Genomic DNA, 55,674 nt, shown 5'->3' with positions numbered 1-55,674 from the left:
GTCTTCGTGACCTGGCCCGGCGGACACCCTGCGGAGCTGTCGGACCGGGAGCGCGAGCATCTCGTCGCGGCCTGCGGCCGGCTTGCGGTCCGGCTGGAGCGGGCCGCCGAGATCGGCGTCCCGCCGCACGTCGAGAGCGATCTGCTCGCCTCCCCCTTGGTGGGCGGGATGGCCGGCACGCTCGGCACCGTGGAGGCGGCCCGGATGGTGAGCCGGCTGCCGTACGGGCTGGTCTCGCTGGATCTGCACGGGCGGATCGGCTTCGTCAACGCGGCGGCGGCCGAGCTGCTGAACGTCCCGGTCAGCCGGCTGCTCGGCACCCAGCTGTGGGCGTCGGTGCCGTGGCTCAACGACCCGGTGTACGAGGACCGGTACCGGGCCGCGCTGCTGAGCCAGCACACCTCCTCGTTCGTGGCGCTGCGCCCGCCCGGCGAGTGGCTGTCGTTCCGGCTGTACCCGAGCACGACAGGCCTCAGCGTCCGGATCACCAGGTCCCGGGCCGTGTCGGAGATGAACCAGGCCGCGCCCCCGTCCGACGGGAGGCCGTCCCGGCTGGTCACCATGTCGCAGGTGCTGGATCTGGCCAGCGCGCTCACCGAGGCGGTGGGTGTGCAGGACGTGGTGCAACTGGTCGCGGACGAGATCGCGCCGGCCGTGGGCAGCCAGGCCCTGGTGCTCCTGGGCTCACGGGCGAACCGGCTGCGCGTGCTCGGGCACCGCGGATACCGGGACCCGCACGTGGTGGAGCGGTTCGACGGGAGCCCGCTGTCCGAGCCGATGCCCGGCACACAGGTGCTGCGGACGGGCGTGCCCGCGTTCTTCGAGTCGCGGGAACAGCTGGAGCGCCCCTATCCGGCGCGGATCGCCACGCCCGACGGGTTCGCGGCCTGGGCCTATCTCCCGCTGATCGCGCAGGGCCGGCCGGTGGGGACGTGCGTGCTCTCCTACGCCGAGCCGCACGTCTTCCCCACGGAGGAGCGGGCGGTGATGACCAGCCTGGCCGGGCTGATCGCCCAGGCGCTGGAGCGAGCGCTGCTCTACGACGCCAAGCACCGGCTCGCGCACGGACTGCAGGAGGCGCTGCTGCCGCACTCCCTGCCGGCACTGCCCGGCATCGAGGCCGCCGCCCGCTATGTGCCGGCCACGCAGGGCATGGACATCGGCGGCGACTTCTACGACCTGGTGCGCGCCCAGGGCAAGGCGGCGGCGGTGATCGGGGACGTCCAGGGGCACAACGTCACGGCGGCCGGGCTGATGGGGCAGGTCCGCACCGCGGTGCGCGCGTACACGGCGGTGGGCCAGGCGCCGGAGGAGGTCATGCGCAGCACCAACCGGCTGCTGCTCGACCTGGGTGCCGAACTGTTCGCCAGCTGCCTGTACCTGCGGCTCGATCCGGCGCACGGCCGGGCCGTGATGTCCCGGGCGGGTCATCCTCCGCCCCTGCTGAGACGGCCGGACGGGCGGGTGCGCGTCCTGGACCTGGCGGGCGGCCCGCTGCTGGGCGTCGACGCCTCCGCGGTGTACCCGACGACGGAGGTCGCCCTCGCTCCCGGCTCCCTGCTCGTCCTCTACACCGACGGTTTGGTCGAGTCCCCCGGCACGGACTTCGAGGAGGCCCTGGCGGACCTGGGCCGGGACCTGACCGACGCCGGGGACCAGCCGCTGAACGAGCTGGCCGACAGCCTCGTCCACCACCGGCACCGCACGGACGGGGAGGAACGGCTCGACGACATCGCCCTGTTGCTGCTCAGGGCCATCGGATGAGAAGGGCCGTCAGGAGACGCACCTGTGGGCCGGCCCGGTCCCGCCAGGAAGGGGGCGGAACCGGGCCGGCGACGTCGGACCGAAGACCGACGGGTTCAGGTCAGCGGGACTCGGTCAGACCGGAGTTGTCCTCGACGCCCTGGCCCGCGTCCTGACCGGCTCCGGCGTCCTGACCGGCACCGGCGTCCTGACCGGCACCGGCGCCCGCTTCCTCGCCACCGGCCTGCTCTCCGGCACCGGCTCCCTCACCGGCACCGGCCTCTTCACCGGCACCCGCACCGGCCTCGCCACCGGCACCGGCCTCTTCACCGGCACCCGCTTCCTCGCCGGCGCCGGCACCGGCACCGCCTTCCTCGCCCGCACCGGCCTCGCCACCGGCACCGGCGCCCGCGCCACCCGCGCCGAGCGTCGCGCCGACCGCCTCCAGAGCGGTGGTCACCGGCTGGAAGAACGTCTCACCGCCGGCCGTGCAGTCGCCGCTGCCGCCCGAGGTCAGGCCGATCGCGAGACCGTCCTGGGTGAACAGGGAGCCACCGCTGTCGCCGGGCTCGGCGCAGACATCGGTCTGGATGAGGCCGGTGACGGTGCCCTCCGGGTAGTTCACCGTGGCGTCGAGTCCGAGCACCTGGCCGTCGTTGAGACCGGTGGTGCTGCCCATCCGGAAGACCTGCTGGCCGACGGTCGCCTCGGCGGCCTCGGTGATCTGGACGGTCTGGTCACCGGTGTTGACCTCGCTGGGCGCCTCGGTCGCCGGGTCGTCGTACTTCACGAGTGCGAAGTCGCCGTTGCCCGGGAACGTGGCCTGGTCGACCGTGGCGATCGGCTGACCGCCCTGGGAGTCCGACCACTCGTTGCCGCCGAGCGTGCAGTGACCGGCCGTCAGGAAGGCGGGCGAACCGTCGCCCGCGGTGACGTTGAAGCCGAGGGAGCAGCGCGAGCCGCCCGCGAAGATGGCGTCACCGCCCGAGACGAACGGCTTGAAGGTGCCCGACGACTTCTTGACCGTGGCCATGCCGGAGCCGAGGCTCTTCACGGTGCTCTCCAGTCTGTCCCACTTGGCACCGGTCACGGTGCTGTCGGCGGTCACCAGGAGCTTGTTGGTGCGCGGGTCGATCGACCACGAGGTGCCCGCGATGGTCGCCTCGGACTTCAGCGTGGACGCCCCGTCCTGGAGCTCCGACCAGCTGTTCTCGACCTCGCGCACCTTCGCGCCGGCCGCCTTCGCCTGCACGATCACGTTGTTGTTGTCGCCCGGGACGACGTTGACGACGAGCTGCTGGCTGTCACCGTCGTAGTAGGAGCCGCCGAACGCCTCACCGAGGAGCCCGGAGAGCTGCGAGGCGAGATCCGAGGCGTCGCCCGCCTTCAGGGTCTTCGGCGCCGCGGCCGCGTCGTCGGACGAACCGTCCTGCGACGCATTGGCGTTGGGGAGCAGGATCGCGGCCGCGCCCAGCGCCACCACGCTGCCCGCCGCTATCGCGGCCTTGCGCTTCGGAATTCGCTTGTGACTCAAACTTCTCTCCTCCTGGGGGACGGAGTATGTGCCGCCGTCCGGCAGCAGTTGGGGGGCGCCTGGATGGCTGTTGGTACGCACGGGCTTCGTGGGGCGTTCAATTCCGTTTGCAAGTGATCCCTTCGCATCGCGGAATCAGCCAACTCCCGCCGCCCGCGCACCGACCGCGCGGTCTGCGACTGCCCTGGTCACACAGGCGGGCCCGGAACACCGGCCCCTGCCGACCGGCAGCCACCCATGGCCGGATGACGGCCTTTCAGCCGCACGCCCCTCCCCAGCCCTCCCGAACCGACACGGTCCGTATTCGCCCGGAAACGATCTGTTGCGATCGCCGAGTTGAATCCCACCTTCAGCGAATCTGCACATCGAATGCTCAACCCGGTCACCGAGCCGAGGGTTATCCACACGCCCGTCGCGCGGCTCACGCCTTTGGGGCGGGAGTGCCGGATTCGCCGCCCCCAGAGACAAGGGGTCGGATGAGCCGATGCCGTGGCGCATGTGAAGGACTCGCCACGGCCACGTGCGCAGATCTGCACGCTTCGGTGCCACTGGGGCGCAAGTTGCCTGGTGAGACGGGTGGTTGATTGGAAGCGCGCACCCGCAGCGTGCTTTGATCCTTCGCATCGCGGGGCCACACAGGGCACTCGGAAACGGGAGTCCGGCACTCGCGGTCGCGGCCGTCATCTGTCCCCAGAGGGGGCCGCTCCCCCCTTGTGAGATATCCATATGAAGGGAAGTTCCATCATGAACTCCACCCCCCAGGTTGAGACCGTCGAGATCGCTGACGCCCAGCTCGACGCCATCTCCGGCGGCCTGTCCGTGAACGCCGTGAACACCGTCACCGACACCGTTGACGGCATTGCCCCGGTCTCCGGCCTGGTCGACACCGCCGTCGGCACCGTCGAGGGCGTCACCGGCCTGAACACGGCCCCGGTCACCGGCCTCGTTTCCGGCCTCTGATCGAGCCCTTGTGCCGTTGATTCCCGGAACCGCAGCCGGCGGTTCCGGGTTCTTCGGGTTCCGTAAGAACCTCCGCTACGGCCGCCAGCCCCCCTGACACGGCTGTACGTACCTCTTCTACGGGTGAGGGAAGTTCCTTGCAGTTCCGCCAACAGGCCCTCGCCAAGCTTCAGTCACCGGAGGAACTCGACCTGCCGGTGCGTTTCGCCCGCCCGCAGGGCTGGCTCGTCCTCTCGGTGACGGTGGTCGCGATGGCAGCCGCCTCGGTGTGGGCGGTGACCGGCTCGGTGGCCTCCACCGTCAGCGCGCCCGCCATCATCACGCACGGGCAGGGCAGCTATCTCCTCCAGAGCCCCGTCGCGGGCCAGGTGACCGCGGTCCTCGCCAAGCAGGGCGAGCAGGTGCCCGCGAACTCCCCCGTGCTGAAGGTCCGTACGAGCCAGGGTGAGACCGTCGTCCGCACACTGGACGCGGGCCGGGTCTCCGCGCTCGCCGCGACCGTCGGGCAGATCATCCAGACCGGCGCGAACGTCGCCGCCGTCGAGAAGGTCGCCCACGCCAAGGACACGCTGTACGCGACGGTCTACGTCCCCGCCGAGAACGCCGCCTCGATCCCCGACGACGCCACCGTGGACCTGACCGTGCAGTCGGTGCCCACCGAGGAGTACGGGGTGCTGCGCGGCCATGTGAAGTCGGTGGACCGCTCGGCCCAGTCCCCGCAGCAGATCGCCGCGTTCCTCGGGGACAGCCAGCTGGGCGAGCAGTTCACGAAGAAGGGCAGGCCGGTGGCCGTGACGGTCCGGCTGGACAGGTCGTCCGCCACGAAGAGCGGCTACAAGTGGTCGTCCGCGGACGGCCCGCCGTACAAGCTGACCTCCATGACGCTGGCCTCGGGCTCGATCAAGCTGGCCGACCAGCGTCCCGTCGACTGGCTGCTGCCATGAGCGCGACCACCCAGGAGCGCCGGAGCCGGCGCCGCTCGGCTCCGCCGAAGCGCAAGGTGCCCAAGGCGGGCGCGAAAACGGTCCGCACACCGACCGTGCTCCAGATGGAGGCCGTCGAGTGCGGCGCCGCCTCCCTCGCGATGGTGCTCGGCCACTACGGCAAGCACGTCCCGCTGGAGGAGCTGCGCATCGCCTGCGGCGTCTCCCGCGACGGCTCGCGCGCCAGCAACCTCCTCAAGGCGGCCCGCTCCTACGGCCTGACGGCCAAGGGCATGCAGATGGACCTGGCCGCGCTCGCCGAGGTGAAGTCGCCGGCCGTTCTGTTCTGGGAGTTCAATCACTACGTCGTCTACGACGGCATGGGCCGCCGCTTCGGCCGTCGCGGCGTCTACATCAACGACCCCGGAAAGGGCCGCCGCTTCGTCCCCATGGAGGACTTCGACGGCAGCTTCACCGGTGTCGTGCTGGTGATGGAGCCCGGCGAGGACTTCACGCGGGGCGGCCGCAAGCCGGGCGTCCTGGGCGCGATGCCCGCTCGGCTGCGCGGCACCGCGGGCACCATGCCCGCCGCGGTCCTGGCGAGCCTGCTGCTGGTGGCGGTCGGCGCGGCGGTGCCCGCGCTCAGCCGCACCTACATCGACGAGTTCCTGATCGGGAACCAGACCTCGCTGCTCGGCGTGCTGTTCGCGTCGATGGCGGCCTGCGTGCTGCTCACGGTCGTGCTGACCTGGCTCCAGCAGACCAACCTGCTGCGCGGCCGCATCATCTCCTCCACGCTGTCCAGCGCCCGTTTCCTGCGGCATCTGCTGCGGCTTCCGGTGACGTTCTTCTCGCAGCGCAGCCCGGCCGACCTCGTGCAGCGGCTCCAGTCCAACGACGCCGTCTCGGAAACCCTGTCCCGTGACCTCGCAGCGGCGGGCGTGGACGCGATCGTGGTTGTCCTGTACGCGGTACTGCTGTACACCTACGACCCGCAGCTGACGTTCGTCGGCATCGGCGTGGCGCTGCTGAACATCGTCGCCATGCGGGTCGTGATCCGTCTGCGCGCCACCCGCACGGCGAAGCTGCGCGCCGACACGGCCCGGCTCACCAACACCGCCTACACCGGCCTGCAGCTGATCGAGACGATGAAGGCGACCGGCGGCGAGGACGGCTACTTCCGCAAGTGGGCGGGGCAGCACGCGACCACGCTGGAGGAACAGCAGCGGCTCGGCGTGCCGAGCGCCTACCTGGGTGTGGTCGCACCGACGCTCGCCACCCTCAACAGCGCGCTGATCCTCTGGATCGGCGGCATGCGGGCGGTCGAGGGGCACATCTCGGTCGGTCTGCTGGTCGCCTTCCAGGCGCTGGTCACCCGGTTCACCGCTCCGCTGACCCGGCTCAACGGCGTCGCGGGACGCATCCAGGACTTCGCGGCGGACGTGGCACGGCTGAAGGACGTGGAGAACTTCAAGGCCGACCCGCTCTACGGCCGGCCCGGCTCCGGTGAGTCGACCCGGCGGCTCCAGGGCCATGTGGAGCTGGAGAACATCACCTTCGGCTACAGCCCGCTCGACAAGCCGCTGCTCACCGGCTTCGACCTGACCGTCGGACCCGGGCAGCAGGTCGCCCTGGTCGGCGGCTCGGGCAGCGGCAAGTCCACCGTGTCCCGGATGATCTCCGGCCTGTACGCGCCCTGGGAGGGCGTGATCCGTATCGACGGACAGCGCATCGAGGACATCCCGCGCGGGGCGCTGGCCGCCTCCGTCTCCTTCGTCGACCAGGACGTGTTCCTCTTCGAGGGGACGATCCGCGACAACGTGGCGCTGTGGGACCCGTCGATCCCGGACCACGCGGTGGAGGACGCCCTGCGGGACGCCGCCCTGTACGACGTGATCATGCGGCGTCCCGGCGGCATCCACAGCAAGGTCGAGCAGGACGGGCGCAACTTCTCCGGCGGGCAGCGCCAGCGTCTGGAGATCGCGCGGGCGCTGGTGCGCCGGCCGAGCATCCTGGTGCTCGACGAGGTGACGAGCGCCCTGGACGCGGAGACCGAACTGGTCGTGATGGACAACCTGCGCCGGCGCGGCTGTGCCTGTGTGGTGATCGCGCACCGGCTCAGCACCGTCCGCGACAGCGACGAGATCGTCGTCCTCCAGCACGGCACGGTCGTGGAGCGGGGACGGCACGAGGAACTGGTGGCCCGCGGTGGCGCGTACGCCGCGCTGGTCAGGGAGCGGTGAGATGACGACCGTTCACGAGGGACACGAGGGCGACCTCGTCCTGGGCGCGTTCGGGCAGATGGGCTCGCGCATCGACTGCGCCGGGTTCAACCGCCTGGACCTGGAGGGCCCGCAGGTGCTGTGGCTGGTCGCGTCGGGCGCCGTCGACCTGTTCGCGGTCGACGCCGGCCAGCAGGGCCACTGGCACCACCTCGGCCGCCTGGAGGCGGGCTCGCTGGTGCTCGGCCCGGTGGCGGGGCCGCAGCACACGCTGGTGGCCCGCCCGCTGCGGGACTGCGTGGTGCACCGCATCGGGCTGCGCGAGCTGTACCAGCCCGCCAACACCGCCACGTGGTCGTACGACGACTACGGCAACCCGCAGTACGTGCCGCCGACGACGAGTCCGCTGGAGTACGCGCTCGCGCTGGGCGTCGGCCGCAGCCTGTCCATCCTCTTCCAGGCGCCGATGGCGACCGAGCGGGCCGCCGCGCCCACGGACGACGACGTGTTCTGGATGCAGGTGCCGCCCGGGAGCGTGCAGTACGGCTCGCTGTACGGCGCGGAGGCCGCGGCCGACCTGCTGATGGACCCGGCGCTGTGGCAGAGCATGGTCGACCAGCAGTACCGGCTGCTGACCACGCTGGACCGCTGGATCGAGCAACTGGAACGCACCCACGAGACGCGCACGGCCGAGGGCATCAAGGCCGGTGAGGCGGTACGCGCCCAGGCCGACCAGACGTTGCTCGCCTCCATCGGCAAGCGGTCCTCGAAACGGACCACGGCGGCCGACGCCGACGCCACGTACGCGGCGTGCAAGCTCGTCGCCCAGGCCGGCGGGATCAGCCTCACCGAACCCGCCCAGAAGGGCACCGGCGGCGACCGCCTCGACCCGGTCGAACAGGTCGCGCTGGCCTCCCGCGTCCGTACCCGGGCCGTACGCCTCGACGGGCGCTGGTGGCGGGACAACGTCGGGCCGCTGGTCGGCCACCGGGCCCTGTCGGGCGCGCCGGTGGCGTTGCTGTGGCGGCGCGGCGGGTACGTGGCGGTCCATCCGTCGACGGGTCGTGAGACGCCGGTCGAGAAGGCCAACGCCGACGAGTTCGAGCCGCGCGCGGTGATGTTCTACCGGCCGCTGCCCGAGCGGAGTCTCAGCCCGCTCAGGCTGATGCGGTTCTGCATGCAGGGCATGCGCGGCGACCTCGCGGGCCTGCTGCTCAGCGGTCTGGTCACGGTGGCGATCGGCGCGCTGGTGCCCATCGCGACCGGCAAGGTGCTCGGCGAGTTCGTGCCGAAGGCGCAGACGGACCTGATCGTGCAGGTGTGCCTGGCGGTGATGCTCACCAGCGTGGTGTCGGCGGCCTTCATGCTGTTGCAGAACATGACCATCCTGCGGCTGGAGGGCCGGATCGAGGCCACCCTCCAGCCGGCCGTGTGGGACCGGCTGCTGAGACTGCCGACGAAGTTCTTCACCGAACGCTCCACCGGCGAACTGGCCAGTGCGGCCATGGGCATCAGCTCGATCCGCAGGCTGCTCTCGGGAGTCGGCCCGACGGTCGCCCAGTCGGTGACGGTCGGGGCGATGAACCTGGGGCTGCTGTTCTGGTTCAGCGTGCCGATGGCGATGGCCGCGATCGGCATGCTCGTCGTCATCGCCGCGGTGTTCCTGGGACTCGGTCTGTGGCAGGTGCGCTGGCAGCGGCGGCTGGTGGTGCTCTCCAACAAGTTGAACAACCAGGCGTTCCAGACGCTGCGCGGCCTGCCCAAGCTGCGGGTGGCCGCCGCGGAGAACTACGCGTACGCCGCCTGGGCCTCGGAGTTCGCGCGCAGCCGGGAACTCCAGTCGAAGGTCGGCCGCATCAAGAACCTCACGACGGTGCTGGGCGCTGTGTACCTGCCGCTGTGCACCCTGCTGATGTTCATGCTGCTGGCGGGCCCGGCCCGGGGCTCGATGTCGGCGGCCGCGTTCCTCACCTTCAACACCTCGGTGACGATGGTGCTGACCTCCGTCACGCAGCTGACCGGCTCGTTCGTCTCGGCCGTGGCCGCGCTGCCGCTGTTCGAGGAGATCAGGCCGGTGCTGGACGCGACGCCCGAGGTGCGCACGGCGAGCACCCGGCCGGGTCCGCTGTCCGGAGGGATCGAGGCACGGCGGCTGTCGTTCCGCTACTCGGACGACGGCCCTCTGGTCCTGGACGACGTGTCGTTCGAGGTGCGGCCGGGCGAGTTCGTCGCGGTCGTCGGCCCGAGCGGCTGCGGTAAGTCGACGCTGCTGCGCCTGCTGATCGGCTTCGACCGTCCGCTGTCGGGCAGCGTCCTCTACGACGGTCAGGACCTGGCCGCCCTCGACCAGTCGGCGGTGCGCCGCCAGTGCGGTGTGGTGCTGCAGCACGCCCAGCCGTTCACCGGCTCGATCCTGGACGTCATCTGCGGCACCGAGCCGTACACGCCGGAGGAGGCGATGGCGGCGGCCGAGATGGCCGGGCTCGCCGAGGACATCAAGCGGATGCCGATGGGCCTGCACACCATCGTCTCGGGCAGTGGTGCCGTCTCCGGCGGTCAGCGCCAGCGGCTGATGATCGCGCAGGCGCTCATCCGCCGGCCGCGCATCCTCTTCTTCGACGAGGCGACCAGTGCCCTCGACAACGAGACGCAGCGCACGGTCATCGAGAGCACCAAGGCCCTCAACGCCAGCCGGGTCGTCATCGCGCACCGGCTGTCGACGGTGCTGGACGCCGACCGGGTCGTGGTCATGGAGGACGGCAAGGTCGTCCAGCAGGGCCCGCCCGCGCAGCTCCTCGCCGACACGGGCGGCCGGCTGCACGAGCTGGTGCGGCGCCAGATGACCTGACACCGGCCGTCACCTGGCGGATCTTCGGCGTACTCGGCGGGCCGTTCCGTTGGTCCGCCCCGGAAACGGGTACCCACGGGCCATGCGAATCAGCGTGATGGACGTGGGATCGAAGACGGTCAGACTGGTGGTCGCGGACGCGGACGGTGGGGTACCGCTCCCGGTGCACACCGCCAAGTGGCGGCTCAGGCTGTCCGAGCAGGTCACACCGGGGGGACCCATCCCGGAGCAGGCCGTCGAGCAACTGGTGCACGCGGTCGCGGAGGCGAGCAGGGCCGCGTCCCGGTGGGGCGCGGCCGGGCCGCTGGCGTTCGCGACCGCCGTGGTGCGCAACGCACCCAACCGGCATGAGGTGCTGCACACCGTCCGGGCCCGTACGGGCGTGGCCCTGTGCACGCTGCCGGGCGAGGTCGAGGCGGAACTGACGTTTCTCGGCGCCCGGCGCTGGATGGGCTGGCGTTCGGGGCCGCTCGCCCTGCTCGACATCGGCGGCGGCTCGCTCGAAGTCGCCTTCGGGCGCGGGCGGTTGCCCGACTTCGTGGCGTCCCTGCCACTGGGTGCGGGGCGGCTCACCCATGAGTTCTTCGAGAACGAGGACCCGCCCTCGCCGGAGCGGGTGCGTGCGATGCGCCGCAAGGTCCGCCATCAAATGCGGGATGTCGCGGCACGGATCCGCTGGGAGGGTCCGCGCACCGCGGTCGCCACCTCCCGCACCTTCCAGCAGCTGGGCCGGCTGTGCGGCGCGGCGCCCGGACGCCGCGGCCCGTTCGTGGACCGGCAGTTGCACCGAGGGGAGCTGCGGGAGGCGATCGCCAGGCTGGCCGCCCTGCCCGCCGCCGAACGCGCGCACCTGCCCGGCATCTCCGCGCCGCGGGCCGCGCAGAGCCTGGCCGGTGCGGTGGTCGGGCACACCGCGATGAAGCTGACCGGCCTCAGGTCCGTCACGGTCTGCCCGTGGGCGATCCGCGAGGGGGTGCTGCTGCGCCACATAGAGGACGGCCCGTCCTGGTGGGCTGAGGTCACCCGCCAGAACGAGGAGGCGGCCCCTCCCGACCCGGTGCCGCTGCGCATCGCCACCGCCTCCAGCTGAGCTCCCGTACAGATGAACGGACGCACCGAACGCAGGAAGGAGACATCTGTGTCCCAGAACAAGGACCCCGAGCACCACGGCGCCTCCGAGCAGCCCGAGACGGCATTCGAGGAGGTGCTGCGCGAGATCGAGCACGCCGAGAACCGCACCCAGGACTCCCCTGAACAGCGCCGCCACCGGGGCGAGGCCGCAGACGCCACCACCCCGAACACCCGTGCGCAGGAGGAGTCCGAGGGAGAGCAGTAGGAGACGGGCCCGGGCCCCTGGTTGTCGTGTCCACACCGGCAACCAGGGGCCCTCCTGCATGTCGTGAGGCGGGTGACCCCGGGCTGAGGCCGGGTACCCGGCGCGCATGGCGCACGACCGTGAAGAACCAGAACCCCGGGAACCGGGGCTCCCCACCCCGCGCGGGCCGCTGAGCGGGGGTGTCGAGGCGTATCTGCGGGACGCGGGCCGGCTGCCCCGCCTGGAGGAGGTCGCCCGGGCCGCCGTGTACGGGGAGGACCTCCAGCTGGCGTTGTACCTGTGCTACGAGCTGCACTACCGCGGTTTCGCGGGTGTGTCCCCCGACCGTGAGTGGGACCCCGACCTGCTGCGCACCCGGGCGGCCCTGGAGCATCGCTTCCTGTCCGCCCTGCGCGGCGACGCACGGGTCCACGACAGTGTGGACGAGGCACTGGCCGGTCTTCTGGTCGAGCCCGTCGACGGCACCGGCGTCACCCACTTCCTGCGCGACGAGGGCGAACTGTGGCATGTGCGTGAGTACGCGGCCCAGCGCTCCCTCTACCACCTGAAGGAGGCCGATCCGCACGCCTGGGTGCTGCCGCGGCTGTGGGGCCGGGCGAAGGCGGCGATGGCGGCGGTGGAGTTCGACGAGTGGGGCGGTGGCCGCGCGGACCGTGTGCACGCCCGCCTGTTCGCGGACCTCATGAGGGACCTCGGCCTGGACACCACGTACGGCCGCTACCTCGACGCCGCGTCCGCCGAGGCCCTGGTCACGGTGAACCTCATGTCCCTGTTCGGCCTGCACCGGGCCCTCAGAGGCGCGCTGGTCGGCCACTTCGCGGCGGTCGAGATCACCTCATCGCCGGGGTCGCGCCGGCTCGCCGAGGCGATGCGCCGCACCGGCGCCGGGCCCGCCGCCGAGCACTTCTACGATGAGCACGTCGAGGCCGACGCGGTCCACGAGCAGGTGGTGCGCCACGACGTCATCGGCGGTCTGCTGGAGCTGGAGCCGCACCTCGCCCCGGACGTCGCCTTCGGTGTCGACGCCACCGAGTTCGTCGAGGAGCGCTTCGGCGCCCGGCTGCTCGCCGACTGGCGTGCGTCCCGCTCGTCACTGCGCGCCCCGCTTACCCAGGAAACCGCCTATATCTCCTGATGGCCGGGGTACTCGAGTGAAGTGAACCCACTGGTACCCCCGGGCGTGTACGCCCCGCAGGAGGACACCGAGCTGCTGGCCGGTGCGCTGTTCGACGAGCCGTTGCCGACGGGCGCGGCGGTGCTCGATGTGGGCACCGGGACCGGTGCCCTGGCCCTGGAGGCCGCACGCCGGGGCTTTGACGTGACCGCCGTGGACGTGTCCCGGAGGGCGGTGTGGGCCGCACGGCTGAACGCCGCGCGGGCCGGCCTCCTGGTCCGCATCCGGCACGGGAACCTCTTCGATCCCGTGCTGGGCGAGTCCTTCGACCTGATCCTCGCCAATCCGCCCTACGTACCGGCCCCGGGCGGGACCCGACAGCCACGCGGTGCGGCCCGGGCCTGGGACGCGGGCGATGACGGACGGCTCGTCGTGGACCGGATCTGCCGGGAGGCGCCCGGCCTGCTGCGTCCGGGCGGGGTGCTGCTGCTGGTGCAGTCCGCGCTCAGCGACCCGGACCTGACCGTGCAGCGACTGCGCGCGGCCGGGCTGAAGGCCGCGGTGACCCGTCGCCGGCGGATCGCGTTCGGGCCGGTACTGCGGGGCCGGGAGCGCTGGCTTCGGGAGCGGGGGCTGCTGGCCACCGCCGAGAACCGGGAAGAGCTGGTGGTGATCCGTGCCGAACTCCCCGTCTGACCGGTCCGCGGCCCCACGCCGCGTCACCGTCCAGCGCAAGGGTCCGCTGCTGGTGGAGGGCCCGGTGGAGGTGGAGCTGGAGGACGGCTCCGTCGTCACCTCCGACCGCTTCCGGGTGGCCCTGTGCACCTGCCGTCGCAGCCGGCGCTATCCGTGGTGCGACACGAGCCACCGCGACCGGGCGTGAGCGCACCGGTCTGAAGGAACGCCCAGGGGCCGGCGGGCGGCCCCACTCCGCCCGCCGGCCCCCTTGTACGAGATCGCAGGTCCCCGCGACAGCGGCCCGGCTCCCCAGCCACGAACCGCCGTACCTCCCGGGAACGGCGCGATCCCGGTCCTAGAACGCGAAGACGCCGGAACCGTGGGCGTTCTTCACGCACTCGTTGGAGAAGGTGCGCTCGTAGGACACTCGCTGTCCCTGCCAGACACCGTCGACGGTGACGACCACGGGGTCGTACTGCTTGGTGCAGAACGCACCCTCGCCGGCGGTCAGGGCGCGGATGTCGCCGCCCACTCCGCGCAGTTGCGCGCAGGCCGAGCCGGCCACCGGGTGTGTGCCGGAGGCCTTCGGGAAACAGGTCAGAGTGACCGCGCGTTCCGGAGTCGCTGCGACCGCGCTCTCGCCGTGGCCCACCGTGAGGACGAGGGCCGACGGGGCGTAGAGCGCGGTGGGGGCCTGACCCGGATCGGCGAGCGCGGCCCCGGAGAGGGGTCCGCAGACGGCGGTGGCCGTCAGTCCGAGAGTCATGGCCCAGCGCGCGGTGTTCCGCATTGTGTGCATCCTTCCGCTCGATTACGGGGGGTGCCGGCCCGTGCCCGGTCGGTGCCCGGGGCGGCGAGCGCGAGTCTGCCGAGTCCGCCGCCGAAACACACATCGACCCCACGGGTTTCAGTAACCTTGTGTATTGAATCAGTGGCGTGAAGTTACGGAATCCGCGTGGCCGAAGCCCGTAACCGGGCGGTCCTCGTGGACATGAAGCGGCCAGATGGCTGATTTCCGCGTGTTCGTTAATCGGCCTGAAACATTCCGATTCCGCTCTCGGCCGACCGCTTCGCAGCCCCTTGTGTTCATGCTCCAGCCGAGTAATCGTCATTACATGATTACTCCAGAGCAGAGAGAGAAGCTGCGCGGCTGGTTCGCCGGCCGCCTCCCCGACGACCTCTTCGAGGAACTGACCGAGGTCACGGTCGACCGCGAGGAGATCACGGTGATCGGCCGCATCGCCGAACCCCGGCTGACCGAGGACGCCCCGGCCGCCGAGCGCGAGGCGGCCCTGGAAAGCCGGGTGCAGGAGTTCCGGGAACGCACACGCGAGGACCGGATGGCCGTGGCCCGCGAGGCCGAGCACCGGTTCCGCCGCAAGGTGTCCTGGGGCGTGGAGTGCGGCGGGCGGCGGGCGCTCTTCACGCATGTGGCCGCGCCCGTCATGACGCGGCTGCGCCAGCCGGAACGCCAGGTCCTCGACACCCTGATCGCCGGCGGCGTCGCCCGCAGCCGCAGCGACGCGCTGGCCTGGTGCGTGCGCCTGGTGCAGCGTCACACCGACGACTGGCTCGCGGAGTTGCGCGACTCCCTGGAGCACGTGCAGCGGGTACGGGCGCAAGGACCGGACGCCGAGCCGGACCAAGGGCCGCACCCCTCCGACGAGGAGTGACCGAGGAGTGGAGGATTCGTCCACCGGCAACGAGAAGAATGGATGAACCGTCCTCTGGCGTAGATCACCTTCGCCGTCCTACGGTCGGCACCACCCCAGAGGACGGCTTCCGCGCGCCGCCGCACACCCCGCCGCCGGCGAGCGGCCGTCCGCCCCGCATCCGCGCCACCCCGCGCTCCGCCGCCCCGTCCCCGCTGGAGCCCACTTGTCCCCGTCGGCCGACCACCCCTCCCCCACCCCGGCTCCGCCGTCCCTCACGGAGGTGGAGACCCACGGCGTCGACCGCATCCCCGACCCGGAGCGCACCGCGACCCCGTTCGACCTCTTCCGGCTGGCCTTCGGCGGTGCCAACACCTTCTCCACGTGCGTCCTCGGCGCCTTCCCGATCCTGTTCGGGCTGTCCTTTTGGCAAGGTCTCGCGGCCACGCTCCTCGGCGTCGTGACAGGAGCGCTGATCCTTTGTCCGATGGCCGTGTTCGGCCCGGCCAACGGCACCAACAACGCCGTGTCGTCGTCCGCGCACCTGGGGGTGCACGGCCGGGTGGTCGGCTCGTTCCTGTCCCTGCTGACGGCCGTCGCGTTCTTCTCCATCTCGGTGTGGAGCTCCGGCGACGCCCTGGTCGGTGGTGCCCATCGGCTCTTCGGCCTCGGCCGGGACGACCTGTCCTACGCCGTCGCCTACGCGCTGTTCGCGGTGCTGGTGCTCGCGGTGTGCGTGTACGGCTTCCGGTTCATGCTCTTCGTCAACAAGATCGCGGTGACTTCGGCGAGTGCGCTGTTCCTGCTCGGTGCCGTGGCGTTCGCGGGTGACTTCGACCCCTCGTACGCGGGCGTCTTCACCGACTCCGCCGACGCGGCGACGACGGCCCTGTTCTGGCCGTCGTTCGTCGGGTCGGCGCTGATCGTGCTGTCGAACCCGGTGTCGTTCGGGGCGTTCCTCGGCGACTGGTCGCGCTACATCCCGGCGAGCACACCGCGCCGGAAGGTGATGGGGGCGGCGTTCCTGTCGCAGCTCGCGACGCTGCTGCCGTTCCTGTTCGGCCTGACGACGGCGAGCATCATCGCGGACAAGGCGCCGGAGTACGTCGATCCGGCGGCCCCCGACTTCGTGGGCGGGCTGCTCGCGATCTCGCCCGGCTGGTTCTTCCTGCCGGTGTGCCTGCTCGCGCTGATCGGCGGCATGGCGACGGGCACGACGGCGCTGTACGGGACCGGGCTCGACTTCTCGTCGGTGTTCCCGAGGCTGTCCCGGGTCCAGGCGACGCTGCTGGTCGGCGCGTTGTCGATCGCGTTCATCTTCGCCGGCCGGTTCGGCCTCGACCTCGTGCGGTCCATCTCGACCTTCGCCACGGTGATCATCACCTGCACCACGCCGTGGATGGTCGTGATGATGCTGGGCTACTGGACGCGGCGCGGCTGGTACGACCCGGAGGCGCTCCAGGTCTTCAACCGCCGTCAGCGCGGCGGCCGTTACTGGTTCGCGCACGGCTGGAACTGGCGGGGCATGACCGCCTGGTGGGTGTCGGCGCTGCTCGGTGTCCTGTTCACCAACATTCCCGGGCAGTTCGTCGGCCCGTTCGGCGACCTGGCGAACGGCATCGACATCAGTCTGCCGCTGTCGCTGGTCGTGGCGGCGGTGCTGTTCCTGACGCTGCTGCGGCTGTTCCCCGAACCCCGGGCGGTGTACGGGCCCGAGGGCGCCCGGCTGGCCCGGACGGCCGACAAGCCGGTGCCGCCGGTCACCGGGCCCGGTGGCGAGGGTGCTTCGCCGGAGCGGGTGGTGGCCGGACCCTGATCCGTCCCCGCACATACCGCTCGGTATCGTCGGCTCGACGGCACGGTCTCGACGAGGAGACGACGAGAGGCGGTTGCGTACGGTGGGCAAGCACTGGGCGGACTTCCAGTACGAGATCTATCTGAACGGGATGACGGGTGCCGTACCGCGGCTGCCCACCGATCTGACCCGGCTGGAGGAGCTGACCGAGCAGCGGCTCGGCCCCGGCCCGGTCGGATATGTGGCGGGCAGCGCCGGGAACGGCAGCACCGCCCGAGCCAACCGGGCGGCCCTGGAGCGCCGCCGGATCGTGCCGCGCGTCCTGCGGGACGTGCACGAGCGGGACCTGTCGGTCGAGGTGCTGGGCCGGGCCCTGTCGGCTCCGCTGGCGCTGGCCCCGGTCGGGGTGCTGTCGATCATGCACCCCGATGCCGAGACCGCCGCGGCCCGGGCGGCCGCCGCCCAGGGCGTGCCCTTCGTCCTGTCGTCCGCGTCGAGCACGCCCATGGAGCAGGTCGCCGAGGCGATGGGCGACGCCGAGCGGTGGTTCCAGCTGTACTGGCCCAGGGACCCGGAGGTGGCCCGCAGTTTCCTGAACCGGGCGAGGGCGGCCGGGTTCGGCGTGCTCGTCGTCACCCTGGACACACCGCTGCTGGCATGGCGGCCCCGCGATCTCGACCAGGCCTATCTGCCGTTCCTGCACGGCGTCGGCACGGCCAACTACTTCTCGGACCCGGCCTTCCAGGCGGGTCTCGCCAGGCCGGTGCACGAGGATCCGAACGCGGCCGTGACGCACTTCGTCCAGATGTTCGCCGACCCGGCCAAGACCTGGCCGGACCTGGCGTTCCTGCGGGAGAACTGGGACGGCCCGATCGTCCTCAAGGGCGTCCTGCACCCGGACGACGCCCGGCAGGCGGCGGAGGCGGGCATGGACGGCGTGGTCGTCTCCAACCACGGCGGGCGTCAGGTGGCCGGTTCCGTGGCCGCGGCCGACGCGCTGCCCCGTGTGGCGGAGGCCGTCGGGGACCGGCTCACCGTGCTCTTCGACAGCGGGGTGCGCACCGGCGACGACATCTTCAAGGCACTCGCCCTCGGTGCCCGGGCCGTCCTGGTCGGCCGGCCGTACGTCTACGGCCTCGGCCTCGACGGCGGACCCGGTGTCGAGCACGTCATCCGCTGCCTGCTGGCCGAACTCGATCTCACCCTGGCCCTGTCGGGCCACGCCACACCGCGCACGATCGGTCCGGCCGACCTCGCCGACGGCCCGGTATGACATGTGGGCCGCGCGGTGTCTTCACCGCGCGGCCCTCGTGTCAGCCCTCGGGCACCGTGCTCACTCCGTCCGGCCGCCCGGCAGGGTCACCTGTCGTGCCGTCGGGTCGTCCTGCTCCTCGATCGACAGGGAACCCGCCGTCGTGGGCACGGGCTCCGGCTGCCAGCGCTGGCCGCCGGAGCGGTCCCGGACCTTGACGACGATGTCGGCGTCCGGGTCGCCGTCGGTGGAGGTCAGGGCGAGCTGTTCGTCCCAGCGCGGCAGCAACTCCCCCTGCACGGTGAGGTCGTAGCGCACGTCGTCGGCCCGATCGTCGTCGGCCTCGGCGCAGGTGCCGAGCACGACGACACCGGCGTCCTTGTGCGAGTCCAGGCACAGTCCGGGATCGGCGACGCTGCGCAGCAGCCCGTCGTTCTCGTACGTCCACTGCTGGGTCCACACCGTCGAGCACTCCGCCAGCTTCGTCCCGGAGCCCTCCTTCGGCAGGTCCCGGACGTCGAGGCACAGGTCGGCGCCGGCGTTGCGCAGCCGCGTCACGCCCGGCGCCGTGGGCAGCTTGGCCGTGCCGGGCGGTGTCCTGGATTCCGTACCGCCCGCGCCGGCGGCGCTGTTGGAGCCGGCCGGGTCGGCGTGTCCGCCGTCGTACGACGACGCGCTCATGATGAGCACCGTCGCCAGCACCCCGGCCGACACCGCACCGACGCCCGAGAGGAGCGCCCGGGAGGAGCGCAGCGCGTCGGGGATCCGTGCGCCCGGTACCCGGCGTGCGGGCAGGGGGATCCTGGGCAGCAGACGGTGGCGTCCGGCGGTCAGCCCGTCGCCCCGTCGCCCCCCACCGCGCCGGCCGGCGCGCCCGCTCCGGTTGCCGTGCGAGGACCGGCCCGGACGCGAGTCGAGGTAGCGGCGCACGCCCCAGCCGAGCACGGCCTCGGCGATCAGCGGGCCCAGTCCGCCCTCGAAATGGCTCAGTTGTTCTGCCGCGTTCCGGCAGTAGCGGCACTCCGCCAGGTGCTCCTGGACATCGGGCAGCAGTGCGCCGCCCCGACGGATCGGCACATCGAGGAGGCGGTTGTAGAAGCGGCAATCCTGGGTCGGCGCGAGTTCGCTATGGGCCCGTACACAACCCTCGCGGAATTTGTCACGCGCCTGTTCGAGCGCGGCCGACGCGATGTCGGTGTCCATGCCCAGCAGACCGGCCGGGACGGTTAAAGGATCTGCCTCGACCTCGACATGCCACAGCAAACAGCGCGCCGCTGCGGGAAGTGCCTGAAATGCCCGCTCCGCGAGGGCGCGATTTTCGGGCGTCATGGACGTCGCCGCGCGCAGCCCGCGCCCTCCGGCGGGTTTCTGCAACGCCGGGAGGACGGCGGATATTCGATCGTCGCCGGACCACTCACGGATCGTGTCGCGCACGGTCACCAGCAAGGCCGGGCGCAGCGCGACGGCCGACTCGCCGAAGGCGAGGCGGTTGAGGGTCCGGTGGAAGGCGGTCCCGGTGACCATCGTGGCGACCTGCGCCGACGAGGCCAGACAGATGACCGCGTAGTCGTGCACCGGCTGCCAGTGCCGCGCCATCAGCAGGGCGGTCGAATGGGCGGCGACGTCGCCCTTCGGGGTGCCTCTGAGTGGGGCGGCCAGGGATTCGTCGGAGTCCCCGGGATCCCCGCCGGGCGGGGGATACGGGGGACGAGGGGGGTGGGGGGTGGGCACTGAGGTGGTTCCTTCCCACGCGCATGTGACACACGGAAGTCCTGACGCCGAAAAAAGGAGCCCGGTTGGTGCGTACCTCTTTTGGCGCGGCGCGGGAGGTGCGAATTCGCCGACGGCGAATCGGACCCGGTCAACAAAACACGTGCGACACCCGGCCATTCCCCCCGCACGCGTGTTTCACTCTTGCACAACCCCCACACGACCAACAAGGCGCCTGTGCAACATCCGGCCCATTGACAGAAAGTCAGAAAGGGGAACGGACTGCCGCCACTCGTACCGGTTTTCGACATTTCGCTGCGTCGCGCGGCCCTCAGATCTGCCAGGAGCGCAACCGGTCCGCGGCTCCGTAGACGTCGGTCGTGCCGGACATCAGGCCGCGGGCGAGGTCGACGAGGGCGCCGTAGGGCGGGTCGATACCGACGCCGCTGACGAACATGTACGCGACGGCCGTCGCACAGGCGAAGCGGGCGTTGGCCGAGGGCAGCGGCCGCAGCACGGCGAGGGTGTGCAGCAGCGCGGCGGCGCGCCAGGCGGCGTCGGAGTCCACTCCGAGGCGCGGCGGATCGACGCGATGCCGGGCGACGGCGGCGACCAGCGAGGAGAAGTCGTTGACGGTGGGCTGGTCCGGGAGGACCTCTTCGTGCCGCTGGAGCAGCCAGGGCACGTCGATGTGGATGACGGGTGCCATCGCTCAGGCGGCCCGCCCTTCGCCCTTGCTGGGCGGTTCGTCGTCGGGAAAGGCGGCGGCGAACTCGTCGGCGTGGGTCGCGAAGAACCGGCGGAACGCCTCCGCGCCCTCCTGCAGAGCGCGGTGGCGGGCTATGTCGGCCGCTGCGGCCTCGCGCACGAGCGCCTTCATGGACGTACCGCGCTCCTTGGCGATCTGCCGCAGATCCTCCAGTTCGCGGTCGCTGAACTCCACGTTGAGAGCTGGCATGCCCTTCACGGTACCGCTCGGGTACTGACTCGTAAATACAGCCAGCTCAGAGGCAGCCTCAAGGGGTACCGGGCGAGGTGGCCCGCCGGTCAGTCGCCGAGATCTGCGTCACATCGCACCCCGTGATGTCACATCCCGGGCCCCGACCCGGCTCGCAGTGGTGAGCGCGTCTTCTGGGAGGCCCACACATGACCGACATCTCCGCACCCGGCACCGCCGCCCCGCTCGACGAGGCGACCGGGGTGTTCGTCGACCACCGCCAGCTGCTGTTCGGCGTCGTCTACAACATGCTCGGCAGTGTCGCCGACACCGAGGACGTCCTGCAGGAGACATGGCTGTCCTGGACGGGCCGCGGCGGGGGCGCTCCCCTGCCCGGCGTCGACAGTCCGCGGGCCTACCTCGTCCGGGTGGCGGTCAACCACGCGCTGCGCCGGCGGGCCGCGGTCAGCCGCAGACGGGAGACGTACGTCGGCTCGTGGCTGCCCGAGCCGCTGGTCTCCGACGAGGCCCCGGACACCGCCGACGGTCCGGCGCTGCGCTCCGAGTCGGTGTCGCTGGCGATGCTGGTGGTCCTGGAGTCGCTGACCCCGCTGGAACGCGCGGTGTTCGTCCTGGGGGAGGTGTTCGGCTACCCGCACGCCGAGATCGCCGAGGTCATCGACCGCTCCGCCGCCGCCGTACGGCAGTTGGCACACCGGGCCCGGGAACACGTGCACGCGCGCCGGCCGCGCTACGAGGCACATCCGCGGGTGCGGCGGGAGGCGACCGAGCGGTTCGTGCGGGCGGCGCTCGGCGGGGACGTCGCCGAGCTGATGGAGGTCCTCGCGCCGGACGTCACGGCCTGGACGGACGCCGGCGGCAAGCGCAGGCCGGCGAGTCTGCGCCCGGTGCACGGCCGGGACAAGGTGGCCCGCCTGATCACGAACGGGCGGGGCGGCCCGGACCGTCCCGTCTGGCGCTACCGGCGGGTCAACGGCGACGACGCGGCCGTGCTCTTCGACGGCGACGCCCCGTACGCCGTCCTGGTCCTGGACCTCACCCCCGAGGGCGACCGGGTGCGCGGCATCTACGTCGTGGCCAACCCGGACAAGCTGGCGCACGTGGCCGGGCCGCTCAGGACAGGGCGTGGCAGAACTCCCGGACGGTCCGGTTGAACGTTTCCGGCGCCTCGACGTTGCTCAGGTGCCCGATACCGGGGAGCACCACCAGCGTGGCCCGCGGGATCGCTTCGAGGAGCGGGCGGGCCACCTGCTCCACCGGAGAGCGCGTGTCGAGTTCTCCCCACAGCAGGAGCGTCGGCACCTCGATCCTGGGCAGCAGGTCGCGCTGGTCGGCCTCCGCCATGATGGTGAGCTCGGTCCGCATGCTCCCGCGGCGGGTGTCCGCCGACATCAGGGACAGCATGCGGACGGCTTCGGCGGGTGGCCGGCCCGCGAACAGACCCGGCATGGTGGGCGCGAACTCCTCGTCCGGAACGTCGAGCATCCGCTCCGCCCCCTCGACCCGCGCCCGTACCTCCGCCGGGGGCAGCGAGCCCTTCCAGCCGGCGTAGGTGTCGACGAGGACCAGCGTCCTGACGAGTCCGGCGTGGTGCCGGTAGAGCTCCAGCACGACGGTCCCGCCCCAGCCCACGCCCACCACATGGGCCGGGCCGAGACCGACGTCCTCGACGACCGCCGCCAGACAGCGGGCGTAGTCCGCGAGGACGAAGGAGGGCGACACGTCGGCGGACCGGCCGGAGCCCGGCTCGTCCCAGGCGATCACGGTGAACTCGTCGGCCAGGTCGGCGACCTGCGCACGCCACAGGCGGGCGTCCGTCATGGCGCCGTGCGCGAGCACCAGGGGCGGGCCCTGGCCCACCCGGTCGTAGGCGACCTCGATGCCGTCTACCCGCACCGCGTGCATGAGACCAGGCTACGCGCGGGTGCCGGAGGCGGCCTGTCGGCGGACTCCCCCGGCACCCGGCGCGGTCGTCCGGCCCTACCCCTGGTCCGCCACGAAGGAGGCCATGCGGGTCAGGGCGGCGTTCCAGTTGATCGTGTGCTCGTTGGTCGACCAGGACTGGATGTCGTCGATGTAGCAGAACTGGCCGACACAGCCCTGGAGTTTGCTCTGCGCGTAGGGGTCCTGGATGCCCGAGTTGGGTCCGCCGGCGAGGGTGCCCCGCGGCGGGTTCGGCAGACCGGGGTCGAGCTGGCGGGCGTACCAGCGGCTGTGCTGGTTGTGAGAGCTGACCTCGCCGTAGCCGGTGACGTAGGAGATGTTCAGCGCGTTGCGGCCCAGGATGTAGTCCATGGTCTGGAGCGCGCCGTCCCGGTACTTCGCGGCGCCGGTGATGTCGTAGGCGGTGGCGAGGACGACGGCGTTGTTGAGGACCTGGTGGCTGGAGCCCCAGTCGTAGGTGTTGCCGTCCGGCGCGTAGGGCATGCCGTAGGGCTGGGCCTTCAGGGTGGCCAGGTAGCGGTCGGCGCCCTTGACGACGGACTGGCGCACCTTGTCCCGCCCGGGCAGTCTGTTCGGCACGGTCGCGAGGTCGAGGCGGCCGGCCGCGCCGGTGCGGGCCCAGTCGAAGCCGACGGGCTTGAAGAGGTCGGCCGTGTGGACCGGGGACTTCAGGACGTACTCCTCGAACTGCTTCTCCCCCGTGCTGAGGTAGAGCTCGGCCGCCGCCCAGTAGAAGTCGTCGGTCACGTCGCTGTCGGAGTAGGCGCCGCCGCCGATGCCGTCGCTGTCGGAGGCGTAGCGGTCGGGGTGCGCGAGCGCCGCCGACCAGGCCTTGCGGGCTGCGGCCAGCGACCTGTCGGCGAAGGCCTTGTCGTAGGAGCGGTAGAGGCGGGCCGCCTGTGCGGCCGTGGCCGCGAGGTTCAGGGTGGCGGCGGTGGACGGCGGGTGCAGTTCGCGCTTTTGCGGGTCGTCGCCGGGCAGCAGCGGCAGGCCGGTCCACTGCTCGTCGTGCATCTTGTGGTGGGCCATGCCGGCGAGCGGTTTCCCGTCGGGCACCTGCATCCTCAGCAGGAACTCCAGCTCCCAGCGGGCCTCGTCGAGGAGGTCGGGCGCCTTGTTGCCGCTCTCCGGAATGGCGAGGCTGCCGTCGCCGAGCTTGCCGGCGTCACCGGTGCGGGCGTGCAGCGCGCGTTCGTGGGTGCTCAGCACCTCCCAGGTGGAGATGCCGCCGTTGACGACGTACTTGCCGTGGTCGCCGGCGTCGTACCAGCCGCCGCTGACGTCCAGGGAGTAGTCGCACACGCCGGGCTGGCACGGCACGTCGGTGTCGCCCTTGTTGGGCGCCACACCCACGTGTCCGGCCGGGCGGCCGTAGCCGGGTCGCAGGTCGTCGCGTATCGCGATGCCGCTGCGCTGGGTGTAGTAGTACTTCGCCGAGTCGAGGCGGAGCCGCTCGTAGGCGCTCGCGTCGATGTCGAACGGGCGGCTGGTCTCGCCGTCGGCGACCAGGGTGAAGCCGGTGCCCTTGGTGCGGTAGGCGCCGAAGTCGATCGAGTGGACGTTCTGCCCGGACGAGGCGTCGACGCCCCGGGGCAGGGTCGTCCCCCGGGCGACCACGGTGCCGCGTGCGTTCTTGAGCTCCCAGGGCAGCTTCGCCGTGGCGTCGGTGACCAGGGTGGCGTTCTTCGGCCCGGCGGGCAGGTAGGCGACCTGGTTGACACGGACCCGGGGCCCGGTGTCGGGCTCGTACGGCTCCGGCGCGACCCCGCCGAGCAGCGAGACGTCGTCCATGCAGAAGCGCCAGGCGTCCGCGCTGCCGCCGAGCTGGAAGCCGACCTGGCCCTGGGCGGTGTCGACGGGCGAGGTGAAGGTGTAGGAGTAGCTGTCACCCGAGACGCTGAGCTGCGGGGTCACCTCGTAGTAGGTGTCGTACGGCGACACCGACAGACCCACGATCGCCCGGACCACGTGCCCGGCGGGCGTCCCGGTCGCGTGGAAGGAGAAGCGGTACGACTCCCCCTTCACCAGGGTGATGTCGTTCTGCCCGACGGCGGCGTCCCAGCGGTTGGCGGTGCCGCCGGGGACGTCGGCGCAGAGCCGGCCGTCGGACAGGCCCTTGGGGACGTTGCTGGTCGCCCACCAGGGGTCGGTGGTGGTCTCGAAGGTGCCGTTCTTGACCTGTTCGACCTCTTCGGCCCCGGCCGGTGCGGAGGGCAGCGCGGTGAGCGCGGTCGCCAGGAGGGCCGTCAGGGACAGCAGGGCGGTTCTGCGTCGTCGTTTCACGTCTGGGCTCCTCTGGGGAGGGGCGGGTGGCACTCGGAGTGGGAGCGCTCCCAGATGCGGACGCTGGCCATGGTTGTGGCTGATGTGACACGCCGTCAACGGTTCGGACGGTACTGGCCGTTCGTCGCCCGTCCGGACCGTCGCGCGGGGCGGGTTCAGACCGCCGGGAGCTCCAGCCGGCTGATGCGGAGCGCGCCCTTCGCCTCGCCGGGGTGGCGGCTCGTCATCGTGAGCCGGACCCGGGAGCCGCGGACGGTCCCGAACGTGATCACGGTCGGGGTGTCGGAGGCGGTGGCCCAGTCGATCGCCATGTCCCGCACCGCCCGCCACTCCCGGCCGTCCCACACCGCCACCTCGATCGCCGTGGGCAGACTGTGCGTCGCGTCCACGGTGAAGGAGACGTCGGCCCGGTCGAAGCCGCGGGTGCGCCCGTGGTCGACCGAGACCCAGTCCTCGGCGCGGGCGCCCTCGAAGGCCGGCAGCAGGGCCGTGGCCTGCTTGAGGAAGCCGTTGGACCAGCCGGTGGCCGGGTCGCCGTCGAGCATGGCGGCGGGCAGCGAGTCCGGGCGGCCGGAGTAACTGGCGTCCGCGTGCGGGTGGTCGACGGGTGCCGGGTGCTCCGGCGCGAAATCGGGCGGGGCCGTCTCGGCCCGGTCCGCCGCCCTGGTGGCCCGTACGGTCACGGTGCTTGACCGTACGGTGCCGGTGGCACGGGGGTTACCCGTTCGCGCGGGGCGCCTACGGACTAGGCTGGAACTCTGGTGGCCTCCCTGATCACTGTGAGTGTCCGTATGGAGTGGCGACGATGAGCCCGGACGAGCCGTTCGACGAGGGCGTGGCCGCCCATGCCGTCATCGCCGCCGACGGGACGCTCACCGGGTGGAGCGAGGGCGCCCGCCGTCTGCTGGGCCACACTGCGGACGAGGTCGTGGGCCGCCCGGCCACCGAGCTGCTGGCCGACGGAGCGGTCCCGCCGCCCGTCCCGGAACACGGCCGCTGGAACGGCGAGCTCACCCTGCGCCACCGCGACGGCCACACGGTCTCCGCGTGGGTGCTGGCCCACCGCAGACCGCCGGAAGGACCTGAGGTGGTCGAGTGGGTCGCCGTGTCGCCGCCGGAGGCCGCCGACGCGGAGCTGCCGGACGACCCGTTGGTGCGGGCGTCCCTGACACAGTCACCCTGCGCCACGATGATCTTCGACGAGCGGCTGCGGCTGCGCGGTGTCAACGACGCCATGGCCGACCTCCTCGGGATGCCCGCCTACCGCCTGCGGGGGCTGACGCCCACCGAGATCGGCAGCCGGCCGCAGAACAGGGAGTTCGAGGAGAACCTGCGCCGGGTGCTGAGCACCGGCCGGCGGCAGGACATGCAGGTGTACATGAAGGCCAGCGGCGAGACCCGGGACGCGCACGCCTGGCTGGCGCGGATCGCGCCGCTCACCGACGACTCGGACCGGGTGCGGGGCGTCTGCGTGACCGCCCATGACTTCACCGACCAGTACCGGGCACGGGAGCGGCTGCAACTGGTCAACGAGGCGAGCGTGCGCATCGGCACCACCCTCGACGTCACCCGTACGGCACAGGAACTGGCGGACGTGTGCGTCCCGGCACTCGCCGACTTCGTCAGCGTCGACCTGCTCGACGCCCGGGAGCACGGCGGCGAGTCCGCCGGCCCGCCGACGGCGCCGGTGAGTCTGCGCCGGGCCGCCCACCAGTCGGTCAACCCCGACAGCCCCGAGGCCGTGGCCAAGCCGGGGCAGGTGGACGTCTACCCGGAGAACTCCCCGCAGGCCGCCTCGCTGATCTTCGGCCACTCCATCGTGGCCTCGGGGCGGGACGGCGATCTGAAGCGGTGGCTCGCCTGGGACCCGGTCCGCTTCCGGCGCGTCCGCGAGTACGGCATACATTCCACGATGTCCGTGCCGCTCCAGGCCAGGGGCACGACCCTGGGGGTCGCGGTCTTCACCCGCTTCCGGCGCACCGAGGACTTCACCGAGGACGACGTGCTGCTGGCCGAGGAGGTCACGGCCCGGGCCGCCGTCTGCATCGACAACGCCCGTCGCTACTCCCGCGAGCGTGAGACGACCCTCACGCTCCAGCGCAGTCTGCTGCCCCGCAGCCTGCCGCGCACCGCCGCGGTGGAAGCGGCCTCCCGCTATCTCCCCGCCACCCGCTCCGGCGTGGGCGGCGACTGGTTCGACGTGATCCCGCTGTCCGGGATGCGGGTCGCCATGGTCGTCGGGGACGTCGTCGGCCACGGCATCCAGGCCTCGGCCACCATGGGCCGGCTGCGCACCGCCGTCCGCACCCTCGCCGACATCGACCTGGCCCCCGACGAACTGCTCACCCACCTCGACGACCTGGTCGTCCGGCTGTCCCAGGAGTCCGGGGGCGACTCCGGCACCGGGGAGGTCGGCGCGACCTGCCTGTACGCCGTGTACGACCCGGTGTCGCGGCGCTGCAGCCTGGCCCGGGCCGGGCACCCGCTGCCCCACCTGGTGCCGCCGGACAGCCCGGCCCGGCAGCTCGACCTGCCCTCCGGTCCCCCGCTCGGCGTCGGAGGCCTTCCGTTCGAGTGCGCCGAGGTGGAGCTGCGGGAGGGCAGCGTCCTGTCGTTCCACACGGACGGGCTGCTCGCGAGCCGCGAGCGGGACATCGACGCGAGCCAGCGGATGCTCCGCGAGGCCCTGTCGGCCCCTTCCGACTCCCTGGACGAGATCTGCGACCGCGTACTGCACACGCTGCTCCCGCCGACCGGCTCCGCCGACGACGTGGCCCTGCTGCTGGCCCGCACCCGCGGACTGCCCGCCTCCCAGGTCGCGACCTGGGACATCCCCGCCGATCCGGCGCTGGTGGCGCCCATCCGCAAGCAGGTCGTCGACCAGCTCGACCAGTGGGGGCTGAGCGAGGCCACGTTCACCGCCGAGCTCGTGGTGAGCGAGCTGGTCACCAACGCCATCCGCTACGGCGCCCCGCCGATACGGCTGCGGCTGATCCACGACGCCTCCACGCTGATCTGCGAAGTGTCCGACACCAACCACACGGCTCCTCACCTGCGCCGGGCCAAGACCTGGGACGAGGGGGGCCGCGGTCTGCTCCTGGTCGCCCAGCTCACCCAGCGCTGGGGCAGCAGACACACCGCCGAGGGCAAGACGATCTGGGCGGAGCTGCAGCTGCTCGACGAGTTCTGACCGGACGCTTCCGGCCGGCCGTTTTCCCTCCGGCCGGGGGGACACCCGGGAGGACATGACGAAAACCTCCCACGTCGTACGCAGGGCGGTCTTAGGCGCGAGCGCGGTCGCGCTGCTCGGCACGCTCACCTCGTGCGGCACCGAACCCCCCGCACAGAGCACGGCGGCGCACCTGCCCGGCGGCACGGACACCGGCACCCGCTGCCACACCGCCGGACTGCGGGCCTCGGTCGGCAGGATGGACCCCGGGGCGGGCCAGCGGAACTTCCCCGTCGTGCTGACCAACGTCTCCTCCCGGACCTGCACCCCTGTACGGCTATCCGGGCGCCGCGTTCGCCGACGCCTCCGGCGGGCGGCTGGGCCCCGACCCGAAGCGCACCCCCGACGAGCCGGTGACCGTGACGCTGGCGCCGGGCGGCAGCGCGTGGGCGGGGCTGCGGTACGCGAACCCCGAGATCAGCGGCGCCCGTACCGCGACCCCGGCGGCGCTGCTGGTGACACCGCCCGACGAGCGGAAGGCGCTGAAGGTGCGGTGGAAGGGCGGCGAGGTTCCGGTCGGCGGGAACGCGTCCTCCGTGTTCCTCACGGTGTTCTCGGCCGGCGACGGGCCCTGACGACCGCCCTGGCCACGGGGTCGTGACAGCGCTCTTACCGGAGCCTGGTTTCATGGGCGGGCACGACCGACACGTCCCGGAGGACCCCGCCCTGAACACCCCGCTCGCCGAAGCACTGTCCGTGACGCTGCTGGTCGCCGTACTCGTCTGGGCCGTCGCCCGGCCCCGGGGGCTGCCCGAGGCCGTGCTGGCGGTGCCGGCCGCCGGGCTGGCCGTCGCCGTCGGCGTGATCTCTCCCGACCACGCGTGGCAGGAGATCCAGCGACTGGGGCCGGTGGTCGGTTTCCTCGCCGCGGTGCTGGTGCTCGCGCACTTCTGTGACGTCGAGGGCTTGTTCACGGCGTGCGGGGCGTGGATGGCCCGCTGGGCCGCCGGGCGTCCCGGGCGACTGCTGACGGCGGTGTTCGCGCTGGCCTCCGTCATCACGGCCGTGCTCAGCCTGGACGCCACCGTCGTCCTGCTGACACCGGTGGTGCTCGCCACCGCCACCCGCATGGGCGTGGCGGCCCGTCCGCACCTCTACGCCTGCGCCCATCTGTCGAACACCGCCTCGCTGCTGCTGCCGGTCTCGAACCTCACCAACCTGCTGGCGTTCGCGGCGAGCGGGCTGAGCTTCACCCGGTTCGCGGCCCTGATGGCGCTGCCCTGGCTGGTCGCGATCGGCGCCGAGTACCTGGTGTTCCGGCGTTTCTTCGACGCGGAGCTGACCGCTCCGCTCCCCTCCCCCGACCCGTCACCGCCTCCCGAGCTGCCGCTGTTCGCCCTGGTCACCGTGGGGTGCACACTCGCCGGGTTCGTCGTGGCCTCCGCCGTCGGGATCGCACCGGCGTGGGCCGCGCTGGCCGGAGCGCTGGTACTGGCCGGGCGGGCACTGCTGCGACGGCGGGCCACCCCGCTGACCGTGGTGCGGTCCGCGGCGCCGGCCTTCCTGGCCTTCGTGCTCGCGCTCGGCGTCGTCGTGCGCGCGGTGGTCGACCACGGGCTCGCCGACGCGCTCCACCGGGTACTGCCCGACGGCGCGGGCCTGCTCACGCTGCTGGGCGTGGCCGCCCTCGCCGCCGTCCTCGCGAACCTCATCAACAACCTGCCCGCGGTGCTGGTGCTGCTGCCGCTGACCGCGGGGGCCGGCCCCGGCGCCGTGCTCGCGGTGCTGCTCGGCGTGAACATCGGCCCCAACCTGACCTACGCCGGATCGCTGGCGACGCTGCTGTGGCGGCGGATCGTGCAGCAGCACGGGCACCGGGTCGGGCTCGGGGAGTTCACCCGGATCGGGCTGCTCGCCGTACCGGCGGCGCTGGTGCCGGCCGTGGTGGCGCTGTGGCTGTCGCTGCGCGTCTTCGGGGGCTGAGACCCGCTGGTGGGCCGGCGGCCGGGGGCCCGTCCGGTCAGCGGCGGCCGCCTCCGCCGTACCCGTAGCCGTCGCCCGAGTAGCCGTAGCCCGGGTAACCGTAGCCGTAACCCGGGTAGCCGTAGCCGGGGTAGCCGTACTGGCCGTCTCCGTCGCAGTAGTAGCCGTAGCGGTTACAGCCCGAGTCGGTGGAGGCCGTGCTCGTCGGCGTCGGATCCGGGGATGCCGAGGGGGACGCGGACGGGGTCGGGGCCGGTGTGTGCGTCTTCGTGGTCGTAGGGGCGGGGGTCGGCGTCGGACGTGGGGCCGGGACGGTGGCGTCCCAGTTGACGGCCTCCATCTGGAGGTCGGCCTTGGAGGTGTCGATGACCCAGCGCTGCGCCTTGTCGTCCGCGCGGGCCTTGAGGACCAGGGCCCCCGAGCCGTCGGTCGCGGCCGGGGCCAGGGCGAGGTCCTGGTTCCGGCGGGGTACGAGGGCGCCCTGGAGGGTGAAGTCGTACCGGACGCTCTCGGCGTCCGGCTGGGACGCGCCCGCGCAGGGGGCGAGCCGCACCGAGTAGCCGAGACGCGAGTCGAGGCACAGGCCGGGGGCGGCAGCGTTGCGCATCAGCCCGTCGGTCTCGTACGTCCACTGCTGGGCGGTGGCCGAGGAGCACCTGGTGAGCTCGGCCTCCGCGTCGTTGACGGCCTTCTTGCCCACGAGGCCGACGCACAGGCCCGAGGCGAGGTTGTGCAGCCGGCCGCGCAGGGCACCCTTCTCCGCCCCGCCCGCCCCGATCCAGGACGGGTCACGGCTCGGCTCGCCCGCGTCGGTGCCGGGCGCCCCGGACGGTCGGCCCGTGCCGCCCGGTGAGGTGCTCTCGCCCGAGTTGCCGATGGACCACAGGACGAGCGGGATGACGACCAGGCCGCTGACGGTCAGGATGCCCACGGCGAGATTGCGGCGCCGGGCGGCGCGGCGGGCCGCCTTCTGGGCGGCTCTGCGGGCGGCCGTTCGGGGGCCCGCGACGCGCCGGCCGGAGGTGGGCCGCTGGACGGGAGGGGCGTCGGGCGGGGCCGGGAAGCCGTCGCCGGCGTCCAGCAGGGCCTGGGCGGGCGTTTCCTCTCCGGTCACGGAGACGGTCGGCGTGACCCCCGTGTCGACGAGGTCGGTGAACGACTCCCCGACCATGCCCGTGAGGGCGACGGGGTCCGGGAAGTCCGCACGCGACGCACCGGCCGGGGCCGCGAAGGCCTCACCGCCCGTGCCCCCGGTCAGCCCGGTCGCCCCGGCGCGGGGCTCCTGCTCGTCGGTGGTCCGTCCGGCCGCGCTCTCCCGGCTCTCCGTGTACTCCCGCCCGCCCCAGCCCAGTACGGCCTCCGCCAGGGCGGCACCGAGCCCGTGGTTGAACCGGTCGAGCTGGTCGGCGGCGGTGCCGCAGTGCCCGCAGCCCTCGATATGCGCGCGTAGATCCGGGTCGATGTCGAGGCCGCCACGCCGGTACGTCACGTCGAGCAGGCGCAGATAGCGCCGGCACTCCTCGTCGGGGGCGAGTTCGCGGTGCAGTTGGAGGCACTCCTCGCGCAGCCGGGCACGGGCCCGGCCCAGTTCGACGCGCGCGCCCTCCTCGTCCAGGCCGAGCAACCCGGCGGGCTCGATGAGCGGTTCGGCCTCGACCTCGACGTGCCACAGCAGGCAGCGAGCGGACTGGGGCAGCCGCTGGAAGGCCCCGGACAGCAGGCGGCGGTGCGGCGGCGGCAGCAGCCGGGCGGCCACCCGCTCCCCCTCGCCGGCTCCGGACAGCAGATCCGGGTGGAGCATCTCGTGTCGGTGGTCGGTGGCCCACTCGGCGGTGATGCGCCGTACCGTGACGAGCAGATGGGGCCGCCAGGCGGAGGTCGGGCCGTTCTGGCGCAGGGTCTCGCCGAAGATCCGGGTGAACGCGGCGGTCGTGAGGATCCCGGCGGAGCGCGGGCCGTCGGTGCACAGCCGGGCGTAGGCGAAGGCCGCCTCCCAGTGCCGGTCCAGCAGTTCGCCGACGGGGTGAAGTGCGGGGGTGGCCCCCGTCCACTTCCTGAGCTCGGCGCTCAGTTGCTCGTCCGTCGCACCGAACCCGCGGGCCGAAGCCTGGGAATTCGACCGGCCTGGGTCATCCACGGCTGCATTCCTCTCAAGGACATGGGGAATAAAGTCCATACCAAGGGGTATGCCGGCACAGCGGCCACGCGCGCACGAAAGAAAGGCGTGTCGTCCGCACGCCGACAGGGCACACCTTTGCACAGGTCAGCGACAGGGAACAAGAGATCTTGCGGTTTCGTGCCTTACGTACGCGGCCGACGCCTTTTGACAAAATGTCAATCAGTGAGCGGAAAGGGATTTCCGTGCCGTGCAATTGGTTTTGGCGGTACGTTTTCGCCCGTTCTCGACGCGATCTGGAAACCATTGCCCTGCACGGCGGCGCGGTACGCGCCGGGCGGTGTGCCGTAGCGCTCGCGGAAGACGCGGTTGAAGTGGAACGGGCTGGCGAACCCGGAGGCCGCGGCCACGCGTTCCACGGCCAGGTCGGTGCCCTCCAGCAGCCGGGCCGCGTGGCGCAGCCGTGCCTCGCGCAGGGCGCGCATGGGCGACCGGCCGAGTTGCCGGCTGAACAGGTGGGCGAAGCGGGACGGCGACAGGGCGACGCCCTCGGCGAGCGAGCGGACGGTGTGCGCGGCGCCCGGGTCGGCGTCGATCAGCTCCTGGGCCCGGCGGATCCGTGGGTCGAGGCCGGGACGGGGTGCGGCGGGGCGGGCACCGGCGGTGGTGAGCAGGACCACCTCCTCCAGTGCGCACAGGGCCAGTTCGCGGGCCGCGCTGCCGTGCGCGACGGCGATCTGCCCGTCCGGGGACCCCGCGTCGGGTGGCGCCCCGGTCCCGCTCCAGCGGGCGTCGGCGTGCATCCGCCGGAACGCCGTCTCGACGCGGCCGTGCACCTCGGCCGGGGCGGACGTGACCACGTACATCCCGTCGCCGGCGTGGTACGGGCGCAGCCACGCCGCCCACGACGTGCGGGCCTGGCAGTGCGCCCACCAGAGCCGCCAGTGCCGGTCGCCGGGCCGGGTCGAGTAACCGTGCGACGTGCCCGGGGCGAGCACCACCAGATGGCCCGCGCCGGCCGAGGTCTGCGCTCCGCCCTGCCACAGCCGTCCCCCGCCCGACACGGTCCAGGTGAAGAGCCAGCTCGCCGATCCGCGGGGCCGGCCCACTGCATAGCCGGGAGGCTGGTCGAAGTGGCCGGTCACCACCAGGCCGGGCGGCGGGGCGGGCGCCCCGGCGTCCTCGGGCCCGGCAGTGCCGGGCAATCCGTCAGCACGCACGGGCATCCCCCTCGACCACTGCACGGCTTTAGCGTGTCGTACCGGCAACACACCTGACCGAGGAGTGCGCTGATGACAGTCACGGGCAATGGCGCCGCCGGCGCTCCCATCCTGGACCCCGCGGTGCTCCGCCGGTACCGGGAGGGGTTCGAGGAGGACGGTTTCACGGTCGTCCGCGGGCTCTTCGGGACCGACGAGGCCGAGCGGCTGTGCGGCGAGTTCGCGGCGCTGCGCGCGGGCGGCCGGGTCCCGGGACACTTCGAGCCCCGCGCGTCCGGCCCGGACGCCGACCCGCTGCACGTGTGGCCGCGGGTGATGCATCCGCACGAGATCAACGCTCTCGCCCGCGACGTCCTGCTGGACGCCCGGCTGCGCGCGGTTGTGGAGGCGCTCCTCGGGGAGGAGGCCCTGGCCGCGCAGAGCATGTTCTACTTCAAGCCGCCGGGGGCCCGGGGCCAGGCGTTGCACCAGGACAACTTCTATCTGCGGGTGGAGCCGGGCACCTGCGTGGCCGCGTGGCTGGCCTGCGACGTGATCGACCGGGAGAACGGCGGGCTGGAGGTCGTGCCGGGCACGCACCGGATGGACGTGTTCTGTCCGGAGGAGGCGGACGCGGGGGTGTCCTTCGCCCGGGAGTACGTTCCGCCGCCGCCGGGTCTGGCCCCGGTGCCGGTGGACATGGAGCCGGGGGACGTCCTGTTCTTCAACGGCAGCCTGGTGCACGGGTCGCAGCCGAACCGTTCCGGCGACCGGTTCCGGCGGTCGTTCATCGGGCACTACGTGGGGCGGTCGGCCGAGCGGATCGGGCGGTTCTACCGGACGTTGACGATGAACGGGGTGCGGGTGGCCCTGCCGGAGAGTGAGGGGGCGGGGCCCTGCGGGACGGAGTTCGCGCCGCAGGGGCCCCATTGATCTGTTGTCCGCGGGCGCGTCGTGGCTGATCCCCGCGCCCCCTGAAGGCGTTCAGTGACCCGCGACAGAGTGTGCCGTGTAAGGGCTCTCCAGTTCCTCCAGCTCCTTGTCGCTGAGCCGGAGTTCCACGGCTGCCACCGCGTCCTCCAGATGCCGGGGCTTGGAGGCTCCGATGACCGGGGCTGTCACCGTGGACTGGTGGAGCAGCCAGGCCAGGGCCACCTGGGCGCGGGGGACGGCACGGTCGGTGGCGATGCGGGTGACCGCCTCGACGATGGTGCGGTCGCCCTCCTGGTACAGGTTGCTGCCGAAGGTGTCGGTGGCGCTGCGCTCGGTCGTGGTGTCCCAGTCGCGGGTGAGGCGGCCGCGTGCGAGCGGGCTCCAGGGCAGCACGCCGACGCCCTGGTCCGCGCAGAGGGGGAGCATCTCGCGCTCCTCCTCGCGGTAGATGAGGTTGTAGTGGTTCTGCATGGAGACGAAGCGGGTCCAGCCGTTCAGGCGGGCGGTGTACTGGGCCTTGGAGAACTGCCAGGCGTACATGGAACTGGCCCCGATGTAGCGGACCTTGCCCGCCTTGACGACGTCGTGCAGGGCCTCCATCGTCTCCTCGACCGGGGTGTGCGGGTCGAAGCGGTGGATCTGGTAGAGGTCGACGTAGTCGGTGCCGAGGCGGGTCAGGCTCTGGTCGAGCTCGGTGAGGATCGCCTTGCGGGACAGTCCGCCGCCGTTCGGTCCGGGACGCATCCGGCCGTGCACCTTCGTCGCGAGCACGATGTCGTCGCGGCGGGCGAAGTCGCGCAGGGCCCGGCCGACGATCTCCTCGCTGGTGCCGTCGGAGTAGACGTTCGCCGTGTCGAAGAAGTTGATGCCCGCCTCGACCGCCTGGCGGATCAGCGGACGCGAGGCCTCCTCGGTGAGGGTCCACTCGTGCCGGCCCCGGTCCGGCAGGCCGTAGGTCATGCACCCCAGACAGATCCGCGAGACGTCCAGGCCCGTCGAACCGAGCTTCACGTACTGCATCGTTGCTGCTCCTGCCTTCGGGAGGGTTTCCAGTGGGAGCGTACGTGCTCGTGTGCGCTCGAAGGCAGGCCCGGCCCGGCCGGGCGTCAGCCGCGTTCGAGCAGGTCCAGTGCCCGTTCCCAGCCGAACTCCGGGCGTGCGCCGTCGTCTCCCGGCTCTCCGGTGTACGGCTCACCGAACCGCACGCCCATGTCCCGCAGCCGTTCGAGGCTGTCCCGGTAGGCGGGGTGGGCGGCCAGCGCGTCGGCCACGCAGGGCAGGACGGCGATCGGCACTCCGAGGCCCGCGGCCTCGCAGAGGGTGCCCAGGGCGAGGGTGTCGGCGATGCCCGCCGCCCACTTGTTGACGGTGTTGAAGGTGGCGGGCGCGACGACCACGGCGTCGGGCGCCGGGAAAGGCCGCGGCTCGGCCGGGGTACGCCAGGCGGACCGGATCGGACGGCCCGTCAGGGCTTCGACCGCCGCGGTGTCGAAGAAACCGTTCATGGCGACGGGCGTCGCGATGACCCCGGTCTCCCAGTCCCGCTCCTGCGCGGCGGTGATCAGTTTGCTGACGTCAGCGGCGATGCCGGCGGCACAGACGACGACGTAGAGGAAGGGTTTCCGGGCGGCCTGTTCGGTCATCCCGGAAACCCTAGCGACTCCTCTGGGCCCGCCGGACGTGAAGTCGCGTCAGCTCACGGTCTCCGACACGGTGATGGCGCTCACCGGGCAGGCCCGGGCCGCCTCCCGCACCAGCGGGCTGCCGCCGCCGTCCTCCCGGCCCGGCAGCAGGGCGCTGATGCCGTCGTCGTCCTGGGTGAACACGTCCGGCGCGGTCAGGGCGCACTGACCCGCGCCGATGCAGACGTCCTTGTCGATGTCGATGTCCATGGGAGGAAGCCTCTTACCAAGTCACGGGGAGTTCCAGCATCCCCTGGATCGTGTCGCCCGGCTTGAAGGGAATCTCCTCGGCCGGGGCGGCCAGGCGCAGGGTGGGGAGCCGGTCGAAGAGGGTGTGCAGGGCGATCTCCATCTCGGCGCGGGCCAGGTTCTGCCCGAGGCACTGGTGGATGCCGAAGCCGAACGCGACGTGGTGCCGGGCGGAGCGGTTGAAGTCGAGCGTGTCCGGATCGGGGTAGACCGTCTCGTCGCGGTTGATGACGGACGTCGCGAACACCACGCCGTCGCCCTTGCGGATCGTCGTCCCGGCCACGTCGATGTCCTCGAGGGCGAGGCGGAGCAGGCCGTCCGCGATCGACAGCATCCGCATCAGTTCCTCGACCGCGGCCGGCACCAGTCCCGGGTCGGCGCGCAGCTCGGCGAGCCGATCGGGGTGCTGGAGCAGGGTGAACGTGCCGAGCGAGATCATGTTGGCGGTCGTCTCGTGGCCCGCGACCAGCAGGATGAGCGCCATGGCGATCAGGCCCTCGCGGTCCAGTGCCCCGTCGCTCAGCTGCCGCTGGACCAGGTCGTCCAGCAGGCCGGTGCCGGGCTCCTCGCGCTTGCGGTCGATCAGTTCGCCGAAGTACTCCTCCAGCCGGTCCCGGGCGTCCAGCACGTCGGCGGTCTCCGGGCCGCGCAGCAGCCGTCGCGACTGGGCCTCGAAGAAGTCGTGGTCGCTGTACGGGACGCCGAGCAGGGCGCAGATCACCATGGACGGCACGGGCAGTGCGAAGGCGCTCACCAGGTCGGCGGGCGGGCCCTGGGCGATCATCGCGTCGAGCCGTTCGTCCACGATCTGCTGGATGCGGGGACGGAGTTCGGCGGCGCGCTTGAGGGTGAAGTCCCCGACGACCATCCGCCGCTGGACGCGGTGCTCGGGGTCGTCGACACCCAGCAGGGCCGTCCTGCGGTTGCGGACCCCGGCGAATCTGGCGGTGGGGGAAGGGAAGCCCGGCCGGTCGCGGTTGGAGGACAGGCGCGGGTCGGCGAGTAGTGCGCGGGCCGTGGCGTGCCCGCTGACCAGCCAGACCTCGCGGCCGTCGAAGAGGGAGATGCGCGTCAGGGGGCGCTCGGTGCGCAGCGGCTCGTAGGCGGCGGGCGGGTGGTAGGGGCAGGTCCGGCTCTGGGGGAAGGCCACGGGTGCGGTCGTGTCCGTCATGAAGACCTCGCAGACGAAGTGTGCGTCGTGCCGATCTTCATTAGATGCCCCAGGCACCTAAGGGGCGACGCGAAGTTCGGCCACATTGGTGGTGGCGTGCAGGTTGGCCGAGGAGCGCCGTCTTCCCGTTCGAACGGCAGGGGTGAGCGGCCGACTTCCCGGGAGGGGCGGGCGGCGGCTCGGGGCGGGTGCGCCGGAGCGGGGGCGAAATCCGGTTGCCGATGCGGCGGGGCGCCCCCAGGATCCAGCCATGCCTACGTTCGATGCTCTCCTGCCGCTGTCCGCCGCCGCTCCCGTCGCGCGCCGACAGCAGCAGCCCGGCCGCCGTGGAGGGCCGACGCCGCCACGCGTATGACGGCCGCGCTCGTGGCGGGGCTGCTCGCCGGGTACGGCATCGCCGTCCCGGTCGGCGCGGTCGGGACCTACCTCGTCTCCCTCACCGCCCGTACGTCCCTGCGCACCGGTGTCTGTGCCGCGCTCGGCGTCGCCACCGCCGACGGGCTGTACGCCCTCGCGGCCACACTCGGGGGGACGGCCCTGGCCGGGGCGCTGCGGCCGGTGCTCGGACCGTTGCGCTGGGTCTGTGTGCTGGTGCTGCTCGGGCTGGCGGCGTGGGGTGCGGCCGGCGCGCTGCGCGAGTACCGCGGCCACCGGCTCGCCACCCGCAGGGCCCCCGCTCCCCCGGGTCCCGCCCGGGCCTACCTCGGGCTGCTCGGCGTCACGCTGCTCAACCCCACCACCGTGATCTACTTCGCCGCGCTGGTGCTCGGCTCGCGGGCCGCGGGCCCGGCCGGTGCCCTGGAACAGGGTGTGTTCGTCGTGGCGGCCTTCGCCGCGTCCGCGAGCTGGCAGGTGCTGCTGGCCGGGAGCGGTGCTCTGCTGGGCCGGGCGCTGACCGGCCGTGGGGGGCGGCTGGCGACGGCGCTGGTGGCGAGTGGGGTGATGACGGCGCTTGCCGTGCGGATGGTGGTGGTGCCGGGGTGAGGTGCGCGGCCGGATGATTTCCGGGCGTACCGGTGTTGAACTGGGTGTCAGTCAGTTCTGGACGCGACGATGGGACGGATGCCATGCCTCTCGAGGGCGAGTACGAGCCCAGCCCGACGCAGTGGGTGCGCAGGCAGGTGGAGCTGTACGAGAGCTCCGGTGGTACGGAGGGGACGACCCTCCAGGGCTCGAAGATGCCGGTGGTGCTGCTGACCTCTCGGGGTGCCAAGAGCGGCAAGCTGCGCAAGACACCGGTGATGCGGGTGGAACACGAAGGACGCTACGCCGCGGTCGCCTCCCTCGGCGGTGCGCCCCAGCACCCCGTCTGGTACTTCAATCTCAAGGCCCACCCGCAGGTGGAGCTCCAGGACGGCCCGGTCAAGCAGGACATGACCGCCCGTGAGATCACGGGCCAGGAGAAGTCGGAGTGGTGGGAACGCGCCGTCGCGGCGTATCCGCCGTACGCCGACTACCAGAAGAAGACGAACCGGGAGATCCCGGTGTTCGTTCTGGAGCCCGCCGAAGGCGGGTGACACCGGCGGGCCAGGGCTGCCCGGGAGGCCGGTGCGCCGGTCTCCCGGGCAGTGGTGGGCCCGGTCGGAAATTTTTTCTCGCCGAGGGTGCATGAACCGCCGGCGGTGGGGCACGCGAGGGTCAGGCCCCGCCGCGCTCCCCCGTCGCGGCGGGGCTTTCCGCTGCCTCGCGCGCGGGGCGGTCGGTGACGTCGAGGAAGATCTGGTCCGCCTCGGGGACCATACGGGCGATGGAGTTCTTGATGCGGACGGCGACCTCCTCGACCCGCTCGCTGTCCAGGCCGGGCACCAGGTCCACACGGGCGGCCACAAGGGCCGAGTCGAGCCCCGTCTTCATCGTGAAGAGCGCCTCCACGCTGTCGATCTCGGGCTGTGCCCGCAGCAGCGACCGGATCCGCCCGCTCGCCTCCGGGTCGGCCGCCTCACCGATCAGCTGGTCCCGCGCGTCACGGCCCAGCCGGAACGCGACGTAGACCAGCAGCCCGCCGATCGCGAGGGAGGCCGCCGCCTCCCACACCACCTGGCCGGTGACCATGTGCAGCGCCATGCCCACGATGGCCAGCGAGACGCCGAGCACCGCCGTGCCGTCCTCGGCGACGACCGTGCGCAGGGCCGGATCCCGCATTCCGGCACCCGTGCCGCCCTGCCGGCGCACCTGGTACAGCGCGCGCAACAAGGACGCGCCCTCCGCGAGGAGGGCGATGCCGAGCACGATCAGGCCGGCCACATAGCCGCTCAGCTCCTCCTCCGCTCCGCTGGCCAGGGCTTCGAAGCCCTGGAAGAACGAGAAGCAGCCGCCCATGACGAAGATCCCGACGGCCGCGAGGAGCGACCAGAAGAAGCGCTCCTTGCCGTAGCCGAAGGGATGACGCCGGTCCGCGGGGCGCCGGCTGCGCCGTAGGGCGGCCAGCAGAAACACCTCGTTCAGGCTGTCGGCCACCGAATGGGCCGCCTCCGACAGCAGCGCGGGTGAACCCGCGAGCAGTCCGCCGACGGCCTTGGCGACCGCGATCACCAGGTTGGCTGCGAGGGCCACCAGCACGGTGACGCGTGTCCTGCGGTCAGATCCTTCTTCAGTCACCCCCGCCGATTGCCCCGGTCGGCGGTGCTCACACCGTGCCGTCCGCGCAAAACGGGGAACGCGTTCACCAGGGCACACGTACGGCAAGGAGGTCACACCCATGAGCCGCGACGACGGCGACGACGGCAACAGTGCCTACGGAAGGAGGGCGTTCAAGCGGTCCAAGGCGCATTTCACGGACCGGATCACGGCGGACGGCCGGGACGGCTGGCCGGTGGAGGCCGGCCGCTACCGTCTGGTCGCCAGCCGCGCCTGCCCGTGGGCGAGCCGGTCGCTGGTCTCCCGGCGGCTGCTCGGCCTGGAGGACGCGCTGTCCCTGGCCGTCGCCGACCCGATCCAGGACGACCGCAGCTGGCGCTTCACGCTGGACGAGGACGGCCGCGACCCGGTCCTGGGGATCCGCTATCTGGCGGAGGCCTACGACCGGCGGGAGAAGGACTATCCGGGTGGTGTCAGCGTCCCGGCGATCGTGGACGTGCCCAGCGGGAAGCTGGTGACCAACGACTACCAGCAGCTGACACTCGATCTCGCGACCGAGTGGACGGCCCTGCACCGGGACGGGGCGCCCGATCTGTACCCGCCCAAGCACCGCGACGAGATCGACGAGGTGATGGCCGACGTCTACGAGGACGTCAACAACGGCGTGTACCGAGCGGGTTTCGCCACCGAGCAGGAGGAGTACGAGGCCGCCTGCGCGGGCGTGTTCCGGCAGCTGGAGCTGCTCGCGAAGCGGCTGGAACGGCAGCGGTACCTCGTCGGCGACACCATCACCGAGGCGGACATCCGGCTGTTCACCACACTGGTCCGCTTCGACGCGGTCTACCACGGCCACTTCAAGTGCAACCGCTGGAAGCTGGCGGAGAACCGGGTGCTGTGGGGGTACGTCCGTGACCTGTACCAGACGCCCGGCTTCGGCGACACCGTCGACTTCGACCACATCAAGCGGCACTACTACCAGGTGCACACGGGCATCAACCCGACCCGCGTCGTGCCCCTGGGACCGGACCTGTCCGGCTGGCTGACCCCGCACCACCGCGAGGAGCTGGGCGGCCGGCCGTTCGGCGACGGCACCCCACCCGGGCCGGTCCGCCCCGAGGGGCGGATCCCGGCCGCGGGCACACCCTGACCACCGCGAGGCACCCCTCTCACCGACCTAGGAGATCCACGTGGCCAAGAAGAAGAAACTGCCCCTCGCCTACCAGCCCCTCGGGTTCGTGCTGGGCTGGTCGAGCGGCTGGCTGGCCGGACTCGCCTTCCGCAAGACATGGATGGCGATCCGGCACGAGGAGGACGCCCCCGACGCCCTGGACCAGGACCGCGGCTGGGGGGAGATCCTGCTGGCCGCCGCGGTCCAGGGCGCCATCTTCGCCGTGGTGCGCAGCGCCGTGGACCGCGCGGGCGCCAAGGCCATCGAGCGCTCGACGGGTACGTGGCCGGCCGGCGACAAGGGCGGCCGCGACTGACGACGCCCCGGTCCCGCCCGGCCGGCAGGCACCGCCGGGCGGGACCGGCCTCGTCACAGGGGCCCGCTCAGCCGTCCACCTTGATCGTCTTCATGGTGAGGTGGGACTCGAGACGCAGGACGGCGGGCAGTCCGCTGAGCCTGTCAGGCCCACCCGCTTGGCCGGCTCGACGTTCCACAGTCGGCCGTCCTGGCGCAGGTGAAACAAAATGTCCCGGTCGACGGCGTCCAGGCTGCTCTCGTTGCCCCTACGGAGATCATTGGAGCATGTCCGGCAACCGGGCCGCCGTCGCCGTCAGCCCTGCTTGGGCGCGGTCGGTGGGATGCGGCGCAGCGTGAAGGAGTGGCCGGCCGGGTCGGCGTAGCCGCGCTCCTCCCAGGGGCCCGAGGCGTCCTTCGCCTCCAGGGGCCGTCCGCCGAGGCTGACGACCCGGCGTTCCACCGCGTCGAGGTCGTCCACCACGAACTCCAGATGCGCCTGGAGCGAGTTCTCCGGGCGGGGCCAGCTGGGCGGGGTCGCGTTGACGTCCCTGCGCAGTGCGATGCGGAAGCCGTCGGCGGTCCTGATCTCCACCCGGTTGGCGGTCGCGTCCGCCTCCTCCCCTTCCAGCAGTTCCTTGTAGAACACGGCGAGTTTCTCGGGCTCGGCACAGTCGAGCACCAGGACACCCGCATTCACCAGGGCCATGTCTCCTCCGCAGGATCCCGGCCGCGGGGCGGTGGTGCCCTGCGGCCCTGTACCTTGCGGATATCCCGGCCGGGCGAATTCAGTCGGCCGTCAACCACCGTCCGTCGCGCATGAGTTCGCGGCCGTCCAGCTCGTCGGCCTCCCGCCAGGCCTGCATCCGCCGCGGCACGACGCGGAAGTAGAGGTAGGGCGTGGACAGCCGGCGGGGGTCGAACCCGGTCTTGGCGGCGAAAAGTTCGGCGTCCTGCTCGGTCAGCTCGCCTGGCTGGACGGTCTCGACGTCGCCCTCGACGAGGACGACGTCACGGGTCGGCCCGATTCCGACGCGGGCCCGGCCGCTCGCGGCCAGATTCCGCCCGGTGGGACTCGACGCGGGAGTGGCGAACAGCAGATACGAGCCGTTCCAGAGGAAGGACAGCGGGACGAGGTACGGCGTCCCCGACGCGCCGTCGGCCGTGGCGACCCAGGCGTCCACGTCGTGGTCCAGGCGGTGCAGGGTGTCCTTCTTGCGCTGCTCAGCGCTGCGTACGGGTGCGGACGTCATCGTCGGTGAACCTCCTGAAGCGTCGTCAGCGGACGTGCTCCAGTGTGGCGTTCCGGGGCCGCGGAGGCGTGACGGGCGGGCCGATGCCGGGTGAGGGAGGAGGGAGCATACGCAGCTCAAGCGCTTTCTGCAGTAACGGAGATCACGGCAGCGTCACGGAATGGCTTATTCCCGCCTTGGGCAGTCTCGTACCGCTTCTCGGTTCAAGGTTCGTACTGCGAAGCCAAGTTCGACTGTGCGGGCGGTTCCGACACAGTTCGTTCGCAGGGACGGGGGCTCTGCGGTCCGTCTCCCGAAAGGAAGCACATGCCTCAGGACGTCCGGTTCGACCTGCCCTTCGAGACCCCCGTCAGCAAGCACCTGGAGTCCGCCCGGGCACGCCATCTGCGCTGGGTGTGGGAGATGCGCCTGGTCCACAGCCGGGAGGGGTTCGAGGAGTACAGGTCCTGGGATCTGCCCCAGGCCGCCGCCCGCACCTACCCCCACGCGTCGGCGGACGACATGGTCGTCCTGATGAACTGGTTCTCCCTGGCCTTCCTCTTCGACGACCAGTTCGATGCCAGCCGGCCCGACCGCGCCGACCGGATAGCCGAGGTCGCGCGGGAGCTGATCGTCACTCCCCTGCGGCCGGCCGGAACCCCTCCCCGGGTGGCCTGCCCGATCACCCTCGCCTGGACGGAGGTGTGGAAACATCTCTCGCATGGCATGTCCTTGACATGGCAGTCGCGCTTCGCGGCCTCCTGGGGGCGGTTCCTGGAGGCGCACTGCGAGGAGGTCGACCTGGCCGCCCGGGGGCTGGAGGGGACGCTGGGCCTGGTCGAGTTCACCGAGTTCCGCCGCCGCACGGTCGGCATCCACCACAGCATCGACGCGGGCGAGCGCAGCCGCGGCTTCGAGGTCCCCGCTCAGGCGATGGCGCATCCGGTGATGGAGCGGATGCGTGACCTGGCCGCCGACACCATCGGGTTCATGAACGACATCCACTCCTTCGAACGGGAGAAGCGCCGAGGCGACGGCCACAACCTCATCGCCGTGCTGCGCCGGGAGCGGGGCTGCTCGTGGCAGGAGGCCACCGACGAGGCGTACCGCATGACCATCGCCCGTCTCGACGAGTACCTCGAACTCCAGGAGCGCGTCCCGCAGATGTGCGACGAACTCCGCCTCGACGAGGCGCAGCGGGACGGGGTGCGGCTGGGCGTGGAGGCGATCCAGCACTGGATCAACGGCAACTACGAGTGGGCGCTGACCAGTGGCCGCTACGCGGCGGCGAAGGAGGGCGCCGTGGCCACGGCCGAGCTCGCCGGGCGGGGCTCGGTGGACGACCTGCTGACGGTCTGACCGACGGGGGTGCCCGGCCCCGGCCCGGCCGGGCACCCCCGTCGTACGGCTACGCGGGGAACTCGACCGGCAGGCTGTCCAGCCTGGACTCCCAGGTGGAGGCGGTCGAGGTCAGCTCGTCCGGGGGCACGGCCAGGGTCAGACCCGGCAGCCGGTGCAGCAGGACGTCCACGGCGATCTCGATGATGGACTGGCCGATCCCCTGCCCGGGGCACTCGTGCGGTCCGGAACTGAACGCCAGGTGGGCCTGGTTGCCCTGGACCGAGACGCCGGTGTCCGGACGGATCTCGGGGTCGACGTTGCCCGCCGCGAGGCCCAGCACCAGCAGGTCGCCCTCCTGGATCTGGTGGCCGCCGAGCTCCAGGTCGCCGGCGGCGAACCGGCCCGGCAGCACGGCCAGCGGAGGGCTGTTCCACATGACTTCCTCCACCACTCCCGAGATGTTCAGCTGCCCGCTGATCAGTCCCGAGAGCCGGGCGGTGTCGGTGAGGATCAGCTGGAGGACCCGGGCCAGCAGGTTGCTGGTCGTGGTGTGCGCGGCGATCAGCACGAGGCGCAGATGGCTGACCACCTCCTCCTCGTCGAGACCGGCAGCGTGCCCCAGCAGGGCGGTGGTGAAGTCACCGCCGGGTTCGGTCCGCTTGCGCTCGGCGAGTGCGCCGAGGATCGCCACGATGCGGTCGTTGTGCGCGAGGGCGTCCTCACCGCCCTTGAGGACCTGGGCGCAGGACTCGACCAGGTCCCGGCCCTCCGCCTCGGGGAGCCCGAGGATGCGGGAGAGCACCAGCATCGGCAGGTACTCGGCGTAGTCCGTCACGAGGTCCGCGCGTCCGGTGGCCGCGAACGCGTCGATCTGCTTGTTCGCGAAGTGGGTCGCGTGGCGCCGGATGCCCCGGACCGCGGCGGCCTGGAGTCCGTCGGTGACGGCGGACCGCAGCCTGCGGTGCGGTTCACCGTCCTGGGACACGCAGTCCGGCCGCCAGCCCAGCATCGGGATCAGGGGCGAGGACTCCTCCACACGCCCCTGCGTCCAGTCCCGCCAGATGCGGGCGTCCCTGCTGAACTGGCGAGGGTTGTCGAGCACGCGCCGCGTGTCGCGGTAGCCGAGGACCAGCCAGGCGGGCACGTCGCCCTCCAGCAGCACGGGCGCGACCGAGCCGTGCTCCTTGCGCAGCCGTTCGTAGATGCCCCCCGGGTCGGTCGCCGCCTCCGGCCCGTAGAGCCGGGTCAGTTCGGCGGCGTGGTGCGCGACGGGGCAGCCGCGCGGAGCCTGGAGGGGACTTTCGGGCTGATCGTTCATCGGGGCTCCAGGGCCACGGCCGAGCGTTCCTTGAGGTGGTGGATCAGGGCGACCAGGACGTCACGGCTGGAGGCTCGGTCGCGGGCGTCGAAGGCTATGACCGGGGTGTGTTCGGGGATGTCCAGGGCGTCCCGGATCTCCTCGACCGGGTAGTTGCTGGAGTCGGGGAAGACGTTCAGGGCGACGACGAAGGGCACCTCCTGCCGCTCCATCTCCTCGATCGCCCGGAAACTGGACTCCAGACGGCGCGTGTCCACCAGGACGATCGCGCCGAGCGCCCCCTTGAACAGCCCGTTCCACAGGAACCAGAACCGCTCCTGGCCGGGCGTGCCGAACAGGTAGAGCACCAGGCTCTCGTTGATGCCGATCTTGCCGAAGTCCAGGCTGACGGTGGTCTGCGTCTTGTCGCCGACGCCGATGAGACGGTCGACGTCGGCGCTGGCCTGGGTGAGGGTCTCCTCGGTGGTGAGCGGCTTGATGTCGCTGACCGACCGGACCATCGTGGTCTTCCCGGTGCCGAACCCTCCGGCGATCATCACCTTCACCGAGCGGGTGTCCCCGGCCGCCCGCCCTCCGGGTTGGTCAAAGCCTTTCAAGTCCACTGAGTACCTCCTCAAGGAGCGCGAGGTCGGGCCCGCGGCCGGCGGCGTCGTGTGCCGGAATGGGATTGCGGGCTTCGACGCGACCTGCGTCCAGCAGGTCCGACAGCAGCACCGCGAGAATGTTGAAGGGCAGCCCGAGGTGAGCGCCGAGTTCGGCGACCGACAGCGGATCGCGGCAGCGCCTGAGGATCTCCTCGTGCTCGTGCTGCATTCCCGGTAACGGGGCGGCACGGGCGAGGACGAGGGTCGCCACGTCGAGGCTCGACGCCGAACCGCCCGGTCCGCTGCGTCCTCCGGTGAGGACGTAGTAGCGCTCGAGACCGGACGGGTCCGACGGTTTGCGGGGAGCACTCATCCAGAGTGCTCCTCCAGGCGCGGAGTGGTGCCGAGGAGCTCACCCATCCTGCGGGCCAGGTCCCGCATCTGATGCCCGAGCAGGCCCTGGTCGAGGCCCTCTCTGGCGAGGACACCGAGGTACGTCTCCACACCCGCGCGGACGACGAAGAGGTGCCCGCCGTCGACCTCGATCATCGCCAGGCGCAGCTGGCCGGCGTACTTGGGGAACTGCTCGGCGACCGGCTGGGCCAGGGCCTGCAGGCCGGCCACCACGGCGGCGAAGCGGTCGACGTCGTCGGGGTCTTCGGCGCCGTAGGAGGTGATGGCCTTGCCGTCGCTGGAGGCCACGAGGGCGAAGCGGATCTCCTGGATGCTCTCGACGAGATCGCGGAGCGCCCAGCTCACATCTGTTCCTTGTTGCGTCATGAGGACTAGTCGCTCTCTTCGGTGCGGTGCTCGGTGGACTCACGTCCGGCGGGGGTGTCGCGGTCGTCGTCCTCCCGGGAGGCCTCCGCGGCATCGCGTCCGGCGGTGGCGAAGGCGGCGAGACCGGAGAAGGAGGCGTCCGGCGGGACGGCGGAGACGGTGCTCCGGTCGGTCCGCTCGGCCGGCCGGGGTTCGGCCGCCTCGTTCCGCTTGCTGCGGCGCCGGGGCAGTCCGCCGGGTGTGGTCTCCACGGCTGCGGCGGGTGCGGCCGGTGCCGGTGCGGTGGCCGTCTCCCGGGGGGCCGGGGCGGCCGCCGTGGTGCGAGCCTCCGGGGCGGGCGCGGCCGGGGTGGTGGCGGCGGGCGCGGGCAGCGGGCTGAAGTACTTGTGCGGAACCACGATCACCACGGAGGTACCGAGCCAGGGCGAGTCCGCGAAGGTGACGCGGATGCCGTAGCGGCGGGCGAGGGCGCCGACGACACGCAGGCCGATGCTGGCGTCCTCGGTGATGCCGCCGAGGCCCGCGCCGGGCGCGGTGCCCGCGAGGGCGTGTTCGGCCTCGCGCTTCTTCTCCTCGCTCAGGCCCTTGCCGGAGTCCTGGATCTCGATGCCGACGCCGTTGGGGACCTCCTTGCCGGAGATGAGCACCGGTTCGGTGGGCGGCGAGTAGCGGGCCGCGTTGTCCAGGAGGTGGGAGAAGATCAGCGTGAGGTGGTCCACGAGGCCGCCGTCGACGCCAAGTTCGGGCAGGTGGCGCACCTGGACGCGGTGGAAGTCCTTGATCCGGCCGATGCCGCCGCGCACCACGCTGAGCAGCCGCTGCGGCTCCTGCCACTGGCGTCCCGGGCGGTCCGAGCCGCCGAGCACGCCGATGCTCGCGGCGAGGGAGTCGGCGGGGCCGAGCTCCTGGTCGAGCTCCATCAGACCGCGGGCGACGGCCGGCAGCCTGCCGTGCTCGCCCTGCATCTCGTGCAGACGACCGCGCAGCTTGCTGGTCAGGACGTGGATACGGTTGCCGATGCTGATGACGGCCTGCTCGGCGGTGGTCGAGCGGTCGAACTCCGCCTCGAGGCCGATCAGGGCGGTGCGCAGCAGCTTGCGCAGTTCGGCCTGGAGGTCGGCACCGACCTTCGCGCACTGGTTGACCGTGGGCAGGACGTCGTCGATGGCCTCGCCGGAGCGCAGTTTGGCCATCGCGTCGGGCAGTTGCTCGTCGGCGAGCCGGGTGACGGCGGCGAGCTGGTGGGACAGCTGCTCCTGCCAGACCTGGGCCTGGTCGGCGAGCTGGGCCTCGTAGGAGGTGGCCTGCTCGGTCAGCCGTTCCTCATAGGCGCGGGACGTGTCGGCGAGCTGCGTCTCGTACGAGGCGCTCTGCTCGGCGAGGCGCCGCTCGTAGGCCGCGCTCTGCTCGGTGAGCTGGGACTCCAGGGTGGCGCGGTCGGCGGAGAACTTCCGTTCCAGGCCCGCCACATGCTGCTGCCACTGCTGGTTGTGCTCGGCCTGCGTGGAGCGGAACGTGCCCTCCGTCCGGTGCAGTTGGGCCCGGGTACGCAGCAACAGGCGTACGCACACGGCGCCGGCCGCGGTCGCCGCGACACCGGCGACGGCCGTGGTTATTCGGTCCGAGCTCATGAACGTGGCGGCAACGGTCCCGCCGCCCAAGCCCAGCGGCATCAACCACCAGCTGTACCAGGCGACAGGGGCCCGCGCCGCCGGGGGCGGAGTGGCGAGTTCCATCTGCATCCTTCGAAGCAACACGATCGAACGGGGGGGTGTGAACCGCACTCATGAGTACGCACCGCGAGTCGACCGGACGCGATCGCGTCAACTCGCAGCGCCGATCGGAACCCTATCGGGTTTGGACCCGAAAGGATCAACCTCGCCACCTGCCGGAGGTGAGGGTTCCATCACGCTCCGACAGAAAGTAACGGGTCGACAAATGTCTTTGCTGGGCTGAGGAGTTGGCCGGGCGGCAGGTCAGCGGGCGGTCTGGAACGTGCGGCGGTAGGCCTGCGGGGAGACCCCGATCGCCGCGGTCAGGTGCTGACGCAATGAGGCGCCGGTCGCGAAGCCGACCCGGCCGGCGATCTGGTCGACGGTGAGGTCGCTGGACTCCAGCAGATGGCGGGCCCGGGCGACCCGCTGCTGGATCAGCCAGCGGCCGGGGCTGAGGCCCACCTCGTCGTTGAAGCGGCGGGCGAAGGTGCGCCGGCTCATCCGGGCGTGAGAGGCGAGGTCGGCCAGGGTGAGCGGTTCGCCGAGGCGTTCCAGGACCCAGGCGCGGGTGGCCGCGGTACTCGCGGCGCCCTGTTCGGGGACGGGCTGTTCGATGTACTGGGCCTGGCCGCCGTCCCGGAACGGCGGGACCACGCAGCGGCGGGCGACGGTGTTGGCGAGCCGGCTGCCGTGGTCCTTGCGGACGAGGTGCAGGCAGACGTCGACGCCGGAGGCGGCCCCGGCGGAGGTGAGGAACGGGTGGTCGTCGACGAACAGCACGTCCGGATCGAGGTCGACGTGCGGGAACGTGCGGCGGAACCGGTCGGCGACCTGCCAGTGGGTGGTCGCCCGGCGCCCGTCGAGGAGTCCGGCGGCGGCGAGGACGAAGGCGCCGGTGCAGATGGATACGATGCGGGTCCCGGGGCGGATGCGCGCGAGCGCGGCAAGGACGTCGCCGGGGACCTCGTCGGTGAGGTGGGCGGGCGCGACGGGCGCGATCACCACGGTGCCGGCCGTGGCCAGGGCCTCGGGGCCGTGCTCCACGGTGACACCGAAGTCCGCGTTCGTGCGTACCGGGCGGCCGTCGACGGAGCACGTCAGGACCTCGTAACGGCCGTCGGCGGCCCCGAGGATCCGGCTGGGGATACCCAGCTCGAAGGGGTACACACCGTCCAGGGCCAGGACCACCACTCGTTCACGCCGCATGGCACGATTCTATCGAAGGTTGGCAATCTTGCCATTGGCGGCCGGTGCCCGGACGGGCACGCTGGGACACCATGACCACACAGCACACGATGCGAGCCATCAGCCAGGACGTCCTTGGCGGCCCCGAGGTCCTCAAGGAAGTGGAGATCGAGCGCCCGCAGCCGCGGCCGAACGAGGTACTGGTCCGGGTGCGGGCCGCCGGGGTCAACCCGACCGACTGGAAGCACCGCGCCACGGGCGGCTTCCTCGGCGAACCGCCCTTCGTCCTGGGCTGGGACGTCTCCGGGGTGGTGGCGGCGGTCGGGATCGGTGTCGCGGCGTTCGCGCCCGGTGACGAGGTGTTCGGCATGCTGCCGTATCCCTTCGGGCACGGCTCGCACGCCGAGTACGTCATCGCTCCGGTACGGGCCCTGGTGCGCAAGCCGGCCGGGATCGACCACACCCAGGCGGGCGCGCTGCCGCTGGTCTCGCTGACCGCGTGGCAGGCGCTGACCGAGCACGCGGACGTCCGCCCCGGGCAGCGGGTGCTGGTCCACGCCGCGGCGGGCGGGGTCGGGCATGTGGCGGTGCAGATCGCCAAGGAGCGCGGCGCCTACGTGATCGGCACGGCGAGCGCGGGCAAGCACGAGTTCCTGCGCGGGATCGGCGTCGACGAGACGATCGACTACCGCGAGACGGACTTCACCGAGGCCGTGAAGGACGTCGACGTCGTGCTGGACACCATCGGCGGCGACAACGCGCTGCGCTCGCTGCGCGTGCTGCGCCCGGGCGGTGTCGCGGTGTCGATCCTGCCGGGCGGCAAGGACGACTTCTACCAGGAGGCCGAGCGGCTGGGTGTACGGGCGGTCCGGATGCTGGTCGACGCCGATCGTGCGGGCATGGAGGCGATCGCGGAGCTCGCCGAGGCGGGGAAGCTGCGTGCCACGATCGCCGGGACCTTCCCCCTGACCGCCGCAGCGCAGGCCCACGCCTCGGGCGAGACCGGCCGGACGACGGGGAAGCTGGTGCTGCTGAACGACTGAGTAAGCGGCCTTTGTCGACGCGCCGACCGCCGCGGGCGGACACCCCTCGCTGAGCTGCGGGCCATCGTGCCGCCAAGTTCGGCACGGGTGGGCGCAGCGGCACCCCACGTCGGGACGCGCACCCACCCGACCCCAGCGGCAACACCGAGAGCTTGGTGTCAGAACGTCAGCACCGGCTTGATCGCCTTGCCCGACCGCATGTCCTGGACCGCCCGGTCGATGTCCCCGAAGGGGTACGTGCTGATCAGGCGGTGCAGCGGCAGGCGGCCCTCCTGCACCAGGCGGACCAGGGCCGGGATCATCGTCTGCGTCTCGCTGTCGCCGAGGGTCAGTCCGACGATCCGCTTGCCGCCGAGGAGGCCGTTGACGTCCAGGGCCACCTCGGTGCCGAAGGGCGGTGCGCCGACGACGACCAGGGTGCCGCGGGCGGCGAGCGCGTCGACGCCCTGGCGCAGGACACCGACGTTGCCCGTGCTCTCCACGACCCCGTCCGCGCCCTGGCCGCCCGTGATGCCGGTGAGGGCTTCGGCGAGGTCCGTCCGGCTGGTGTCGACGGTGTGCGTGGCGCCCAGCTCCGCCGCCAGACAGAGGCGTTCGGCGACCCGGTCGACGGCGACGATCCTGGTGGCCGGCGTGAGGGCCGCCGCCATCACGGCCGACAGTCCGACCGCCCCCGCGCCGAGGACGACGACCGTGCTGCCCGTGTCCGGCTTCAGGACGTTCCACACGGCCCCCACGCCGGTCTGCACTCCGCAGCCCAGCGGGGCGATCGACTCCAGCGGCACCTCCGGGCCGACCTTGACCAGGCTGCGCTCGTCGGCCAGCGCCCGCTCGGCGAAGGAGGACTGGCCGAAGAAGTGACCGCCCAGGGCCTCGCCGTCCCGGCTGATCGTGCTGGATCCGTCGGCGCGGCCGCCGCCGAGCAGGTTCAGCGGCAGCCAGGTGGCGCAGTAGGCCGGGTGCCCGCCGCGGCAGTTGCGGCAGTCGCCGCAGGAGGTGAAGGAGAGCAGGACGTGGTCGCCGGGCGCGACGCCGGTGACGGCGGAGCCGACGGCCTCGACGACGCCCGCGCCCTCGTGGCCGAGGACCCCGGGCAGTGGGAAGGGCAGTCCGCCGCTCGCCACGCCCAGGTCGGTGTGGCACAGGCCGGTGGCGACCATGCGGACCAGCGCCTCGTGCGGGCCGGGTTCGTCGAGGACGATGTCGGAGAGGGTGAAGGGCGCGCCGCCGGACTCGACAACCGCGGCACGGGTGGTGGTGGGCATCGCAGAAGCTCCTTGACGGTGGCTCAGTCGAGCGAGACGACGACGGACTTGACCTTGGTGTAACCGTCGAGGGCCTCGGGCCCGTACTCGCGGCCGTAGCCGGAGTCCTTCACCCCGCCGAAGGGCACCGCGGGATCGAGCATCGCCCAGTCGTTGACCCAGACGATGCCGGCCTGGAGGCGGTCGGCGACCCGGTGTGCGCGGGCGAGGTTGCCGGTCTGGACACCCGAGGCCAGGCCGTAGGGCGTGGAGTTGGCGAGGGCGACGGCCTCGTCCTCGTCGTCGAAGGGCTGCACGGTGAGGACCGGGCCGAAGATCTCCTCCTGGACGACCCGGGAGTCGTTCGACAGGTCGGCGATGACGGTGGGCTTGTAGTAGTAGCCGCCGTCCAGGTCGAGCCGCTCGCCGCCGCAGACGATTCGGGCGCCCTCCTTGCGGGCCAGGGCGACGTACTCCTCGACCTTCTTCAGGTGCTTCTCGGCCGCCATCGGGCCGATGACGGTGGCCGGGTCGCGCGGGTCGCCGACCGGTACGCCGGGCACGGCCTCGGCGAGGATGCCGAGCAGCGTGGGGTAGGCCGAGCGGGCCACCAGCAGGCGCGGGCCGCCCATGCAGAACTGGCCGGTGTTGAAGACGAAGCCCTTGATCACCGCGCCGACGGCCTTCTCCAGGTCGGCGTCCTCGAAGACGATGCGGGCCGCGTTCCCGCCGAGTTCCATGGTGACGGGCTTGAGGGCCTCGCCCGCGACGCTCGCCACGTGCCGGCCGATCGCGGTGGAGCCGGTGAAGGCGATCTTGTCGACACCCCGGTGGCGCAGCAGCGCCTCCCCGGCCACCGGCCCGCTTCCCGTCACAACGTTGACCACGCCGTCGGGTACGCCCGCCTCCTGGAGGAGCCGGGCCATGTACAGGGCACTGAGTGGGGTCTCGTCGGCGGGCTTGTGGACGACGGTGTTGCCGGCCGCGAGCGCGGGGCCGAGCTTGGAACCGGCGAGGATCAGCGGGAAGTTGAACGGGGTGATCGCGGCGACCACGCCGAGGGGCTCGCGCCTGGTGTAGGCGAGGGCGTTGAGGGGGGTGTCGCGCAGGGCGCCGTCCTGGCTCTGGGCGAGGTTCGCGAAGTACTCGTAGTCGTTGGCCGCGTTGGTCACGTCGACCGCGCCGCACAGCGTGATCGGCTTTCCGACGTCGAGGCTCTCCAGGGCGGCGAGCTCGTCGGCGTTCTCCCGGATCAGCCGGGCGACGCGGTGCAGCGCCCGGCCCCGCTCGCGGCCGCTCAGGCCGGACCAGGCGCCGTCGTCGAAGGCCTCGCGAGCGGCGCGTACGGCCGCGTCGACGTCGGCCGGCCCCGCCTCGGCGACGGTGGTGACGACCCTGCCCCGGGACGGATCGACCACCTCGGTGCGCGCCCCGTCGGCGGCCTCGCGCCACTGTCCCCCGACGAACAGCTGCCCGGGTTCCCTCTCGAAGGTGGTCATCGCCGCTCCTCAGCATCGTCGCCAAGTTTTCAACAAACAGGATTCCTGTTGGTTCGCAGTCTCTGCACAGACAGGTTTCCTGTCAATGCTCTAGCCTGCTTCCATGCTCGACACACAGGTGACCAAGGCGTCCCCCTCGCTGCTCTACATGGTCAAGCAGGTGGAGCTCGTCGTGCGCTCCCACCTGGACGAGCTGGTCCGGCCCTCGGGGATCACGGCGCTCCAGTACACGGCGCTGACCGTCCTGGAGCGGCACGACGGACTGTCGGCGGCCCAGCTGGCCCGCGACTCCTTCGTCACCGCCCAGTCCATCGCGGACCTCGTCCGCTCCCTGGAGGGCCGCGGGCTGGTGCGCCGGGAGCGCAATCCCCGCAACCGCCGCGAGCTGCTGATCCTGCTCACCGACGACGGCCGGGAACTGCTGGCCCGGTACGCCGGGCCCGTCCGGGAGCTGGAGGAGCGGATGGTGCGCGACCTCACGGCACACCAGACCGAGCAGTTCCGGCAGGCCCTCACCACGGCCTGGCACGCCCTCTCGTAACCCGGGGCACGCGCCCGGCAGCACGCCCACACCCACTCCCGCGCGCACCCCGGCGCACATCCCGGCGCGAACCTCGGCCAACTCGGCCGCAATTCAAAGACATATGTCAATCGAACATGCTGAAATTCACCCGTTGGGGGGTAACTTGCGGGGCAGGGAACGGTTTTGAGGACCGCGCCCCCTTCCCACGCACGGAGCAGGCTGGAGGTGATCTCTTCGTGCGGCAGGAACCTGCACCGCTCACCCGGCATCTGCGCGTCCGCCAGGAACGGGGGCACACGGTGCTGGAGTTCTGTGGCGAGATCGACCTCGCCGCGGCCTCGGAGATCGCCCCGCACCTGGACCGGGAGACCGACCGCCCCGCCGCCCGGGTCGTGATCGACCTCAGCGGGATCGAGTTCTTCGACTGCTCGGGCCTGCGGCTGCTGTACCGGGCCAGGAGCCGGGTGCTCGACCGCGACGGGCATCTGCTCCTCGTCTGCGCCCACCCGCTGACGCTGCGCGTCCTGCGGATCACCGGCCTGTCCCGGCTGCTGCCCCCGCAGCCGACGCTGGACGCGGCGCTGGAACAGCCGGAGGCGACCTCCGGCTCGCTGTGACGCCCGGCCGCGGCCGCCGGCCCCGCCGTGTCCGCGTGCGCCTTCCGTGCATCCGCCCGCGTCGTCCCGTTCTCAACAGGCCGGTCTGGCGGGGCATCTGGCGGGCATCCGGTCAGTAGGAAGGAGGGCCGTCGCATGACGACTCCCGTCAAGCGCCTCCCCAGGCGCATGCCCGGCTGGGCCAAGGTGCTGGCCGCGCTCGTGCTCGTGCTCGTCGTGTTCTTCGCCGGGATCCGGCTGAGCGTGATCCCGGGCCTGAAGGACCTGTTCGGCACCGACACCCACGACCGGTCCGGACCCGCGCTGCTGAAGTCCATCCAGGACATCAGCCGTTACGACGCCGCCTCCGGCAACTTCCAGGTCGTCGTGGACCTGGAGAAGGACGCCAGGTTCCTGCCCGACGCGATCCGCGGCACCCGCACCCTGTACGTCGGTGCGGGCACCGTCGACTCCTATGTCGACCTGGGCAAGGTCGGTGAGAACGACGTGCGCGTCAACGGCGACCGCACGTCCGCCACGCTCCGGCTGCCCCACGCGCAACTGGGCAAGCCGGCCCTCGACCCCGACCGCTCCTACGCCGTCTCCAAGCAGCGCGGTCTCTTCGACCGGCTCGGCGACCTCTTCTCGGACAACCCCAACGGCGAACAGGCCGTGCAGAAACTCGCCGTACGGCACATCGGCGACGCGGCGAAGGAGAGCGAGCTGACCGCACGCGCCGAGTCGAACACCACCGGCATGCTCGAAGGCCTGCTGCGGTCCCTGGGCTTCAAGGAGGTGCGGGTCTCGTACGGGAGCTGATCAGCCTCCGAGGATCCCGGGCAGGACGAGCGCGCCCAGCAGCGTGGTGCCCACCAGGAACCACGCGACGTAGTCCCCGAGGTGCCCGGACTGCAGGCGCCGCAGCGGCAGCGCCCGGTCCGGCGCGGCGATGAGCCGCGGCCGGGTGACGGCCACGGCCGCGAGGGCGAGCGCCAGCGCGGTCGAGGCGAGGCCGAGCAGGACACCGAGCGGGGTCCAGTGCACGGAGGCGTGCACCAGGCCACCGGTCCCGGCCTCCTGCACGGCATGTCCCACCGCGCCGGCGAAGCCGGGGACCACGC

Annotated in this window: 51 protein-coding genes and 3 pseudogenes (1 of these 54 only partly in view); 27 read left to right on the top strand and 27 right to left on the bottom strand. The window is 72.0% G+C overall.

Going from position 1 to position 55,674, the window contains the following annotated elements; all coding sequences use genetic code 11:
• Positions 1 to 1,764, top strand: the 3' portion of a protein-coding gene (locus SSQG_RS35855) for a SpoIIE family protein phosphatase (protein ID WP_039935700.1). It extends 390 nt beyond the left edge of the window; 1,764 of the gene's 2,154 nt are visible here — the last part of the coding sequence; its start codon lies off the left edge, out of view; it ends in the stop codon at positions 1,762 to 1,764.
• A gap of 100 nt (positions 1,765 to 1,864) precedes the next feature.
• On the opposite strand, the gene SSQG_RS35850 is transcribed toward SSQG_RS35855, so the two are convergent.
• Positions 1,865 to 3,277 (bottom strand): S1 family peptidase, encoded by a 1,413-nt coding sequence (locus tag SSQG_RS35850; RefSeq protein ID WP_003994899.1) that lies wholly within the window; start codon positions 3,275 to 3,277, stop codon positions 1,865 to 1,867.
• Positions 3,278 to 4,021: 744 nt separating this feature from the next.
• On the opposite strand from SSQG_RS35850, the gene SSQG_RS35845 reads away from it, so the two are divergent.
• From SSQG_RS35845 to SSQG_RS35805, 9 genes are all read left to right on the top strand, one after another.
• Positions 4,022 to 4,237, top strand: coding sequence for a hypothetical protein (locus tag SSQG_RS35845; RefSeq protein ID WP_003994898.1), 216 nt, complete (start codon positions 4,022 to 4,024; stop codon positions 4,235 to 4,237).
• Between the two features lie 137 nt (positions 4,238 to 4,374).
• The gene (locus SSQG_RS35840) at positions 4,375 to 5,181 is read left to right on the top strand and encodes an HlyD family efflux transporter periplasmic adaptor subunit (RefSeq protein WP_003994897.1); all 807 of its coding nucleotides are present in this window, start codon (positions 4,375 to 4,377) and stop codon (positions 5,179 to 5,181) included.
• Positions 5,178 to 7,403, top strand: coding sequence for an NHLP family bacteriocin export ABC transporter peptidase/permease/ATPase subunit (locus SSQG_RS35835; protein ID WP_003994896.1), 2,226 nt, complete (start codon positions 5,178 to 5,180; stop codon positions 7,401 to 7,403). The genes SSQG_RS35840 and SSQG_RS35835 overlap by 4 nt, the downstream gene beginning before the upstream one ends.
• A 1-nt stretch (position 7,404) precedes the next feature.
• On the top strand, positions 7,405 to 10,230 hold the full coding sequence (locus SSQG_RS35830; protein ID WP_003994895.1) for an NHLP bacteriocin export ABC transporter permease/ATPase subunit: 2,826 nt from the start codon (positions 7,405 to 7,407) through the stop codon (positions 10,228 to 10,230).
• An 82-nt stretch (positions 10,231 to 10,312) separates the two neighbouring features.
• A complete protein-coding gene (locus tag SSQG_RS35825; protein WP_003994894.1) occupies positions 10,313 to 11,320 on the top strand; it encodes a hypothetical protein in 1,008 nt (335 codons plus the stop codon).
• Positions 11,321 to 11,368: 48 nt separating this feature from the next.
• Positions 11,369 to 11,566: a hypothetical protein gene (locus SSQG_RS35820; RefSeq protein WP_039934370.1), complete on the top strand. Its 198-nt coding sequence runs from the start codon at positions 11,369 to 11,371 to the stop codon at positions 11,564 to 11,566.
• 106 nt (positions 11,567 to 11,672) lie between these two features.
• A complete protein-coding gene (locus SSQG_RS35815; protein WP_003994892.1) occupies positions 11,673 to 12,701 on the top strand; it encodes an iron-containing redox enzyme family protein in 1,029 nt (342 codons plus the stop codon).
• A gap of 21 nt (positions 12,702 to 12,722) precedes the next feature.
• On the top strand, positions 12,723 to 13,376 hold the full coding sequence (locus SSQG_RS35810) for a HemK2/MTQ2 family protein methyltransferase (protein WP_003994891.1): 654 nt from the start codon (positions 12,723 to 12,725) through the stop codon (positions 13,374 to 13,376).
• The gene (locus SSQG_RS35805) at positions 13,357 to 13,563 is read left to right on the top strand and encodes a CDGSH iron-sulfur domain-containing protein (protein WP_003994890.1); all 207 of its coding nucleotides are present in this window, start codon (positions 13,357 to 13,359) and stop codon (positions 13,561 to 13,563) included. The genes SSQG_RS35810 and SSQG_RS35805 overlap by 20 nt, the downstream gene beginning before the upstream one ends.
• Positions 13,564 to 13,713: 150 nt before the next feature.
• Here SSQG_RS35805 and SSQG_RS35800 read toward each other — a convergent pair whose 3' ends face one another.
• Positions 13,714 to 14,148 (bottom strand): protease inhibitor, encoded by a 435-nt coding sequence (locus tag SSQG_RS35800; protein WP_003994889.1) that lies wholly within the window; start codon positions 14,146 to 14,148, stop codon positions 13,714 to 13,716.
• A gap of 325 nt (positions 14,149 to 14,473) precedes the next feature.
• Here SSQG_RS35800 and SSQG_RS35795 point away from each other — a divergent pair, with 325 nt between their 5' ends.
• From SSQG_RS35795 to SSQG_RS35785, 3 genes are all read left to right on the top strand, one after another.
• Complete coding sequence (locus SSQG_RS35795) at positions 14,474 to 15,031, top strand: hypothetical protein (RefSeq protein WP_003994888.1); 558 nt, start codon at positions 14,474 to 14,476, stop codon at positions 15,029 to 15,031.
• Between the two features lie 205 nt (positions 15,032 to 15,236).
• Positions 15,237 to 16,826 (top strand): purine-cytosine permease family protein, encoded by a 1,590-nt coding sequence (locus SSQG_RS35790; protein WP_039934369.1) that lies wholly within the window; start codon positions 15,237 to 15,239, stop codon positions 16,824 to 16,826.
• A gap of 82 nt (positions 16,827 to 16,908) precedes the next feature.
• Positions 16,909 to 18,078, top strand: a complete 1,170-nt coding sequence (locus SSQG_RS35785; RefSeq protein ID WP_003994886.1) for a lactate 2-monooxygenase — start codon at positions 16,909 to 16,911, stop codon at positions 18,076 to 18,078.
• A gap of 60 nt (positions 18,079 to 18,138) precedes the next feature.
• Here the strand turns inward: SSQG_RS35785 and SSQG_RS35780 are convergent, their stop codons facing one another.
• From SSQG_RS35780 to SSQG_RS35770, 3 genes are all read right to left on the bottom strand, one after another.
• Entirely contained in the window at positions 18,139 to 19,788 is a 1,650-nt protein-coding gene (locus SSQG_RS35780; protein WP_003994885.1) for an RICIN domain-containing protein, read from the bottom strand.
• Between the two features lie 310 nt (positions 19,789 to 20,098).
• Entirely contained in the window at positions 20,099 to 20,476 is a 378-nt protein-coding gene (locus SSQG_RS35775) for a hypothetical protein (RefSeq protein ID WP_003994884.1), read from the bottom strand.
• 3 nt (positions 20,477 to 20,479) lie between these two features.
• The gene (locus SSQG_RS35770; protein ID WP_003994883.1) at positions 20,480 to 20,725 is read right to left on the bottom strand and encodes a hypothetical protein; all 246 of its coding nucleotides are present in this window, start codon (positions 20,723 to 20,725) and stop codon (positions 20,480 to 20,482) included.
• Positions 20,726 to 20,913: 188 nt separating this feature from the next.
• On the opposite strand from SSQG_RS35770, the gene SSQG_RS35765 reads away from it, so the two are divergent.
• Complete coding sequence (locus tag SSQG_RS35765) at positions 20,914 to 21,879, top strand: sigma-70 family RNA polymerase sigma factor (RefSeq protein WP_003994882.1); 966 nt, start codon at positions 20,914 to 20,916, stop codon at positions 21,877 to 21,879.
• Here the strand turns inward: SSQG_RS35765 and SSQG_RS35760 are convergent.
• The 3 genes and pseudogenes from SSQG_RS35760 to SSQG_RS35750 all read right to left on the bottom strand — a co-directional run.
• Positions 21,839 to 22,630, bottom strand: coding sequence for an alpha/beta fold hydrolase (locus SSQG_RS35760; protein ID WP_003994881.1), 792 nt, complete (start codon positions 22,628 to 22,630; stop codon positions 21,839 to 21,841). The genes SSQG_RS35765 and SSQG_RS35760 overlap by 41 nt on opposite strands.
• A 75-nt stretch (positions 22,631 to 22,705) precedes the next feature.
• Positions 22,706 to 24,952, bottom strand: a complete 2,247-nt coding sequence (locus SSQG_RS35755) for a glycoside hydrolase family 9 protein (RefSeq protein ID WP_003994880.1) — start codon at positions 24,950 to 24,952, stop codon at positions 22,706 to 22,708.
• A gap of 155 nt (positions 24,953 to 25,107) precedes the next feature.
• Positions 25,108 to 25,638, bottom strand: a pseudogene (locus SSQG_RS35750) (discoidin domain-containing protein); the annotation flags it as partial.
• A gap of 119 nt (positions 25,639 to 25,757) precedes the next feature.
• Here SSQG_RS35750 and SSQG_RS35745 point away from each other — a divergent pair.
• The 3 genes and pseudogenes from SSQG_RS35745 (at position 25,758) to SSQG_RS35735 (ending at position 30,104) form a co-directional block, all read left to right on the top strand.
• Entirely contained in the window at positions 25,758 to 28,142 is a 2,385-nt protein-coding gene (locus tag SSQG_RS35745) for a SpoIIE family protein phosphatase (RefSeq protein ID WP_003994878.1), read from the top strand.
• A gap of 55 nt (positions 28,143 to 28,197) precedes the next feature.
• Positions 28,198 to 28,756 (top strand): annotated as a pseudogene (locus SSQG_RS35740) (DUF4232 domain-containing protein).
• Between the two features lie 52 nt (positions 28,757 to 28,808).
• Positions 28,809 to 30,104 carry an SLC13 family permease gene (locus SSQG_RS35735; protein WP_039934365.1) on the top strand — a complete coding sequence of 432 codons (1,296 nt, stop codon included), beginning with the start codon at positions 28,809 to 28,811 and terminating at the stop codon, positions 30,102 to 30,104.
• 37 nt (positions 30,105 to 30,141) lie between these two features.
• Here the strand turns inward: SSQG_RS35735 and SSQG_RS35730 are convergent, their stop codons facing one another.
• Positions 30,142 to 32,241, bottom strand: coding sequence for an RICIN domain-containing protein (locus SSQG_RS35730; RefSeq protein ID WP_003994875.1), 2,100 nt, complete (start codon positions 32,239 to 32,241; stop codon positions 30,142 to 30,144).
• 197 nt (positions 32,242 to 32,438) lie between these two features.
• On the bottom strand, positions 32,439 to 33,446 hold the full coding sequence (locus SSQG_RS35725; protein WP_078506979.1) for a helix-turn-helix domain-containing protein: 1,008 nt from the start codon (positions 33,444 to 33,446) through the stop codon (positions 32,439 to 32,441).
• Between the two features lie 66 nt (positions 33,447 to 33,512).
• On the opposite strand from SSQG_RS35725, the gene SSQG_RS35720 reads away from it, so the two are divergent.
• Positions 33,513 to 34,352, top strand: coding sequence for a phytanoyl-CoA dioxygenase family protein (locus SSQG_RS35720; RefSeq protein WP_003994873.1), 840 nt, complete (start codon positions 33,513 to 33,515; stop codon positions 34,350 to 34,352).
• Positions 34,353 to 34,403: 51 nt separating this feature from the next.
• On the opposite strand, the gene SSQG_RS35715 is transcribed toward SSQG_RS35720, so the two are convergent.
• From SSQG_RS35715 to SSQG_RS35700, 4 genes are all read right to left on the bottom strand, one after another.
• On the bottom strand, positions 34,404 to 35,372 hold the full coding sequence (locus SSQG_RS35715) for an aldo/keto reductase (RefSeq protein ID WP_003994872.1): 969 nt from the start codon (positions 35,370 to 35,372) through the stop codon (positions 34,404 to 34,406).
• A gap of 86 nt (positions 35,373 to 35,458) precedes the next feature.
• On the bottom strand, positions 35,459 to 35,995 hold the full coding sequence (locus SSQG_RS35710) for a flavoprotein (RefSeq protein ID WP_003994871.1): 537 nt from the start codon (positions 35,993 to 35,995) through the stop codon (positions 35,459 to 35,461).
• A 48-nt stretch (positions 35,996 to 36,043) separates the two neighbouring features.
• Positions 36,044 to 36,244, bottom strand: coding sequence for a ferredoxin (locus SSQG_RS35705; protein ID WP_003994870.1), 201 nt, complete (start codon positions 36,242 to 36,244; stop codon positions 36,044 to 36,046).
• Between the two features lie 13 nt (positions 36,245 to 36,257).
• Positions 36,258 to 37,454, bottom strand: coding sequence for a cytochrome P450 (locus SSQG_RS35700; RefSeq protein WP_003994869.1), 1,197 nt, complete (start codon positions 37,452 to 37,454; stop codon positions 36,258 to 36,260).
• Positions 37,455 to 37,805: 351 nt separating this feature from the next.
• On the opposite strand from SSQG_RS35700, the gene SSQG_RS35695 reads away from it, so the two are divergent.
• Together SSQG_RS35695 and SSQG_RS35690 are read left to right on the top strand one after the other, a co-directional pair.
• Entirely contained in the window at positions 37,806 to 38,438 is a 633-nt protein-coding gene (locus tag SSQG_RS35695) for a LysE family transporter (RefSeq protein WP_003994868.1), read from the top strand.
• 83 nt (positions 38,439 to 38,521) lie between these two features.
• Entirely contained in the window at positions 38,522 to 38,971 is a 450-nt protein-coding gene (locus SSQG_RS35690; RefSeq protein ID WP_003994867.1) for a nitroreductase family deazaflavin-dependent oxidoreductase, read from the top strand.
• Positions 38,972 to 39,092: 121 nt separating this feature from the next.
• Here SSQG_RS35690 and SSQG_RS35685 read toward each other — a convergent pair whose 3' ends face one another.
• The gene (locus SSQG_RS35685; RefSeq protein WP_039934362.1) at positions 39,093 to 40,013 is read right to left on the bottom strand and encodes a cation diffusion facilitator family transporter; all 921 of its coding nucleotides are present in this window, start codon (positions 40,011 to 40,013) and stop codon (positions 39,093 to 39,095) included.
• A 139-nt stretch (positions 40,014 to 40,152) separates the two neighbouring features.
• Here SSQG_RS35685 and SSQG_RS35680 point away from each other — a divergent pair, with 139 nt between their 5' ends.
• Together SSQG_RS35680 and SSQG_RS35675 are read left to right on the top strand one after the other, a co-directional pair.
• The gene (locus tag SSQG_RS35680) at positions 40,153 to 41,178 is read left to right on the top strand and encodes a glutathione S-transferase family protein (RefSeq protein ID WP_003994865.1); all 1,026 of its coding nucleotides are present in this window, start codon (positions 40,153 to 40,155) and stop codon (positions 41,176 to 41,178) included.
• 40 nt (positions 41,179 to 41,218) lie between these two features.
• Positions 41,219 to 41,515: a DUF4235 domain-containing protein gene (locus SSQG_RS35675; protein ID WP_003994864.1), complete on the top strand. Its 297-nt coding sequence runs from the start codon at positions 41,219 to 41,221 to the stop codon at positions 41,513 to 41,515.
• A gap of 90 nt (positions 41,516 to 41,605) precedes the next feature.
• Here SSQG_RS35675 and SSQG_RS43270 read toward each other — a convergent pair whose 3' ends face one another.
• The 3 genes from SSQG_RS43270 to SSQG_RS35665 all read right to left on the bottom strand — a co-directional run bounded on the left by SSQG_RS43270 (position 41,606) and on the right by SSQG_RS35665 (position 42,746).
• Positions 41,606 to 41,746, bottom strand: coding sequence for an AsnC family transcriptional regulator (locus tag SSQG_RS43270; RefSeq protein ID WP_276327126.1), 141 nt, complete (start codon positions 41,744 to 41,746; stop codon positions 41,606 to 41,608).
• A gap of 63 nt (positions 41,747 to 41,809) precedes the next feature.
• Complete coding sequence (locus tag SSQG_RS35670; protein ID WP_003994863.1) at positions 41,810 to 42,202, bottom strand: VOC family protein; 393 nt, start codon at positions 42,200 to 42,202, stop codon at positions 41,810 to 41,812.
• Between the two features lie 79 nt (positions 42,203 to 42,281).
• On the bottom strand, positions 42,282 to 42,746 hold the full coding sequence (locus SSQG_RS35665; RefSeq protein WP_003994862.1) for a pyridoxamine 5'-phosphate oxidase family protein: 465 nt from the start codon (positions 42,744 to 42,746) through the stop codon (positions 42,282 to 42,284).
• Positions 42,747 to 43,052: 306 nt separating this feature from the next.
• Here SSQG_RS35665 and SSQG_RS35660 point away from each other — a divergent pair, with 306 nt between their 5' ends.
• On the top strand, positions 43,053 to 44,084 hold the full coding sequence (locus tag SSQG_RS35660) for a 7-epi-alpha-eudesmol synthase (RefSeq protein WP_003994861.1): 1,032 nt from the start codon (positions 43,053 to 43,055) through the stop codon (positions 44,082 to 44,084).
• A gap of 49 nt (positions 44,085 to 44,133) precedes the next feature.
• On the opposite strand, the gene SSQG_RS35655 is transcribed toward SSQG_RS35660, so the two are convergent.
• From SSQG_RS35655 to SSQG_RS35630, 6 genes are all read right to left on the bottom strand, one after another.
• Positions 44,134 to 45,384 (bottom strand): cytochrome P450, encoded by a 1,251-nt coding sequence (locus tag SSQG_RS35655; RefSeq protein ID WP_003994860.1) that lies wholly within the window; start codon positions 45,382 to 45,384, stop codon positions 44,134 to 44,136.
• Positions 45,381 to 45,986 carry a GTP-binding protein gene (locus tag SSQG_RS35650; protein WP_039934359.1) on the bottom strand — a complete coding sequence of 202 codons (606 nt, stop codon included), beginning with the start codon at positions 45,984 to 45,986 and terminating at the stop codon, positions 45,381 to 45,383. The genes SSQG_RS35655 and SSQG_RS35650 overlap by 4 nt, the downstream gene beginning before the upstream one ends.
• Positions 45,967 to 46,341: a DUF742 domain-containing protein gene (locus SSQG_RS35645; RefSeq protein ID WP_003994858.1), complete on the bottom strand. Its 375-nt coding sequence runs from the start codon at positions 46,339 to 46,341 to the stop codon at positions 45,967 to 45,969. The genes SSQG_RS35650 and SSQG_RS35645 overlap by 20 nt, the downstream gene beginning before the upstream one ends.
• The gene (locus SSQG_RS35640; RefSeq protein ID WP_003994857.1) at positions 46,338 to 46,748 is read right to left on the bottom strand and encodes a roadblock/LC7 domain-containing protein; all 411 of its coding nucleotides are present in this window, start codon (positions 46,746 to 46,748) and stop codon (positions 46,338 to 46,340) included. The genes SSQG_RS35645 and SSQG_RS35640 overlap by 4 nt, the downstream gene beginning before the upstream one ends.
• A gap of 5 nt (positions 46,749 to 46,753) precedes the next feature.
• On the bottom strand, positions 46,754 to 48,484 hold the full coding sequence (locus tag SSQG_RS35635) for an ATP-binding protein (RefSeq protein WP_039934355.1): 1,731 nt from the start codon (positions 48,482 to 48,484) through the stop codon (positions 46,754 to 46,756).
• A gap of 240 nt (positions 48,485 to 48,724) precedes the next feature.
• Positions 48,725 to 49,669, bottom strand: coding sequence for a GlxA family transcriptional regulator (locus SSQG_RS35630; RefSeq protein ID WP_003994855.1), 945 nt, complete (start codon positions 49,667 to 49,669; stop codon positions 48,725 to 48,727).
• Between the two features lie 71 nt (positions 49,670 to 49,740).
• Here SSQG_RS35630 and SSQG_RS35625 point away from each other — a divergent pair, with 71 nt between their 5' ends.
• Positions 49,741 to 50,691: an NADP-dependent oxidoreductase gene (locus SSQG_RS35625; RefSeq protein ID WP_003994854.1), complete on the top strand. Its 951-nt coding sequence runs from the start codon at positions 49,741 to 49,743 to the stop codon at positions 50,689 to 50,691.
• Between the two features lie 158 nt (positions 50,692 to 50,849).
• Here the strand turns inward: SSQG_RS35625 and SSQG_RS35620 are convergent, their stop codons facing one another.
• Both SSQG_RS35620 and SSQG_RS35615 read right to left on the bottom strand, forming a co-directional pair.
• A complete protein-coding gene (locus tag SSQG_RS35620) occupies positions 50,850 to 51,956 on the bottom strand; it encodes an NAD(P)-dependent alcohol dehydrogenase (RefSeq protein ID WP_003994853.1) in 1,107 nt (368 codons plus the stop codon).
• Between the two features lie 23 nt (positions 51,957 to 51,979).
• Complete coding sequence (locus SSQG_RS35615; protein WP_003994852.1) at positions 51,980 to 53,434, bottom strand: aldehyde dehydrogenase family protein; 1,455 nt, start codon at positions 53,432 to 53,434, stop codon at positions 51,980 to 51,982.
• 103 nt (positions 53,435 to 53,537) lie between these two features.
• Between SSQG_RS35615 and SSQG_RS35610 the strand changes: the two genes are divergently transcribed.
• The 3 genes from SSQG_RS35610 to SSQG_RS35600 all read left to right on the top strand — a co-directional run bounded on the left by SSQG_RS35610 (position 53,538) and on the right by SSQG_RS35600 (position 55,372).
• On the top strand, positions 53,538 to 53,975 hold the full coding sequence (locus SSQG_RS35610; RefSeq protein WP_003994851.1) for a MarR family winged helix-turn-helix transcriptional regulator: 438 nt from the start codon (positions 53,538 to 53,540) through the stop codon (positions 53,973 to 53,975).
• 218 nt (positions 53,976 to 54,193) lie between these two features.
• Entirely contained in the window at positions 54,194 to 54,574 is a 381-nt protein-coding gene (locus tag SSQG_RS35605) for an anti-sigma factor antagonist (protein WP_039934353.1), read from the top strand.
• Between the two features lie 135 nt (positions 54,575 to 54,709).
• Positions 54,710 to 55,372, top strand: coding sequence for a DUF4230 domain-containing protein (locus SSQG_RS35600; RefSeq protein WP_003994849.1), 663 nt, complete (start codon positions 54,710 to 54,712; stop codon positions 55,370 to 55,372).
• Here the strand turns inward: SSQG_RS35600 and SSQG_RS35595 are convergent.
• Positions 55,373 to 55,674 (bottom strand): annotated as a pseudogene (locus SSQG_RS35595) (complex I subunit 5 family protein); the annotation flags it as partial.

It is taken from the genome of Streptomyces viridochromogenes DSM 40736 (assembly GCF_000158955.1).
GTDB lineage: Bacteria > Actinomycetota > Actinomycetes > Streptomycetales > Streptomycetaceae > Streptomyces > Streptomyces venetus.
This window is presented reverse-complemented; position numbering and strand designations above follow the sequence as displayed.

What these genes read in the sequence shown, in the direction of transcription:
- SSQG_RS35745 (WP_003994878.1), top strand. Translation starts at nt 25,758, where the DNA reads ATGAGCCCGGACGAGCCGTTCGACGAGGGCGTGGCCGCCCATGCCGTC.
- SSQG_RS35625 (WP_003994854.1), top strand. Translation starts at nt 49,741, where the DNA reads ATGACCACACAGCACACGATGCGAGCCATCAGCCAGGACGTCCTTGGC.
- SSQG_RS35725 (WP_078506979.1), bottom strand. Translation starts at nt 33,446, where the DNA reads ATGCCCGTGCGTGCTGACGGATTGCCCGGCACTGCCGGGCCCGAGGAC.
- SSQG_RS35700 (WP_003994869.1), bottom strand. Translation starts at nt 37,454, where the DNA reads ATGACGGACACGACCGCACCCGTGGCCTTCCCCCAGAGCCGGACCTGC.
- SSQG_RS35655 (WP_003994860.1), bottom strand. Translation starts at nt 45,384, where the DNA reads ATGAACGATCAGCCCGAAAGTCCCCTCCAGGCTCCGCGCGGCTGCCCC.
- SSQG_RS35720 (WP_003994873.1), top strand. Translation starts at nt 33,513, where the DNA reads ATGACAGTCACGGGCAATGGCGCCGCCGGCGCTCCCATCCTGGACCCC.
- SSQG_RS35645 (WP_003994858.1), bottom strand. Translation starts at nt 46,341, where the DNA reads ATGAGTGCTCCCCGCAAACCGTCGGACCCGTCCGGTCTCGAGCGCTAC.
- SSQG_RS35620 (WP_003994853.1), bottom strand. Translation starts at nt 51,956, where the DNA reads ATGCCCACCACCACCCGTGCCGCGGTTGTCGAGTCCGGCGGCGCGCCC.
- SSQG_RS35705 (WP_003994870.1), bottom strand. Translation starts at nt 36,244, where the DNA reads ATGGACATCGACATCGACAAGGACGTCTGCATCGGCGCGGGTCAGTGC.
- SSQG_RS35770 (WP_003994883.1), bottom strand. Translation starts at nt 20,725, where the DNA reads ATGCCAGCTCTCAACGTGGAGTTCAGCGACCGCGAACTGGAGGATCTG.
- SSQG_RS35635 (WP_039934355.1), bottom strand. Translation starts at nt 48,484, where the DNA reads ATGGAACTCGCCACTCCGCCCCCGGCGGCGCGGGCCCCTGTCGCCTGG.
- SSQG_RS35800 (WP_003994889.1), bottom strand. Translation starts at nt 14,148, where the DNA reads ATGCGGAACACCGCGCGCTGGGCCATGACTCTCGGACTGACGGCCACC.
- SSQG_RS35835 (WP_003994896.1), top strand. Translation starts at nt 5,178, where the DNA reads ATGAGCGCGACCACCCAGGAGCGCCGGAGCCGGCGCCGCTCGGCTCCG.
- SSQG_RS35680 (WP_003994865.1), top strand. Translation starts at nt 40,153, where the DNA reads ATGAGCCGCGACGACGGCGACGACGGCAACAGTGCCTACGGAAGGAGG.
- SSQG_RS35665 (WP_003994862.1), bottom strand. Translation starts at nt 42,746, where the DNA reads ATGACGTCCGCACCCGTACGCAGCGCTGAGCAGCGCAAGAAGGACACC.
- SSQG_RS35735 (WP_039934365.1), top strand. Translation starts at nt 28,809, where the DNA reads ATGGGCGGGCACGACCGACACGTCCCGGAGGACCCCGCCCTGAACACC.
- SSQG_RS35760 (WP_003994881.1), bottom strand. Translation starts at nt 22,630, where the DNA reads ATGCACGCGGTGCGGGTAGACGGCATCGAGGTCGCCTACGACCGGGTG.
- SSQG_RS35660 (WP_003994861.1), top strand. Translation starts at nt 43,053, where the DNA reads ATGCCTCAGGACGTCCGGTTCGACCTGCCCTTCGAGACCCCCGTCAGC.
- SSQG_RS35830 (WP_003994895.1), top strand. Translation starts at nt 7,405, where the DNA reads ATGACGACCGTTCACGAGGGACACGAGGGCGACCTCGTCCTGGGCGCG.
- SSQG_RS35775 (WP_003994884.1), bottom strand. Translation starts at nt 20,476, where the DNA reads ATGGCACCCGTCATCCACATCGACGTGCCCTGGCTGCTCCAGCGGCAC.
- SSQG_RS35715 (WP_003994872.1), bottom strand. Translation starts at nt 35,372, where the DNA reads ATGCAGTACGTGAAGCTCGGTTCGACGGGCCTGGACGTCTCGCGGATC.
- SSQG_RS35825 (WP_003994894.1), top strand. Translation starts at nt 10,313, where the DNA reads ATGCGAATCAGCGTGATGGACGTGGGATCGAAGACGGTCAGACTGGTG.
- SSQG_RS35845 (WP_003994898.1), top strand. Translation starts at nt 4,022, where the DNA reads ATGAACTCCACCCCCCAGGTTGAGACCGTCGAGATCGCTGACGCCCAG.
- SSQG_RS35765 (WP_003994882.1), top strand. Translation starts at nt 20,914, where the DNA reads ATGACCGACATCTCCGCACCCGGCACCGCCGCCCCGCTCGACGAGGCG.
- SSQG_RS35610 (WP_003994851.1), top strand. Translation starts at nt 53,538, where the DNA reads ATGCTCGACACACAGGTGACCAAGGCGTCCCCCTCGCTGCTCTACATG.
- SSQG_RS35600 (WP_003994849.1), top strand. Translation starts at nt 54,710, where the DNA reads ATGACGACTCCCGTCAAGCGCCTCCCCAGGCGCATGCCCGGCTGGGCC.
- SSQG_RS35640 (WP_003994857.1), bottom strand. Translation starts at nt 46,748, where the DNA reads ATGACGCAACAAGGAACAGATGTGAGCTGGGCGCTCCGCGATCTCGTC.
- SSQG_RS35615 (WP_003994852.1), bottom strand. Translation starts at nt 53,434, where the DNA reads ATGACCACCTTCGAGAGGGAACCCGGGCAGCTGTTCGTCGGGGGACAG.
- SSQG_RS35690 (WP_003994867.1), top strand. Translation starts at nt 38,522, where the DNA reads ATGCCTCTCGAGGGCGAGTACGAGCCCAGCCCGACGCAGTGGGTGCGC.
- SSQG_RS35630 (WP_003994855.1), bottom strand. Translation starts at nt 49,669, where the DNA reads ATGCGGCGTGAACGAGTGGTGGTCCTGGCCCTGGACGGTGTGTACCCC.
- SSQG_RS35710 (WP_003994871.1), bottom strand. Translation starts at nt 35,995, where the DNA reads ATGACCGAACAGGCCGCCCGGAAACCCTTCCTCTACGTCGTCGTCTGT.
- SSQG_RS35815 (WP_003994892.1), top strand. Translation starts at nt 11,673, where the DNA reads ATGGCGCACGACCGTGAAGAACCAGAACCCCGGGAACCGGGGCTCCCC.
- SSQG_RS35670 (WP_003994863.1), bottom strand. Translation starts at nt 42,202, where the DNA reads ATGGCCCTGGTGAATGCGGGTGTCCTGGTGCTCGACTGTGCCGAGCCC.
- SSQG_RS35695 (WP_003994868.1), top strand. Translation starts at nt 37,806, where the DNA reads ATGACGGCCGCGCTCGTGGCGGGGCTGCTCGCCGGGTACGGCATCGCC.
- SSQG_RS35795 (WP_003994888.1), top strand. Translation starts at nt 14,474, where the DNA reads ATGATTACTCCAGAGCAGAGAGAGAAGCTGCGCGGCTGGTTCGCCGGC.